Annotated in this window: 46 protein-coding genes and 2 tRNA genes (1 of these 48 cut by a window edge); 28 read left to right on the forward strand and 20 right to left on the reverse strand. The window is 72.2% G+C overall.

Going from position 1 to position 57671, the window contains the following annotated elements; all coding sequences use genetic code 11:
• Positions 1 to 125: 125 nt before the first annotated feature.
• On the reverse strand, positions 126 to 725 hold the full coding sequence (locus ACIRQ9_RS25370; RefSeq protein WP_404177711.1) for a TetR family transcriptional regulator: 600 nt from the start codon (positions 723 to 725) through the stop codon (positions 126 to 128).
• 227 nt (positions 726 to 952) lie between these two features.
• Between ACIRQ9_RS25370 and ACIRQ9_RS25375 the strand changes: the two genes are divergently transcribed.
• The gene (locus ACIRQ9_RS25375; RefSeq protein ID WP_404177715.1) at positions 953 to 2392 is read left to right on the forward strand and encodes an FAD-dependent monooxygenase; all 1440 of its coding nucleotides are present in this window, start codon (positions 953 to 955) and stop codon (positions 2390 to 2392) included.
• 26 nt (positions 2393 to 2418) lie between these two features.
• Here the strand turns inward: ACIRQ9_RS25375 and ACIRQ9_RS25380 are convergent, their stop codons facing one another.
• From ACIRQ9_RS25380 to ACIRQ9_RS25395, 4 genes are all read right to left on the reverse strand, one after another.
• Positions 2419 to 2871: a DUF5707 domain-containing protein gene (locus ACIRQ9_RS25380; RefSeq protein WP_404177718.1), complete on the reverse strand. Its 453-nt coding sequence runs from the start codon at positions 2869 to 2871 to the stop codon at positions 2419 to 2421.
• A 354-nt stretch (positions 2872 to 3225) separates the two neighbouring features.
• Entirely contained in the window at positions 3226 to 5799 is a 2574-nt protein-coding gene (gene pepN / locus ACIRQ9_RS25385; protein WP_404177721.1) for an aminopeptidase N, read from the reverse strand.
• Positions 5800 to 5899: 100 nt separating this feature from the next.
• Positions 5900 to 6688: an SDR family NAD(P)-dependent oxidoreductase gene (locus ACIRQ9_RS25390; protein ID WP_404177724.1), complete on the reverse strand. Its 789-nt coding sequence runs from the start codon at positions 6686 to 6688 to the stop codon at positions 5900 to 5902.
• Between the two features lie 163 nt (positions 6689 to 6851).
• A complete protein-coding gene (locus ACIRQ9_RS25395) occupies positions 6852 to 7868 on the reverse strand; it encodes an aspartate-semialdehyde dehydrogenase (RefSeq protein WP_404177727.1) in 1017 nt (338 codons plus the stop codon).
• Positions 7869 to 8187: 319 nt separating this feature from the next.
• On the opposite strand from ACIRQ9_RS25395, the gene ACIRQ9_RS25400 reads away from it, so the two are divergent.
• Together ACIRQ9_RS25400 and ACIRQ9_RS25405 are read left to right on the forward strand one after the other, a co-directional pair.
• Complete coding sequence (locus tag ACIRQ9_RS25400; RefSeq protein WP_404177730.1) at positions 8188 to 8715, forward strand: RNA polymerase sigma factor; 528 nt, start codon at positions 8188 to 8190, stop codon at positions 8713 to 8715.
• Between the two features lie 2 nt (positions 8716 to 8717).
• Complete coding sequence (locus ACIRQ9_RS25405; protein ID WP_404177733.1) at positions 8718 to 9437, forward strand: hypothetical protein; 720 nt, start codon at positions 8718 to 8720, stop codon at positions 9435 to 9437.
• Between the two features lie 49 nt (positions 9438 to 9486).
• Here the strand turns inward: ACIRQ9_RS25405 and ACIRQ9_RS25410 are convergent, their stop codons facing one another.
• Positions 9487 to 12786: a S8 family serine peptidase gene (locus tag ACIRQ9_RS25410; protein ID WP_404177736.1), complete on the reverse strand. Its 3300-nt coding sequence runs from the start codon at positions 12784 to 12786 to the stop codon at positions 9487 to 9489.
• Between the two features lie 210 nt (positions 12787 to 12996).
• Here ACIRQ9_RS25410 and ACIRQ9_RS25415 point away from each other — a divergent pair, with 210 nt between their 5' ends.
• The 6 genes from ACIRQ9_RS25415 to ACIRQ9_RS25440 all read left to right on the forward strand — a co-directional run bounded on the left by ACIRQ9_RS25415 (position 12997) and on the right by ACIRQ9_RS25440 (position 20033).
• Positions 12997 to 13461, forward strand: a complete 465-nt coding sequence (locus tag ACIRQ9_RS25415) for an NUDIX hydrolase (protein ID WP_404177739.1) — start codon at positions 12997 to 12999, stop codon at positions 13459 to 13461.
• 353 nt (positions 13462 to 13814) lie between these two features.
• Complete coding sequence (locus ACIRQ9_RS25420) at positions 13815 to 15593, forward strand: TIGR03767 family metallophosphoesterase (RefSeq protein ID WP_404177741.1); 1779 nt, start codon at positions 13815 to 13817, stop codon at positions 15591 to 15593.
• A gap of 103 nt (positions 15594 to 15696) precedes the next feature.
• A complete protein-coding gene (locus tag ACIRQ9_RS25425; protein WP_404177742.1) occupies positions 15697 to 16830 on the forward strand; it encodes a serine hydrolase domain-containing protein in 1134 nt (377 codons plus the stop codon).
• 133 nt (positions 16831 to 16963) lie between these two features.
• Entirely contained in the window at positions 16964 to 17380 is a 417-nt protein-coding gene (locus ACIRQ9_RS25430; RefSeq protein WP_404177745.1) for a YciI family protein, read from the forward strand.
• The gene (locus tag ACIRQ9_RS25435) at positions 17380 to 18519 is read left to right on the forward strand and encodes an RNA polymerase sigma factor (RefSeq protein ID WP_404177748.1); all 1140 of its coding nucleotides are present in this window, start codon (positions 17380 to 17382) and stop codon (positions 18517 to 18519) included. Before ACIRQ9_RS25430 ends, ACIRQ9_RS25435 begins: the two co-directional genes overlap by 1 nt.
• A 311-nt stretch (positions 18520 to 18830) precedes the next feature.
• Positions 18831 to 20033, forward strand: a complete 1203-nt coding sequence (locus tag ACIRQ9_RS25440) for a glycosyltransferase (RefSeq protein WP_404177956.1) — start codon at positions 18831 to 18833, stop codon at positions 20031 to 20033.
• A 74-nt stretch (positions 20034 to 20107) separates the two neighbouring features.
• Here the strand turns inward: ACIRQ9_RS25440 and ACIRQ9_RS25445 are convergent, their stop codons facing one another.
• A complete protein-coding gene (locus ACIRQ9_RS25445) occupies positions 20108 to 21145 on the reverse strand; it encodes a hypothetical protein (RefSeq protein ID WP_404177751.1) in 1038 nt (345 codons plus the stop codon).
• 207 nt (positions 21146 to 21352) lie between these two features.
• Positions 21353 to 23932 carry an aminopeptidase N gene (gene pepN / locus ACIRQ9_RS25450; protein ID WP_404177754.1) on the reverse strand — a complete coding sequence of 860 codons (2580 nt, stop codon included), beginning with the start codon at positions 23930 to 23932 and terminating at the stop codon, positions 21353 to 21355.
• A gap of 135 nt (positions 23933 to 24067) precedes the next feature.
• Here pepN (ACIRQ9_RS25450) and ACIRQ9_RS25455 point away from each other — a divergent pair, with 135 nt between their 5' ends.
• Complete coding sequence (locus ACIRQ9_RS25455; RefSeq protein ID WP_404177757.1) at positions 24068 to 24730, forward strand: DsbA family protein; 663 nt, start codon at positions 24068 to 24070, stop codon at positions 24728 to 24730.
• Positions 24731 to 24855: 125 nt separating this feature from the next.
• On the opposite strand, the gene ACIRQ9_RS25460 is transcribed toward ACIRQ9_RS25455, so the two are convergent.
• The 6 genes from ACIRQ9_RS25460 to ACIRQ9_RS25485 all read right to left on the reverse strand — a co-directional run bounded on the left by ACIRQ9_RS25460 (position 24856) and on the right by ACIRQ9_RS25485 (position 31105).
• On the reverse strand, positions 24856 to 25749 hold the full coding sequence (locus ACIRQ9_RS25460) for a TauD/TfdA dioxygenase family protein (protein WP_404177760.1): 894 nt from the start codon (positions 25747 to 25749) through the stop codon (positions 24856 to 24858).
• An 11-nt stretch (positions 25750 to 25760) separates the two neighbouring features.
• Positions 25761 to 27098 (reverse strand): LLM class flavin-dependent oxidoreductase, encoded by a 1338-nt coding sequence (locus tag ACIRQ9_RS25465; RefSeq protein ID WP_404177763.1) that lies wholly within the window; start codon positions 27096 to 27098, stop codon positions 25761 to 25763.
• The gene (locus tag ACIRQ9_RS25470; RefSeq protein ID WP_404177766.1) at positions 27095 to 27808 is read right to left on the reverse strand and encodes an ABC transporter ATP-binding protein; all 714 of its coding nucleotides are present in this window, start codon (positions 27806 to 27808) and stop codon (positions 27095 to 27097) included. Before ACIRQ9_RS25470 ends, ACIRQ9_RS25465 begins: the two co-directional genes overlap by 4 nt.
• The gene (locus ACIRQ9_RS25475; protein ID WP_404177769.1) at positions 27784 to 28626 is read right to left on the reverse strand and encodes an ABC transporter permease; all 843 of its coding nucleotides are present in this window, start codon (positions 28624 to 28626) and stop codon (positions 27784 to 27786) included. Before ACIRQ9_RS25475 ends, ACIRQ9_RS25470 begins: the two co-directional genes overlap by 25 nt.
• On the reverse strand, positions 28623 to 29690 hold the full coding sequence (locus tag ACIRQ9_RS25480) for an ABC transporter substrate-binding protein (RefSeq protein WP_404177772.1): 1068 nt from the start codon (positions 29688 to 29690) through the stop codon (positions 28623 to 28625). Before ACIRQ9_RS25480 ends, ACIRQ9_RS25475 begins: the two co-directional genes overlap by 4 nt.
• A 227-nt stretch (positions 29691 to 29917) precedes the next feature.
• Positions 29918 to 31105 (reverse strand): ROK family protein, encoded by a 1188-nt coding sequence (locus ACIRQ9_RS25485; RefSeq protein ID WP_404177775.1) that lies wholly within the window; start codon positions 31103 to 31105, stop codon positions 29918 to 29920.
• A 442-nt stretch (positions 31106 to 31547) separates the two neighbouring features.
• On the opposite strand from ACIRQ9_RS25485, the gene ACIRQ9_RS25490 reads away from it, so the two are divergent.
• Positions 31548 to 32132 carry a biotin transporter BioY gene (locus tag ACIRQ9_RS25490; RefSeq protein ID WP_404177778.1) on the forward strand — a complete coding sequence of 195 codons (585 nt, stop codon included), beginning with the start codon at positions 31548 to 31550 and terminating at the stop codon, positions 32130 to 32132.
• 75 nt (positions 32133 to 32207) lie between these two features.
• On the opposite strand, the gene ACIRQ9_RS25495 is transcribed toward ACIRQ9_RS25490, so the two are convergent.
• Positions 32208 to 32918 (reverse strand): LPXTG cell wall anchor domain-containing protein, encoded by a 711-nt coding sequence (locus tag ACIRQ9_RS25495; protein ID WP_404177781.1) that lies wholly within the window; start codon positions 32916 to 32918, stop codon positions 32208 to 32210.
• Positions 32919 to 33134: 216 nt separating this feature from the next.
• Here ACIRQ9_RS25495 and ACIRQ9_RS25500 point away from each other — a divergent pair, with 216 nt between their 5' ends.
• Positions 33135 to 34883, forward strand: coding sequence for a protein kinase (locus ACIRQ9_RS25500; protein WP_404177784.1), 1749 nt, complete (start codon positions 33135 to 33137; stop codon positions 34881 to 34883).
• A gap of 13 nt (positions 34884 to 34896) precedes the next feature.
• On the opposite strand, the gene ACIRQ9_RS25505 is transcribed toward ACIRQ9_RS25500, so the two are convergent.
• Positions 34897 to 36378, reverse strand: coding sequence for an amino acid permease (locus tag ACIRQ9_RS25505; RefSeq protein ID WP_404177787.1), 1482 nt, complete (start codon positions 36376 to 36378; stop codon positions 34897 to 34899).
• A gap of 215 nt (positions 36379 to 36593) precedes the next feature.
• Here ACIRQ9_RS25505 and ACIRQ9_RS25510 point away from each other — a divergent pair, with 215 nt between their 5' ends.
• Both ACIRQ9_RS25510 and ACIRQ9_RS25515 read left to right on the forward strand, forming a co-directional pair.
• Entirely contained in the window at positions 36594 to 37079 is a 486-nt protein-coding gene (locus ACIRQ9_RS25510) for a ribose-5-phosphate isomerase (protein WP_404177790.1), read from the forward strand.
• 70 nt (positions 37080 to 37149) lie between these two features.
• Positions 37150 to 37956, forward strand: a complete 807-nt coding sequence (locus ACIRQ9_RS25515; protein WP_404177793.1) for an Fpg/Nei family DNA glycosylase — start codon at positions 37150 to 37152, stop codon at positions 37954 to 37956.
• A gap of 22 nt (positions 37957 to 37978) precedes the next feature.
• Here ACIRQ9_RS25515 and ACIRQ9_RS25520 read toward each other — a convergent pair whose 3' ends face one another.
• Positions 37979 to 39220, reverse strand: coding sequence for a GNAT family N-acetyltransferase (locus ACIRQ9_RS25520; RefSeq protein ID WP_404177796.1), 1242 nt, complete (start codon positions 39218 to 39220; stop codon positions 37979 to 37981).
• A 175-nt stretch (positions 39221 to 39395) separates the two neighbouring features.
• Here ACIRQ9_RS25520 and ACIRQ9_RS25525 point away from each other — a divergent pair, with 175 nt between their 5' ends.
• On the forward strand, positions 39396 to 40559 hold the full coding sequence (locus tag ACIRQ9_RS25525) for a PP2C family protein-serine/threonine phosphatase (RefSeq protein WP_404177799.1): 1164 nt from the start codon (positions 39396 to 39398) through the stop codon (positions 40557 to 40559).
• A 60-nt stretch (positions 40560 to 40619) separates the two neighbouring features.
• Positions 40620 to 41072 carry an HD domain-containing protein gene (locus ACIRQ9_RS25530; RefSeq protein ID WP_404177801.1) on the forward strand — a complete coding sequence of 151 codons (453 nt, stop codon included), beginning with the start codon at positions 40620 to 40622 and terminating at the stop codon, positions 41070 to 41072.
• 5 nt (positions 41073 to 41077) lie between these two features.
• Here the strand turns inward: ACIRQ9_RS25530 and ACIRQ9_RS25535 are convergent, their stop codons facing one another.
• Positions 41078 to 42217, reverse strand: coding sequence for an acyltransferase family protein (locus ACIRQ9_RS25535; protein ID WP_404177804.1), 1140 nt, complete (start codon positions 42215 to 42217; stop codon positions 41078 to 41080).
• A gap of 462 nt (positions 42218 to 42679) precedes the next feature.
• On the opposite strand from ACIRQ9_RS25535, the gene ACIRQ9_RS25540 reads away from it, so the two are divergent.
• Positions 42680 to 42874, forward strand: a complete 195-nt coding sequence (locus ACIRQ9_RS25540) for a hypothetical protein (protein ID WP_404177807.1) — start codon at positions 42680 to 42682, stop codon at positions 42872 to 42874.
• A 184-nt stretch (positions 42875 to 43058) separates the two neighbouring features.
• On the opposite strand, the gene ACIRQ9_RS25545 is transcribed toward ACIRQ9_RS25540, so the two are convergent.
• A tRNA-Gly gene (locus ACIRQ9_RS25545) sits at positions 43059 to 43129 on the reverse strand.
• 163 nt (positions 43130 to 43292) lie between these two features.
• Here ACIRQ9_RS25545 and ACIRQ9_RS25550 point away from each other — a divergent pair.
• From ACIRQ9_RS25550 to clpX, 5 genes are all read left to right on the forward strand, one after another.
• Positions 43293 to 43369, forward strand: a tRNA-Pro gene (locus ACIRQ9_RS25550).
• A 186-nt stretch (positions 43370 to 43555) separates the two neighbouring features.
• Positions 43556 to 44944 carry a trigger factor gene (gene tig, locus ACIRQ9_RS25555; RefSeq protein ID WP_404177810.1) on the forward strand — a complete coding sequence of 463 codons (1389 nt, stop codon included), beginning with the start codon at positions 43556 to 43558 and terminating at the stop codon, positions 44942 to 44944.
• A 364-nt stretch (positions 44945 to 45308) separates the two neighbouring features.
• Complete coding sequence (locus tag ACIRQ9_RS25560) at positions 45309 to 45914, forward strand: ATP-dependent Clp protease proteolytic subunit (protein ID WP_404177959.1); 606 nt, start codon at positions 45309 to 45311, stop codon at positions 45912 to 45914.
• Positions 45915 to 45986: 72 nt separating this feature from the next.
• Positions 45987 to 46652: an ATP-dependent Clp protease proteolytic subunit gene (locus ACIRQ9_RS25565; protein ID WP_404177813.1), complete on the forward strand. Its 666-nt coding sequence runs from the start codon at positions 45987 to 45989 to the stop codon at positions 46650 to 46652.
• Positions 46653 to 46841: 189 nt separating this feature from the next.
• On the forward strand, positions 46842 to 48128 hold the full coding sequence (gene clpX / locus ACIRQ9_RS25570; RefSeq protein ID WP_404177816.1) for an ATP-dependent Clp protease ATP-binding subunit ClpX: 1287 nt from the start codon (positions 46842 to 46844) through the stop codon (positions 48126 to 48128).
• Between the two features lie 68 nt (positions 48129 to 48196).
• Here clpX and ACIRQ9_RS25575 read toward each other — a convergent pair whose 3' ends face one another.
• Positions 48197 to 49171 (reverse strand): hypothetical protein, encoded by a 975-nt coding sequence (locus ACIRQ9_RS25575; protein WP_404177819.1) that lies wholly within the window; start codon positions 49169 to 49171, stop codon positions 48197 to 48199.
• A gap of 137 nt (positions 49172 to 49308) precedes the next feature.
• Here ACIRQ9_RS25575 and ACIRQ9_RS25580 point away from each other — a divergent pair, with 137 nt between their 5' ends.
• The 6 genes from ACIRQ9_RS25580 to ACIRQ9_RS25605 all read left to right on the forward strand — a co-directional run.
• On the forward strand, positions 49309 to 51939 hold the full coding sequence (locus ACIRQ9_RS25580) for a valine--tRNA ligase (RefSeq protein WP_404177822.1): 2631 nt from the start codon (positions 49309 to 49311) through the stop codon (positions 51937 to 51939).
• A gap of 163 nt (positions 51940 to 52102) precedes the next feature.
• Positions 52103 to 54547 carry a SpoIIE family protein phosphatase gene (locus ACIRQ9_RS25585; RefSeq protein ID WP_404177825.1) on the forward strand — a complete coding sequence of 815 codons (2445 nt, stop codon included), beginning with the start codon at positions 52103 to 52105 and terminating at the stop codon, positions 54545 to 54547.
• Positions 54548 to 54631: 84 nt separating this feature from the next.
• Positions 54632 to 56170, forward strand: coding sequence for a bifunctional folylpolyglutamate synthase/dihydrofolate synthase (locus ACIRQ9_RS25590; RefSeq protein ID WP_404177828.1), 1539 nt, complete (start codon positions 54632 to 54634; stop codon positions 56168 to 56170).
• Positions 56171 to 56172: 2 nt separating this feature from the next.
• Positions 56173 to 56538, forward strand: a complete 366-nt coding sequence (locus ACIRQ9_RS25595) for a DUF4233 domain-containing protein (RefSeq protein ID WP_404177832.1) — start codon at positions 56173 to 56175, stop codon at positions 56536 to 56538.
• A 67-nt stretch (positions 56539 to 56605) separates the two neighbouring features.
• Positions 56606 to 57019 carry a nucleoside-diphosphate kinase gene (gene ndk, locus ACIRQ9_RS25600; protein ID WP_351319394.1) on the forward strand — a complete coding sequence of 138 codons (414 nt, stop codon included), beginning with the start codon at positions 56606 to 56608 and terminating at the stop codon, positions 57017 to 57019.
• A gap of 327 nt (positions 57020 to 57346) precedes the next feature.
• Positions 57347 to 57671 carry the 5' portion of a rod shape-determining protein gene (locus ACIRQ9_RS25605; protein ID WP_046734341.1) on the forward strand. It continues 695 nt past the right edge of the window, so only the first 325 of its 1020 coding nucleotides appear in the window; it begins with the start codon at positions 57347 to 57349; its stop codon lies off the right edge, out of view.

Genomic DNA, 57671 nt, shown 5'->3' on the forward strand with positions numbered 1-57671 from the left:
TCGCCGCCGGGTCCGTCCTACCTGATCCCCCTCGGGCTGTTGGGGGCCTTGGGGGCCCGGGGCTTGGTGCGGCTCAAGTCCAAGACCCGGGGGGGGCGGCCCGCCCCCCGGCGCCCTCGTCGTGCTCAGGGGCTCGGCGCGGTCAGGTAGCGCTGCAGGGTCGGCCCGAGCCACGCCAGCACCTCCTCCCGCTCCAGCGCCACCACCGGCGGGAGCCGCAGCACGAACCGGGTGAGGGCGAGCCCCAGCAGCTGCGCCGCGCACAGCCCCGCCCGTGCCTGCACCTGCTCGGGGTCGGGACACACCCGCCGGGCCATCGGGACCACCTGCTCCCGGAAGATGCCCTGCAGCCGCTCGGCGCCCGCCTTGTTGGTGATGCCGACCCGCAGCACCGCGGTGAACTCCTCGTTCTTCTCCCAGACGGTCAGGAAGTGGGCGACCAGCGTGCGCCCGGCCTCCTCGGGCGGCACCCGGGTCACGTCGGGCATCTGCAGGTCCAGCGCGACGGCGGCCGCGAACAGGCCGTCCTTGGTGCCGAAGTAGCGCATGACCATGGACGGGTCGATGCGCGCCTCCTTGGCGATGGCGCGGATGGTGGCCCGCTCGTAGCCGTCGGTGGCGAAGCGTTCGCGGGCCGCGGCGAGGATGGCGGAGCGGCTGGCGTCGGAGCGGCGAGCCGCCGGGCCGCCGGCGGGTTCTGTGGTTCCACTGGGAGAGCCGGTCATGCCCACGAGCGTAGGTCAACACTCGTAGGCCAACAAGTGTTGACTCGCCCGCCGGCCATGTCTAGGCTCGTCAACAAGCGTTGGCAAACAGGTGTTGGCAAACGATCGTTGGCCAACATTCGCCGGCACCCGACCGCCGGCACGCCCTCGTCGGCGAACAAGCGTCGGCGAACAAGCGTTGGCACACACACGTTGGCCAACAGGCGCAGGCACTGAGGAGGCCTCCCATGAACGGCCCGACCGCCACCACCCCCTCCCGCGTGATCGTCGTCGGCTCCGGCCCCACCGGCCTGCTCCTGGCCGGCGACCTCGCCGCCGCCGGCGTCCCGGTCACCCTCCTGGAGAAGCGACCGCACGGCATCAGCAACCTCTCCCGCGCCTTCGTCCTGCACGCCCGCGCCCTGGAGCAGCTCGACGCCCGCGGCCTCGCCGACGACATGGAGGCCCTCGGCAACCCGCTCACCCGGCTCAACCTCTTCGACGGCCTCACCCTCGACCTCGGCGCCCTCCCCTCCCGTTTCCGCCATGTGCTGGTGATCCCGCAGTACGAGGTCGAGAAGGTGCTGGAGCACCGCGCGGCCGACGCGGGCGTCGACTTCCGCTACGAGTCCGAGGTGACCGGCCTGAGCCAGGACGCCGACGGGGTCACCGTGCACGTCGAGGGCGGCGAGGACCTGCGCGCGGAGTACGTCGTCGGCACCGACGGCATGCGCAGCGCCGTACGGGAGGCGGTCGGGCTGCCGTTCCCGGGGAGGTCGGCCATCCGGTCCGTGGTCCTCGCCGACGTGCTGCTCGACGAGAAACCGCGGTCGCTGATCACGGCCGGTGCGGTCGGCGACGCCTTCGCCTTCCTCGCGCCGTTCGGCGACGGCTACCACCGGGTCATCTGCTGGCACCGCGGCCGGGACGTACCCGACCACGAGCCGGTCGACCTCGACGAGGTCAGGGAGATCACCCGGACGGCACTGGGCCGGGACTTCGGGATGCACGACGCCCGCTGGATGTCCCGCTTCCACAGCGACGAACGGCAGGCACCCCGCTACCGGGCCGGCCGGGTCTTCCTGGCCGGGGACGCGGCGCACGTGCACACCCCGGCGGGCGGCCAGGGCATGAACACCGGTCTGCAGGACGCGGCCAACCTGAGCTGGAAGCTCGCCGCCGTCCTGCACGGCCACGCGGATCCCGTGCTGCTCGACACCTACCAGAGCGAACGCCACCCGGTCGGCAGGTCGGTGCTGCGCAGCAGCGGCGCGATCGTCCGCCTGGCGATGGCCAAGGGCTGGCGGCTGCCGGTGCGTGGCGTGCTCATGGCCGCGCTCGCCCGGCTGGCTCCCGTCCGCGCCCGGATCACGGGGCAGGTCACGGGTGTCGGCTACCGGTACCCGGCGCCGCGGGGCGCCCACCCGCTGGTCGGGGCACGCGTTCCCGACCTCGCCCTGGCCGGCGGCGGACGGCTCTACGAGGAGCTGCGCGGCGGCCGGTTCGTCCTGGTCACGCCGGGCGCCCACGACCCCGGCGAGGGGCGCGCGGACCGGCTGGCCGTGGCGCACTGGGCGAGCGGCCGCGACACGACGCTGCTGGTGCGGCCCGACGGGTACGCGGCCTGGGCGGCACGGGACGCCCGGCCCACGGACATCGAGGCGGCGCTGGCCGCGCATGTCGGCTGAAGGGGCGTCATCGGCCGCGGACCGGCTCAGCCGACGGTGAAGTCGGTGACCTCGGTGTCCAGGGTGGTGCTGCCGTCCTCGGCGGTGGCCAGCACCGCGACGTGCCAGGTGCCGTGCGGCGAGGACGCGGCGTCGGCGGCGGAGACCACGGCCCGGTAGGTGCAGCGCGTGGTGTCGCCCTGGGCCGGCGCGCAGGTCGCCGACTCCACGCCGGCCATGTCCTTCGCGGTCAGCGGCTTCTTGGCGAACTCCGACTTCTGCGGCCAGGCCAGCACCTTCAGGCTCTTCACCCCGGAGGACGCGGTGACGTCGGTGGTGAAGGCGAGGGAACCGGCGTGGCCGCCGTCGGGCGCGGTGTAACGGGCGGTGCTGTGCGCGAAGGCGGGCGGCTGGTCCCCGGCGTAGGCGAGGGCGAAGGCACCGGCGCCCCCGAGGACGACGACACCACCGGCGACGGACAGCGCGATACGACGAGACATGACGGGTTCTCCCTGACTGGCTGAGGGCCGAGGCCCCGGATCGGTGGACCGGCGCCGTGTGCCGCGCCGTTGCACCGATGCTCGCAAGCCGGGCGGACCCCCGGCGTGAGCCCGGATACTCAACTCGGCCTGGGGGATACCCGGGTGGGACACGCAACACGCCCACCGCCCCGCACCCGTCCGCCGCACGCACAGCCGGCCCACCGCCCCGCGCCCGGCTGCCGCACGCACAGCCGGTCCACCGCCCCGCACCCGGCCGCCGCACCCGCGCAAGGGCCACCGCCCCGGACCCGGCGCCGGACACGCCGAGGGGGCGCCGGAACACCGGCGCCCCCTCCGTCGTACCGCCGGCCGCTACTGCGCCGCGGCGTCCGCCGCCTGGGCCCGCAGGGCGCGCTCTACGCCCGCCCGGGACTCCGAGACGAGACGGGCCAGGGCCGCGTTCGGCTCGGCCGTGGCCAGCCAGGTGTCCGTCCTCGCCACGGTCTCCTCGGAGACCTGGAGGGTCGGGTACAGGCCGACCGCGATCTGCTGGGCGATCTCGTGCGAGCGAGTGTCCCACACCGACTTCAGGACCTCGAAGTACCGCTCCGTGTACGGCGCCAGCAGCTCGCGCTGGTCCGTCTGGACGAAGCCGCCGATCACCGCCTCCTGCACGGCGTTCGGCAGCTTGTCGGACTCGATGACCGACGCCCACGCCTCGGCCTTGGCCTCCTCGGTCGGACGGGCCGCACGGGCGGTGGCCGCGTGGCGCTCGCCGGCGGCCGTCCGGTCCCGCTCGTACTCGGCGGCGATCTCCGTCTCGTCGAACCGGCCGACCGCCGCCAGCCGCTCCACGAACGCCCAGCGCAGGTCGGTGTCGACCGCCAGACCCTCGATGGTGTGGGTGCCCTCCAGCAGGCTGTCCAGGACGTCCAGCTGCTCCGGCGTGCGGGCGGTGGCCGCGAAGGCACGGGCCCAGGCCAGCTGGTGGTCGCCGGCCGGGGCCGCCGACCGCAGGTGGGCCAGGGTCGCGTCGGTCCAGCGGGTGAGGAGGGCCTCGCGGGCGGTCGGGTCGGCGTACAGCTCGACGGCCAGCTTCACCTGGCGCTGCAGCGACTGCACGACACCGATGTCGGACTCCTTGCCGATGCCGGCCAGCACCAGGGACAGGTACTCGCGGGCGGGCAGCTCGGCGTCGCGGGTCATGTCCCAGACCGACGCCCAGCACAGCGCGCGGGGCAGGGAGGACTCGAAGTCGCCCAGGTGCTCGGTGACGACGCGCAGCGACTGCTCGTCCAGGCGGACCTTCGCGTACGACAGGTCGTCGTCGTTGAGCAGGAACACCGCCGGCCGGCGGCGGCCGGTCAGCTGCGGCACGGCCGTCAGCTCGCCGTCCACGTCCAGCTCGATCCGCTCGGTGCGCACCAGCTTGCCGGTCGTCTCGTCCAGGTCGTACAGGCCGACCGCGATGCGGTGCGGGCGCAGGACCGGCTCGCCCTTGGCGCCGGCGGGCAGCGGCGGGGCCTCCTGGCGGATCGCGAAGGAGGTGACGACGCCGTCGGCGTCCGTCTCGACCTCCGGGCGCAGGATGTTGATCCCGGCGGTCTGCAGCCACTTCTTGGACCAGGTGCTCAGGTCCCGGCCGGAGGTCTCCTCCAGGGCGCCCAGCAGGTCCGACAGGCGCGTGTTGCCGAACGCGTGCCGCTTGAAGTACGCCTGCACGCCGGCGAAGAACTCGTCCATGCCGACGTAGGCGACGAGCTGCTTCAGGACGGAGGCGCCCTTGGCGTAGGTGATGCCGTCGAAGTTGACGAGGACGTCGTCCAGGTCACGGATCTCGGCCATGATCGGGTGCGTGGAGGGCAGCTGGTCCTGCCGGTACGCCCAGGTCTTCATGGAGTTCGCGAACGTCGTCCACGAGTGCGGCCAGCGCGAGCCGGGCGCGTACGCCTGGCAGGCGATGGAGGTGTAGGTGGCGAACGACTCGTTCAGCCACAGGTCGTTCCACCACTCCATGGTGACCAGGTCGCCGAACCACATGTGGGCCAGCTCGTGCAGGATCGTCTCGGCACGCGTCTCGTACGCCGCGTCGGTCACCTTGGACCGGAAGACGTACTGGTCGCGGATGGTCACCGCGCCCGCGTTCTCCATCGCGCCCGCGTTGAACTCCGGCACGAACAGCTGGTCGTACTTCTCGAACGGGTACGCGTAGTCGAACTTCTCCTGGAACCAGTCGAAGCCCTGCCGGGTGACCTCGAAGATCGCGTCCGAGTCCAGGAACTCGGCGAGCGAGGGACGGCAGTAGATGCCGAGCGGCACGCTCTGCCCGTCCTTCTCGTACACGCTGTGCACGGAGTGGTACGGGCCGACGATCAGCGCGGTGATGTACGACGAGATGCGCGGCGTCGGCTCGAAGGCCCAGACGTCGTCCTTGGGCTCGGGCGTCGGCGAGTTGGAGATGACGGTCCAGCCGCTCGGCGCCTTCACCGTGAACCGGAAGGTCGCCTTCAGGTCCGGCTGCTCGAAGCTGGCGAACACGCGGCGGGCGTCCGGCACCTCGAACTGGGTGTAGAGGTACGCCTGCTCGTCGACCGGGTCGACGAAGCGGTGCAGGCCCTCGCCCGTGTTGGTGTAGGCGCAGTCGGCCACGACCCGCAGGATGTTGCGGCCGGCCAGCAGGCCCGGCAGCGCGATCCGGGAGTCGGCGAAGACCTCGGCGACATCGAGCGGGTCGCCGTTCAGGGTGACCTCGTGGACCGCCGGGGCCACCAGGTCGATGAAGGAAGCGGCACCCGCTTCGGCGACGTCGAAGCGCACCGTGGTCACGGACCGGTAGGTACCGCCCTCCTGCGCGCCGGAGAGGTCGAGATCGATCTCGTACGAGTCGACAGTGAGCAGCTTCGCCCGCTGCTGTGCCTCTTCGCGAGTCAGGTTTGTGCCAGGCACGCGGTCATCTCCTCGTTATGTGTGGGTTGCGCCATCCTTCCACGCCTGCCCCGCCCCGGGCGACGAGGGAAAACCCCAGACATCGCCCGGACGGCGGGCCTCAGGCGGCCGTCGTGCCGCCGTCGACCGGCATCGCCGCGCCGGTGACGAAGGAGGAGCGGTCGCTGCACAGCCACAGCGCGGCCTCCGCGACCTCGGCGGGGCCGGCCATCCGCTTCTGCAGCGTCTCGCCCTCGAACCGCTCCCGCAGTTCCGGCGTCGTCCGCACGGCCCGGTCCATCATCTCGGTGCGGGTGCTGCCGACCACCAGCGCGTTGACCCGGATGCCGCGCTCCGCGTACTCGGCGGCGGCGGCCCGGGTCAGCCCGAGGACGGCGTGCTTGGCGGCCACGTACGCGGCCGACGCCCCGGTCGCCCGCTGCCCCGCGACGCTCGACGTGTTGACGATCGTGCCGCCGCCGGACCCGAGCATCTCGGGGATCTGGAAGCGCAGGCAGTTCCACACCCCGCGCACGTTGACGTCCATGGTCCGCTCGTAGACGTCCTGGCCGGTCTCGTGCAGCTCGGTGCCGGCGGTCCCGAACCCGGCGTTGTTGAAGGCGCAGTCCAGGCGGCCGAAGGCGGCGACGGCGGCGCGCACCACCTGCTCGACGTCCTCGGCCGAGGCCACGTCCGCGGGGACGGCCAGGGCCCGGCCGCCGGCGGCGCCGATCTCGTCGGCCAGCGCGGACAGCCGCTCCGTGCGCCGCGCCGTCAGCACGACGGCCGCCCCCTCCCGCGCGAACAGCCGCGCGGCGGCCGCCCCGATCCCGCTGGAGGCACCGGTGATCATGACGACCTTGCCGTCGAGGACACGCGAGGTCCCGCAGGACGGATGACTGTGGGTCATGGTGTCGGGGTTCCCCTTCGACGACGAGCGGTGCGGTGACGCGCCCGAAGGGGCGCTGGGGACACCCCCGGCCGCGGGCGGGGGAGGAACGGCGCGACCGGCCAGGACGGCGCCGCGCCCGCCGACGGCGGCGGAACGTGGCACCCCCTGAGGCGCACGGCGCCTACGCGGACAGCTCCGCCGCCACCAGCTCGGCGATCTGCACGGCGTTCAGCGCGGCCCCCTTGCGGAGGTTGTCGTTGGAGATGAACAGCGCGATCCCGTTGTCCACCGTCTCGTCGCGGCGGATCCGGCCGACGTACGAGGCGTCCCGGCCGGCCGCCTGCAGCGGGGTCGGGATGTCGGACAGCTCGACGCCCGGGGCGCCGGCGAGCAGCTCGGTGGCGCGCTCCGGGCTGAGCGGGCGGGCGAACCGGGCGTTGATCTGGAGGGAGTGGCCGGAGAACACCGGGACACGGACGCAGGTGCCGGAGACCTTGAGGCCGGGCAGTTCCAGGATCTTGCGGGACTCGTGGCGCAGCTTCTGCTCCTCGTCGGTCTCGTTGAGACCGTCCTCGACGAGGTTGCCGGCGAAGGGGAGCACGTTGAAGGCGATGGGCCGCTTGTAGACCTGCGGCTCGGGGAAGTCGACCGCGCCGCCGTCGTGGGTGAGCTTGTCGGCGTCGGCGGCGACCTTCTGCACCTGCCCGTGCAGCTCGGCGACGCCCGCGAGACCGGAGCCGGAGACCGCCTGGTAGGTGGTGGCGACCAGCGCCTCGAGGCCCGCCTCCGCGTCCAGCACCTTCAGGACCGGCATGGCGGCCATCGTGGTGCAGTTCGGGTTGGCGATGATGCCCTTGGGCCGGTCGGCGATCGCGTGCGGGTTGACCTCGGAGACCACCAGCGGGACGGCGGGGTCCTTGCGCCAGGCGGAGGAGTTGTCGATGACGACGGCGCCCTGGGCGGCGACCTTCTCGGCGAGCGCCTTCGAGGTGGATCCGCCGGCCGAGAACAGCACGATGTCCAGGCCGGTGTAGTCGGCGGCCGCCGCGTCCTCCACGGTCACGCCGTCCAGGACGGTCCCCGCGGAACGGGCCGAGGCGAACAGCCGCAGCTCGGTGACCGGGAAGTCGCGCTCCGCGAGGATCCTGCGCATGACCGTGCCGACCTGACCGGTGGCTCCGACGATTCCGACCCTCACGGTGACTCCCTCTGCGAACGGTGACGTGTGTCTACGGCCTTTCCATCATGCGGCCGACCCGGGTCAGCCTGTCCAATTCTTTGCCCGCCATGCTCGAGGGACGGACAGCGCACCCCGTGGAACTCCCGTCGGCACCTGCGCTGAGCTGCATAAATTGGCCCCGCACGGGGTCCGGGCCGCAAGCTGTGCCGCGTGGCGGGCCGGTGTGACGTACGCCTCGCACACCCTTTCGGGGGCCGCGGAAAAGATGTCCGGGCGCCGGGCGAACGTTTCCGGGGCCCCCGGCGTCGTAGGGGAAACGTGGTGAGGGGGGTGGGGTGTGCTGCGCGGAAAGGCCCGCCGGGCCCAGGGGGACCAGCACGGTGATCCTCTGGACGCGGACCAGGAACGCCGGGTGCGGGCGGTGCTCGCGCTGGGCGGCGTACCGCAGGCGGACCTGGCGGACGGCGTGCAGCAGGTCCGCCTGCGGCTGCTGGAGCGGGCCGCGAACGGGCAGGAGGCGCCGCGGGACGTGTCGGCGTGGGCGGCGGTGGTCGCCTCGAACCTCGCCATGGACTGGCACCGCGCCAAGCGCCGCCAGGAACGTCTCGGCGAACGCCTGGCCGCCCTGCGCGCCCCCGACCACGTCGGCGGCGAGGACAGCAGCCTGCTGTCCGTAGCCGTCGCCCGGGGCCTGGACGAACTGCCCGACGCCCAGCGCCAGGTCCTCGTCCTGCGTTTCTACGCCGACCTGCCGGTGCGCGGGATAGCCGAGGAGCTGGGCATCCCCGAGGGCACGGTCAAGAGCCGGCTGCACTCGGCGGTACGCGCCCTGCGCACCCGCCTGCACGAGGACGAGGTGGTGTGACCATGCCCGCCGCACACGACGGCCGCGACGGTCCGGGCGAGGACGTCGAGGCCCTGTTCGCGGTCCTCATGGAGGAGCCGCTGACCGACGCGCAGCGCGCCGATCCCGCCTTCATGGCCGAGCACCGGGTCGCCGCCGCCGACGTGTCCCTGCTGCGCGCGCAGCTCGGGAGCCTCGGCGACGCGCTCGCCGGGCCGCGCCGGGTGCCCCGGCCCGAGCCCCGCCCGGCCCGCCGGCATCCCGGCATGCGCTCCCTGGGTCTCGTCTGCGCGCTCGCGGCCGCCTTCGCCTGCGCCGTCCTCGGCGTCGGCCGGCTCGGCGCGCACGGCACCGACGACAAGGCGGCCGGGGCCGCCGCCGACAGCGCGGCGGCCGGCGAGTCCGGCGCGAAGTCCGCCGCCGGACCCGGCTACCTGGCCTGCGCCCGGCTGGTGGCCGAGGGCACCGTCACCGGGGTGACGCACCTGCCGGGCACCGGGACGGAACGGGTCACCCTGCGCGTGACCCGCGCCTACAAACCGGCGCGGACGGCCCCGGAGGTCGACGTGGTCGTCGGGTCCGACGCCCGGATCCGCGCCGGGTCCCGGCTGCTGGTCGGCGTCGCCCGGGACGCGGCCGCGGCCGACCTGTACGCCGTGGGCGAGGCCGAGATCGCGCCGCAACGCGCCTGGATCGTCCGGGACCTGCCCGGATCGCGGACGGCGTCCTGCCCCGGCACATGACGAGGCGGGCGCCCCCCCGGGGGGAACGCCCGCCTCGGTGGCCGGTCCCCTACGGGACGACCTTGTCGATCCTCACGTTGCCGGTGCCCGCGACCGTGCCGCGCGCGTTGACCAGCTGGACCCGGCCGAAGAACTCACGTCCCTGGGGGGCCGCCGCCACCGCCGTGACCTGGCCGCTCACCGTGGCCGAGGCACCGGTGCCCAGCTTGACCGGGGCCGCGCCGTCGACCGTGACGGCGCCGAGCGCGGCGGAGAAGAACACGTCCCGGTAGGAGTAGTCGGTGGCGCCGGACGGCACCGAGTACCCGACGACCTTGACCGTGTAGGTGCCGGCGGCGGGCGAGGCGATGGAGACCGCCTCCTCCGAGTCGCCGTCGGCGGACTGCGCGACCTGCTTGCCGGACGCGTCGTACACCGTCAGGTCGAGGTCGGCCGCCGTGTCCGAGACCCCTCCGATGGCGACGTCGAGCGACGTGGCACCGGCCGGGACGTCCACCGTGGTGGTCTGCGTCTCGCCCTCCTTGATCGAGGGACGGGTCGTTTTGGACGAGCCGAGCGGACCGCCGACCAGCTTGCCGTCGAGCGCGGCGAACTTGTTGGTCACCTTCCACGAGGCGGTGGCCGGGACGCCGGCCTTGGCCTCGGGCAGGGTCACGGTCTGCGGGTCGAAGACCGCGCCGAGCACGGTGACACCCAGCTTGTACGGGTTGTCGAGCAGCGGCGAGGTGCGGCGCGCCTCGACCTCGATCTCCCAGACGCCGGCCTGCGGGTCGGCGTAGGAGCGGACGTCCGGCTTGCAGCCGTTGCCGTCGAGGTAGTTGTTGTAGCAGTACGGGGTGCCGGTGTTGTCGACCGGAGTGCCGTACGGGTGGATGGAGATGAACCGGGTCTGGCTCCTGTCGGCCAGCCCGCTCATCGCGACCTCCAGCGACGTGGCGCCCTCGGGCACGGTCACGAAGTACGAGGTGGAGCTGTTGCGCTGCACCGAACCGGACGCCGCGAAGGTGTGGTTCACGGGCGCCGAGACCACGACGGTCGCCAGGATCTGCTGGTCCACACCCTCGGTGCGCGGGTCGTCGACCTCCAGGATCGCCGACTTGATGCCGGAACTCTTCGGCTTCGCCTGGACCGTGACCGTCACCGGCCGGTTCAGCGGCAGCTTCACCTCGTCGTCGCCGAGGATCTTGAAGGTGTGCCCGGCGTTGTTCTCCAGGCGCAGTTCGTGCCGGAGCGCCTTGTCCGGGCCGGAGGTCCGGGTGACGGTGATGTCGTAGGTCTTCTTCTGGCCGGCCTTCAGGCCGCCCTCGCGGTCGTACAGGCCGGTGCCGAAGCCCGGGGTCTTCAGCGCGTAGTCGATCGCGGTGTCGACGGGCGCCTTGACGGTGTAGTCGTGCGCGGTGGCGTGGTCGCGGATGGACTCCCAGGCGTCGACGACGTCGATGCGGCCCGCGCCCTCCTCGTACGCCTGCACGTCCTTGATGTGGTGGGCGGTCGAGGTCAGCGCCGTGCGCAGGTCGGCGGGGGAGAGGGCGAGGTGCTTCTCCTTCGCCGCCGACAGCAGCAGCGCGGAGGCGCCGGCCGCCTGCGGGGAGGCCATCGAGGTGCCCTGGAGCATGGAGTAGCCGGCCGGCAGCGAGTAGCCCGCCTCGGCGACCGGGGAGCCCGGCAGCCAGGTCTGGGTGGTGTTGATCGCGGCGCCGGGGGCGACCAGTGTCGGCGTGAAGCCGCCGTCCTCCCGCGGACCGCGCGAGGAGAAGGGCAGCAGCTGGTACTTGGTGGTCACCTGGGAGCCGTAGTTGGCGGCCCAGGTGTCCCGGGAGATGCCCGCGCCGACCGAGATGACCTTGTCGGCCAGGCCCGGGTCGCCGATGGTGTTCGCGCCCGGTCCTGAGTTGCCCGCGGAGATCACCAGCTGCACGCCGTAGGTGTCGATGAGGCGGGTGTACAGCTCGGCGCGCGCGTTGTTGCCGTCGTTGAGCGCCGGCAGACCGCCGATGGACATGTTGACGATGTCGACGCCGCGGTTGGCGACCAGGTCGATCATGCCCTCGGTGAGCGCGACGTTGGTGCAGCCGCCGGTCCAGGTGCAGGCCCGGGAGGAGACGATCTTCGCGCCCGGTGCCGCGCCGTTCATCTTCCCGCCGAACAGGCCGTTGGCGGCGGTGATGCCGGCCACGTGGGTGCCGTGCTCGGACTCGATGACCCCGATGTTGACGAAGTCCGCGGTCTTGCCGACCCAGTCCCCGCCGTAGGGGTCCATCGGGACGTCCTTGCGGATCTGCACGACGAACGGCTGCCGCTCGACGACGTCGGTCGCCGGGTTGTCGGTGCCGAAGTAGCCGACCTGGAAGCCGTCCTTGTACGGCTTCATCGGCTTGTCGTCGGCGAAGTCGCGGTTGTTGTTCAGGTCGACGGTGACCGTGCCGGCCGCCGGGTCGTAGAGCACGCCCCAGCTGTCGGTGGTGTCCCCGTCCCGGTTGGCGTCACCGGCCGCGTCACCGCCCGCGGTGTACGACTCCTTGAACGTGCTCACCTGGTACGACCCGGCGGGCGCCGTCCAGGTCTGGCCGCCGTAGCTGAAGCTCGGCCCGGACACGGCCGTGACCATGGGCCGCCAGGTCTGGTCGCTGTCGACGATCGGGTCGGTCGAGGTGATCCAGTCGACGATCTTCCGCTCGCCCGTGGTGGTCCTCTGCAGCGCCGGGTGGCCGAGGTCCACGCCGGAGTCCAGGATGCCGATCGTGACGCCCCGGCCGTCCGCCTTCGGGTGGTCCTCGACGAAGTCGACGGCGCCGGTCTCGAAGGAGGGGTTGTACGGGTTCCGCGCCGCGGTGTTCTTCCCCGGCGCCGGATAGGTCTTCGCGGACCCGGCCGTCCTGGCGGTGTCCGCCACCGCCGGGTCGTCGAGCGGGATCTCCTGGCGCAGGTCGATCGCGTGCACCGAGGACAGCTTCGCGGCGGCGGCGATCGCCGCCGCCGCCCGCGCGGTGGGGACGGTGGCACGGACGTAGCCGAGCCCGTCGTACGTACGGCCCACCGAGCCGCCCTTGACGCCGTCCAGCTCCTCGGCGACCTGCGCCGTCCTGCCCGGCGCGGTCGCGATCATCATCGTGACGTTCTTGGCACCGTCGGCCCTGGCCTCGGCGAGCAGCGCGGCGTCGTCCGAACCGAGCTTGTCGTGGGCCGACTTGACGTCCGTGGCGGCGGGCGGGGCCGGGGTCGCGGCGGCGGCCGCCGCCAGGGGTATCGGTCCCGCGGCGGAGAGCGCGGCCACGACACCGACGGCGAGGGCCATCCGGCCCAGACGTCTGTGGCCCGGTATCGGGTCGTGCTGGGGGCTGAGGGTCATCTGCATCCCTTGCAGGTAAAGGAACGAGCATGGAACGTCCGGAATCCGGTCAAGAACCGGCACGCAGGCGCACAGCTTTCCCCAAGGGAACGGTCTTTTGGGAACGTTGACCGAATCGATATGAACGTATGGGGAAAACCCCCTATCGGTGCCCTTGCCGTGAAAGGAAATCCGGTGGCCGCGGGCGTCCCGGGGCCCTACCGTGCCGGTGTGCGCGAGAAGCTGAGGGTGGCGGCCTACGCCGTGTGCGTCCGCGACGGACAGGTCCTGCTGGCCCGGTCGCCCGCCGAGGACGGAACCCCCGAGTGGGTGCTGCCCGGCGGCGGCATGGAGCACGGCGAGGACCCCTACGACACGGTCCGCCGCGAACTCATGGAGGAGACCGGCTACCACGTCGAGGTGACCGGCCTGCTCGGCATCGACTCCTTCCACCGGCCCTTCGCCCGCGGGACCCTGCTGTCCCGCACCACCGACCACCACCACGTGCGGATCGTCTACAGCGCCGAGATCGCCGGCGGCGAGCTGCGCGACGAGGTCGACGGCTCCACCGACATGGCCGCCTGGCACGACCTGGACGCCGTGCCGGACCTCCCGCACATCCGGCTCGTCGACGTCGCCCTGCGGCTGTGGCGGGAGCGGCCCGCGGCGGGACGGCTCGCCGACGAGCGGGCGTAGCGGCCGACGCGCCCACGGCACCCGCCCGGCGGTCCTCGCCACGGCCCGCCTGTCCTCGCAGCCGCCCGGCGCTCCCCGCGGCGGCCGTCGCGGTCGTCGCACTCGTAAGCGCCGGAGCCCCTCCCCTTCCCCGTCAGATGAACGCGGAGTGACCGCACCCCGGCCGCCCGCGATCCGCTCCATGACCGGTCCCCACCTCACCTGATCCACGTACGGTGATCGGCGCCGCGCGTTGCCGTCGCGTTCACGCGCAGGCCATCCCCGGTGCCAACGATCCAGAGTGAGCGGGAAGTTCGCGGAAGCGATCGCCCGCGACCACTGCCGGACGCGTTCGCACTCGGGGAGACCGCGCCATGTCGCGCATACGCTCAGTCGCCACCTCCGCGGCCCAGAAGGGCCGCGAGGCACTGGAGATCAACCGCCGCACCGTGCTCGCCACCGCCGGAGCCGTCTCGCTCTCCGCGGGCGTCGGCCTCGCCCTGCGCCCCACCGCCGGCCAGGCCGCGCCCGCCGCGCCCGGGGAGCAGCAGCCGGTCGCCGAGGGCCGCCCCGCCGCCGCGGCGCCCCTCGCGCCCTACACCAAAGGCACCACCGTGGCCTCCGTCGCCACGCCCCGGAACGGCTCCGGCTACCGGCGGCTCGGCGACGGCACCGGCTGGGCCCGCGTCCTGCGCTCCGACCTGGCCGCCGCGGGGTCCGGCCGGGCCGGCCGCCGTACCGCTCTGGCCTCGTTCGTGCAGTTCACCGACCTGCACCTGATGGACGTCCAGCACCCGCTGCGCCTGGAGTACCTGCGCGCCCACGACCCGCACGCCTGGCGCCCGCACGAGGCCCTCACCGTGCCCGGCGCGATCTCCCTCGTCGAGCGGGTCAACGCGCTGCGCGGCGCCCCGGTCACCGGCTCCCCGCTGCACTTCGTGATGACGACCGGCGACAACACCGACAACAACGCGCACTCCGAACTGGAGTGGTTCATGAAGGTGATGAGCGGCGGCCGGATCACCCCCAACAGCGGCGACCCCACGCACTACGAGGGCGTGCAGAACAGCGGCCTGAAGCAGTACTGGCAGGCGAGCTCCACCGTCCGCGACGACGACAAGGCCCTCGGCTTCCCGCACCTGGCCGGCTTCCTCGCCGCCGCCGTCCGCGAGGTGAACAGCCCCGGCCTCAACCTGCCCTGGTACTCCACCGTCGGCAACCACGACGCCCTGCCGCTCGGCTGCTTCGGCTCCCACGCCGACCCCTACCTGGCCGCCGCCGCGGTCGCCGGCAAGAAGCTGATGACGGTGACCGACGCCGAGGCCAAGAAGCTCCAGGACGCGATCCGCACCGCCGCGGACCTGAAGGGCAGCGGCTACCGCGACTTCCTCAAGGCCCACGCCCGGTCGGCGCGTTCGGTCACACCGGACCCCAAGCGCGCCCCGTACACCGCCGCGGACTACCTCAAGGCCCACCTGGACCCGGCCTACCAGGGCCTCGGCCCGGTCGGCCACGGCTACTCCTCCGCGAACCTGGCCGCCGGCACCCAGTACTACGCCTTCCGCGTCTCCGACGACGTCATCGGCGTCAGCCTGGACACGACGGACGCCGGCGGCCACTACGACGGATCGATCGGCACGGCCCAACTGGCATGGCTGGAGCGGACCCTGCGGGAGAACAGGGACTCCTACGCGGTCGTCTTCAGCCACCACACCAGCAAGACGATGACCAACACCCGCCCGGACCCGGCCCGTCCGGGCGACCGCCGCCACTCGGGCGCCGAACTGGTCAGCCTCCTCAACCGGCACGCGAACGTGCTCGCCTGGGTCAACGGCCACATCCACCGCAACCTCATCACCCCGCACCAGGCCTCCAACGGCAACGCCTTCTGGGAGATCACCACCGCCTCGCACGTCGACCACCCGCAACTGGCCCGGGTCGTGGAACTGGCCGACAACAAGGACGGCACGGTCTCGCTCTTCACCACGCTGATCGAGTCGGCGGCCCCGCACCGCACCGACTTCTCCGACCTCTCCCAGACCGGCCTCGCCGCCCTCTACCGCGAACTGGCCTTCAACGCGCCCGGAGCCAGCAAGGTCCTCGGCGGCGACGCCGTCGACCGGAACACCGAGCTGGTCCTCAAGAAGGGCTGAAACCCGCCCAACCGGTCCACAGCCGGGCAACCTCCCCGATCACGCCGGTGTCCCTCTCCCCAGCCGGGTACCACGACCACGGCGACCCGACCGGGGGAGAGACATGTTCCTACGTACGGCACTGGTGGCGGCCACCGCGGTGGCCCTGTCGGCGGCACTCCTGGCACCGGCGGCGGCGGCACCCGCCGCCGGCCACGGGGCCACCCGCGAGGCGGTGCGGACCGCGGTCGCGGCGGGCGTGCCCGGGGTGACGGCCACCGCCCGCGACCCGCACGGCACCTGGTCCACCACGGCCGGGGTGGGCGACACCCGGACCGGCGCGCCGCGCTCCGCCCTGGACCACTACCGGGTCGGCAGCATCACCAAGACGTTCGTCGCCACCGTCCTGCTCCAACTGGAGTCGGAGGGCCGCCTGTCCCTCGACGACACCGTGGACACATGGCTGCCCGGAGTGGTCCGGGGCCACGGCAACGACGGCCGCCGCGTCACCGTCCGCCAACTCCTCGACCACACCAGCGGCATCTTCAACTACACCTCGGACGAGGACTTCGCCCGCACCTACTTCCTGAAGGACGGCTTCCTCCGGCACCGGTACGACACCCTGACGCCCGCCGCGCTCGTCGCCCTCGCGACGCGGCACGAACCGGGCTTCGCACCGGGCACGGACTGGTCCTACTCCAACACCAACTACGTCCTGGCCGGCATGGTGATCGAGGCGGTCACCGGCCACTCGTACGCCCGGGAGATCACCCGCCGGGTGATCGAGCCGCTCCACCTGACGGGCACCTCGGTCCCCGGCACCCGCACGACCCTGCCGAGCCCGAGCAGCCGCGCCTACTCGAAGCTCTCGGACACCGCCACCGGACCCACCTACGACGTCACCGCCCTCAACCCCTCCCTGGCCTCCTCGGCCGGCGAGATCATCTCCACCTCCGCCGACCTGACCCGCTTCTACCAGGCCCTGCTGCGCGGCCGGCTGCTGCCCGCGCACCAGCTGAAGGAGATGAAGACCACGGTCCCCGTCCCCGGCGACCCCGACAGCGCCTACGGACTCGGCCTGATCGACCGCACCCTCTCCTGCGGCGTCCACGTCTGGGGCCACGACGGCGGCATCCACGGCTCCTCCTCCACGGCGGCCACCACCGCCGACGGCCGCCACGCCCTGGCCGTGAACTTCAACGGCGACTGGACGGGCGACCCGGGCACGGTCCTGGACGCGGAGTTCTGCGGAAGCTGAGCGGCCCGGCCGCGTGCCCCTCGCGCGAGCGCCCGGAAGAATCCGCGGCGGCGATGTCGAGAACGCGCGGCCGGCTCCGTCCCAGGGGCGAGCGCGGCCACAATGGGCCGTACGAGCACCGAGGAGAACCACCATGGCGAAGTACCTGCTGCTCAAGCACTACCGGGGCGCTCCGGCCGCGGTCAACGACGTCCCCATGGACCGGTGGACCCAGGAGGAGATCTCGGCCCACATCCGCTACATGAACGACTTCGCGGCCCGCCTGGAGGAGTCCGGCGAGTTCGTGGACGGCCAGGCCCTCGCCCCGGACGGCATGTGGGTCCGCTACGACGGCGAGGGGCGGCCGCCGGTCACCGACGGGCCGTTCGCCGAGACCAAGGACGTCATCGCCGGCTGGATGGTGATCGACGTCGACAGCCAGGAGCGGGCCGTGGAGCTGGCCGGTGAGCTGTCGGCCGCTCCCGGAGCCGGCGGAAGGCCGATCCACGAGTGGCTGGAGGTGCGCCCGTTCCTGACCGCGCAGCCCACCATCGAGGAGTCCTGCCACTGATGGACGAGGTCCTGCTCAGGAGCCTCACCCCGGGCGTGCTCACCGTCCTCGTGAGCCGCGGAGCCGGTTTCGCGGCGGCCGAGGACGCCGTGCAGGAGGCACTGGTGGAGGCGGTCCGGGTGTGGCCCGCCGACCCGCCGCGGGACCCGAAGGGCTGGCTGGTCACCGTGGCCTGGCGGCGGTTCCTCGACGCCGCCCGCGCGGACGCCGCCCGCCGCCGGCGCGAGGACCGCGTGGACGACGAGCCGCCGCCCGGCCCGGTCCCCGGCGCCGACGACACCCTCCGGCTCTACTTCCTGTGCGCGCACCCCTCGCTGACCCCCTCCGCCGCCGTCGCGCTCACCCTGCGGGCCGTCGGCGGCCTCACCACCCGCCAGATCGCCCGGGCCTACCTCGTCCCGGAGGCGACCATGGCCCAGCGGATCAGCCGCGCCAAGCGCACGGTCTCCGGCGTCCGCCTGGACCGGCCCGGCGACGTCGGAACCGTGCTGCGCGTCCTCTACCTGGTCTTCAACGAGGGCTACTCCGGTGACGTCGACCTCGCCGCGGAGGCCGTCCGGCTGACCCGGCAGCTCGCCGCCCGGGTCGACCACCCCGAGGCGGCCGGGCTGCTCGCGCTGATGCTGCTCCACCACGCCCGCCGGGCCGCCCGCACCGGGCCCGACGGCAGCCTGGTGCCCCTCGCCGAGCAGGACCGCGGCCGGTGGGACACCGCTCTGATCGCCGAGGGCGTCGGGATCCTCCAGGGCGCCCTCGCCCGCGACCGCCTCGGCGAGTACCAGGCCCAGGCCGCCGTCGCCGCCCTGCACGCGGACGCGCCCACCGCCGCGGAGACCGACTGGGTGCAGATCGTCGAGTGGTACGACGAACTCGCCCGGCTGACCGGCAGCCCCGTGGTCCGGCTCAACCGCGCGGTCGCCGTCGGCGAGGCCGACGGACCCCGCGCCGGCCTCGCCGCCCTCGCCGGCCTCGACGCGTCCCTGCCCCGGTACGCCGCGGTCGCCGCCCACCTGCACGAGAGGGACGGCGACCGGGCGACCGCGGCGCGGCTGTACGCCGAGGCGGCCCGCAGGGCCACGCATCTCGCCGAGCGCGACCACCTGACCCGCCGGGCCGCCCGGCTCAACGCCCGCGGCTGACGTCCGCGTACGTCCGGGTGGCCCGCTTGCCGATTCTTTGCCGTCGGCCGGGCCGCTCCCGCGCCGCCCGCCACCCCGGTGGTGGCCGGTGGAACCGCAGGTCACAGGCGTGACAACGAAGGCCGTCCGGGGGTGCTGAGCGTGCGTGTCCCGGCACGCACCGTGTAAATGAATCGGACTCCGGCGCGAGACATGCCGTTCATCCGAATGAAACGTCCGTACCGCCTCATATCGGCTAACCCGCGGTTCCCGGGGATGGCTCGATCTGGTGCAAGGCAGGTGTTCGTGTGGGCGCTCGGCTCGGACTTCGTGTGCTCTCGGTCTACGAGGGCTTTTTCTCCGGGGGAGCCCGGATCGTGCACAGTGATGTGCTGCTGGGTCTGGTGGAGGGCGGACAGCAGTGGCACCGTGTGCTGAGTCTGCACGGTGAGGTCCACCGGGAAGCCACCACGCAGCGCATGGAGGACGACGCCTGCTACCGCACGCTCACGGCGGGCGGCGTCGAGGTGACGTCGCTGGGCCGCACCGCCGGACTCGTGGACGGCACCGTGGCGGCGTCGGTTTTCAGCGGACCCGAACTGGCCGATACCGCACGGGCGATGGCCGGCGCGGACGTCATCCTCTCGCTGAAGGAGCAGCCGCTCGCGCTGCTCAACCAGGCCGGCCTGCCCCGCCGCCCCGTCGTGGTCTGCCTGCACCGGTCCGACCCCGAGAACCAGGGTCCGGCCCTGGACGAGCTGAGGACCGCCATCGCGGACGGGAAGGTCGTGGCGTGCGTCTGCTGCGCCGAGTCGACGCGGGACGCCTACGAGGCGGCCGGCATCCCCGGTGAGCTGCTGCACGTCATCCCGAACGGCGTCGACCTGCTCCGCTTCCGGCCGGACGCGGCGCTGCGCCTCGCCTTCCGCGCGTCGGCCGGGATCCCGGCCGACGCCCCCGTGGTCGTCTTCGCCGCCCGGTACGCCGCCATGAAGAACGTGCCGCTCTTCCTGCGGGCGGCCCGCGCCTGGCTGGCCCGCGAGGGCGGTGGCCACGTCGTCCTGTGCGGTGCCGGGATGAGCGGGGACAACCCCGCGCTGTGGGCCGACATGGAGATCGCCTTCGGCGCCGACCGGGCCGCCCTCGGCGACCGCGTGCACCTGCTGGGCGTCCGGCAGGACATGGAGGCCGTCTACGCCGGGTCCGACGTCGTCGCCCTGACCTCCGTCTCGGGCGAGGCGGCTCCGCTGTGCCTGATCGAGGGCATGATGTGCGGTGCCGTACCGGTGACGACCGACGTCGGCGACAGCGCGTCCATCGTCGAGGGCCACGGACTGGTGACGCCCTTCGACCCCGACGCGATCGCCTTCGCGTGGTCGGCGGCGGTGGCCGAGCGCGAGGCGTTCGCACCGGCGCTGCTCGCCGTCCGGGAGCGGTTCAGCCGTACCCGGATGATCGCCGCGTACGCGGACCTGCTCGACCGCGTGGCCGGCGACGTCCGCGACGAACTGCGTCCGGGCGTCGGCGGGCAGTAGCGGGAACGCCGAGGGGCCGTCGGTCCCCCTCCGAACCGACGGCCCCTGCGCTCCCCTCCGGATTCCCCCCTCGGTTACCGGGGCAGCACCACGACATGCGCGGCCGGCTCCCGGTCGGCGGAGGCCATCAGCGCGGTGCGGACCACCGCGGCCTGCTGCTCCATCGTGTCGCGGAGCTTCCTCGGGGTGAGGTGGACGACGGTGATGCCCAGCCGCTCCAGGTGCTCCCGCTTGCTGGCGTATTCGGACCACAGCGCGTCCTCGTCCTGTCGCGGTGCACGGGTGTCCAGCTCCACGGCGACGGCCTGCTCCGGCCAGTAGGCGTCCACGCCGCCCAGGTGCGGGCCGCCGGCCAGGCGCAGGTCGACGTTCCACACCGGGTCGGGCAGACCGTGCTCGCGGACCATCCGGTACAGGCGGTCCTCGGCGATGGCCCGGCCCTCGGCGACCAGCGAGTCGACGGCGTCGACCACGTGCGGGCGGGACAGCAGCTTCGCCTCGTTCAGCGCCCGCACCACCGCGGCCGGTTCGCAGTGGTGGCCGCGGACCGCCTCGGTCAGCAGCCGGCGCACCGCCTCCGCGTCGGTCAGGTCCGCCACCGCGTCCGCGAGGGCGCGCGGCACCGGCGCGACCGGCAGGCCGGTCACCGCCTCGGGGGTCGGCAGGGCCGGGGTGCGCAGCACCCGGACGTAGGAGGTGGAGCGGATCCGGCGCAGGCGCGGGACCAGGACGTCCACGCGCTCCAGGGAGAGCAGCGGCGGGGTGACCGAGAAGCCGTGCAGGGTCAGCGCGGCCAGGCCGGTGATCATCGCCTCCGGGTAGACCGTGCGGTGCGGGGAGCCGGCGCCGGGCTGCGCGGGGACACCGGGGGCGGGCTCGCGGGCGGCGAACAGCAGCGCCCCGTGCAGGCGTTCCTCGCTGGTGGGCGCTCCCGGGTGGAGCAGGACGACGCCGGGCAGCAGCTGCTGCCAGGGTCCGTCGGCCCGGCACTGCTCGGTGATCTCGGCGGCCGGAACGCCGTGGGAGCGGAGCTGAGTCGTCGTCAGCACCCGGCGGTGGACGTCGGAGAGGTGGCGGAGGGGGCGGGGGGAGAGCGGGGTGTTGTGGGTCATGGACCGGAGATTCCCGCGTCCGGACTGCCCGGTAACCGCTGTTACGTTCCTGTTGAAGAATGCGGACAGAATGGTGCTAAAGGTCAGGTGTTCGAGTGCCGAGTAGGAGCCGAAAACCCCTGGTCCGATCGAGTGCGGACCAGGGGTTACGGCCATGATGGAATGAATTCCGTAACGGTCACCCGGCGGCCAACCCAAGGCCAAAGGTCAGCCGGTGACGGCCTTCGCGTCGCACTCCTGTCCGCGCAGCGTCCGGGCCAGGTCGTCCCGGGCCTCCAGGACCAGCCGGCGCAGCGCCGCGGGCGCCTCGGCGCGGGCCGCGAGCCAGGCGTCCGTCGCCTCCAGCGTCTCGGGACGGTCCTGGAACGCCGGGTACAGGCCCCGCACCACGTCCATGCCGATCTGGATCGAGCGCTCCTCCCAGATCCGCGCGATGACCTCGAAGTACTTCTGCGCGTAGGGCGCCAGCAGGTCCCGCTGCGAGGCCTGGGAGAAGCCCGCGATGGTCGCCTCCACCAGCGCGTTGGACAGCGCCTGCGACTCCACGACCTGCGCCCAGGCCTGCGCCTTCACCGCCGCCGAGGGCCGCGCCGCCAAGCAGCGCACCTGGTGCCGCTTGCCGGACGCGGTGTCGTCCCGGGTCAGTTCGGCCGCCAGCACCGCCTCGTCGGCCGCGCCGTGCGCGGCGAGGGGTTCGAGGAACGCCCAGCGCAGCTCCTGGTCCACGTCCAGGCCGTCGATCGCCACCGTGCCCGCCAGCAGGTCGCCGAGCAGCCGCAGGTCCGCCTCGTCGGCCGCCGTCGACGCGAAGAACCGCGCCCAGGCCAGCTGGTGCTCGCCGCCCGGCTCGGCCGCCCGCAGCTCCCGCAGGGCGCCCTCCGCCAGCAGCCGCCCGGCCGCCTCCCGGCCCTGGGGCGCCACGTAGTGCACCAGCGCCGACTCCGCCCAGGCGTGCAGCATCTGCAGCACCCCGATGTCCGACTCACGGCTCGCGAACCGCAGCACCAGGCCGACGAAGTCCCGGGCCGGCAGCAGCGCGTCCCGGGTCAGGTTCCACAGCGCCGACCAGCACAGCGCACGGGCCAGCGGGTCGGTCAGGTCGCCCAGGTGGTCCCGGAGCGTCGCCAGCGACGCCTCGTCGAAGCGGATCTTGCAGTAGGTGAGGTCGTCGTCGTTGACCAGGACCAGCTCCGGGGCCTCGGCGCCCGCCAGGTCGGCGATGACCGTGCGCGGGCCGTCGACGTCCGCCTCCGCGCGCGCGTAGCGCTCCAGCGCGCCCTCGGCCGTACGGCGGTAGAGACCGACCGCGACCCGGTGCGGGCGCAGCTCGGGGTGCGACTCGGCGGCCTCCTGGACCACCGCCAGCTCGTCGATCCGGCCGTCCGCGGCGAGCAGCACCTGCGGCGTCAGCGAGTTCACCCCGGCCGTCTGCAGCCACTTGCGCGACCACGCGCCCATGTCCCGGCCGCTGGTCTCCTCCAGCACCGACAGCAGGTCGCCGAGCCGGGTGTTGCCGTACGCGTTGCGCTTGAAGTAGCGGCGGGCACCCTCCAGGAACGCGTCCTGGCCGACGTACGCCACCAGCTGCTTGAGCACGGAGGCGCCCTTGGCGTAGGTGATGCCGTCGAAGTTGAGCTTGGCGTCCTGGAGGTCGCGGATGTCGGCCGTGATCGGGTGCGTGGACGGCAGCTGGTCGGCGCGGTAGGCCCAGGCCTTGCGGCGGTTGGCGAAGGTGGTCCACGCGTTGGTGAAACGCGTCGCGCCGACGTTCGCGAACGTGCCCATGAAGTCCGCGAAGGACTCCTTCAGCCACAGGTCGTCCCACCACACCATGGTGACCAGGTCGCCGAACCACATGTGCGCCATCTCGTGCAGGATGACGTTGGCCCGCGCCTCGTAGGACGCCTGGGTCACCTTGCCCCGGAAGATGTACTCCTCCCGGAAGGTCACCAGACCCGGGTTCTCCATCGCGCCGAGGTTGTACTCCGGCACGAACGCCTGGTCGTACTTCCCGAACGGGTACGGGTAGTCGAAGTGGTCGTGGAAGAAGTCCAGGCCCTGCCGGGTGACCAGGAACACGTCGTCCGCGTCGAAGTAGGGCGCCAGGCCCTTGCGGCACATCGCGCCGAGCGGGATCTCCAGCGTCGTCCCGTCCGGGAGCGTGCGCGTGTAGAGGTCCGTCACGTAGTGGTAGGGACCGGCCACCACGCAGGTGATGTACGTCGAGATGGGCTTCGTCTCCGCGAACCGCCACACCCCGTCGGCGAGTTCACCGGCCCCGTTGCTCCACACCGTCCACTCCTCGGGCGCCCGCACCTCGAAGCGGAACGGCGCCTTGAGGTCCGGCTGCTCGAAGGTGGCGAAGACCCGCCGGGAGTCGGCCGGCTCGTACTGCGTGTAGAGGTAGACCTCGCCGTCCTCGGGGTCGACGAAACGGTGCAGGCCCTCACCGGTCCGGGAGTAGGCGCACCGCGCGTCCACCACCAGCTCGTTCTCCGCGGCCAGGTCCTCCAGGGCGATCCGGGCGCCGTCGAAGACCTCGCCCGGGTCGAGGTCCTTGCCGTTCAGGGTCACGGCCGTCACACCCGGCGCCACCAGGTCGGCGAAGCTCGACGCGCCCGGTTCGTTGCAGCGGAACCGGATCGTGGTCACCGAGCGGAAGGTGCGCGGCTCGGCCTGGCCCTCGCCGACGGCCGACCGCACGTCCAGCGATACGTCGTAGCTCTCCACCGACAGCAGTGCGGCCCGCTCACGGGCCTCGTCACGGGACAGATTCTCACCGGGCACGGGCGGCACTCCCTCATCGTTGTCGGTCGCCGGAACAGCACCGATCCTCCCATGCGCACCTGACCGGGGGGACCCGGGAATGGGGTCGGGGGTGACGGTGTTGCCGCTGGAAAAGGCCTTATTCCGAGGAGAACCATGTCCGAGACCGAGACGCGTTCCGGCAAGACCCCCGTCGACTTCTGGTTCGACCCGCTGTGCCCCTGGGCGTGGATGACCTCACGCTGGGTCCTGGAGGTGGAGAAGGTCCGGGACATCGAGGTCCGCTGGCACATCATGAGCCTCGCCGTGCTCAACGAGCCCAAGCTGGACGAACTGCCCGAGGAGTACCGCGAGCTGCTGGAGACCAAGGCCTGGAAGCCGATCCGCGTGGTCACCGCGGCCTGGCAGAAGCACGGCTCCGACATCCTCGGCCCGCTCTACACCGCGCTCGGCACCCGCATCCACAACAACGGCGAGGGCCCGACGGCGGAGGCGATCGCCGGAGCGCTCGCGGACGTCGGCCTGCCGGCCGACCTGATCGACTACGCCGACCAGGAGGACTTCGAGTTCGACGCGGAGCTGCGCGCCTCCCACAAGGAGGGCATCGACAAGGTCGGCCAGGACGTCGGCACCCCGGTCATCGCGGTCCCCGGCGCGGACGGCGAGCAGATCGCCTTCTTCGGCCCGGTCGTCACCCCCGCCCCCAAGGGCGAGGAGGCGGCCCGCCTGTGGGACGGCACCCTCGCGGTCGCCTCCGTCCCCGGCTTCTACGAGATCAAGCGGACCCGCACCAAGGGCCCCGACTTCAGCAACCTGTAGGCACCGGCGCCGCCACCGGACGGCCCCCGCGCGTCACGGGCGCGCGGGGGCCGGCGGCCCGGCGGCGCGCCGCCGCTGCCGGACCGGGCCGCCCGCCGTCCGGACGCCTTGGTGACGCGGCGGGATCACGCGGCCACGGTCGTGTAGTGCGAGGCGTCGCCCGTGATCGAGTGGCTCTCCCTGCCCTCGGTGCCCACCGGGACGTCTCCGGCGAGCGTCACCCGGTGCAGCCGGCGCGGCAGCCCGTCGTAGTTGTCGACGGCGTAGTGCTGGGTGATCCGGTTGTCGAAGACCACCAGCTGGTTCGGCGACCAGCGGTGGCGCAGGATGTTCTCCGGGCGGGTGACGTAGGCCTGGAGCAGATCGAGGACCGTGCGCGACTCGGCCGGCGACAGACCGGCGATCCGTCGCGCGAACCCGCCGATGAACAGGCCGCGCTCACCGGTCAGCGGATGGACCCGCACCACCGGGTGGACCGTGCGGTAGGTGATCGAGGTGAACTGGGCGCGCTGGGCGGCCTGCCGGGCGTCGATCTCCTCGTCCGGCACGGCGTAGTCGTAGTCGTTGGTGTGCTCCGCCCACAGGGTGTCCGCCAGTCGCCGCAGCGGCTCGGGGAGCTGCCGGTAGGCGGCGGCCGCGCTCGCGATCAGGGTCTCGCCGCCGTACGGCGGGACGGTGACCGAGCGCAGGGTGGTGGCCTGCGGCGGGTTGAGGACGAACGTCACGTCCGTGTGCCAGTGGTTGGCGGCCCGGCCACGCTCGCTGTCCACCGGCAGGACGTTCGGGGCGCCGGCGATCGAGGAGACCGTCGGATGGGCGGTGGTGACCTCGCCGAAGTGCCGGACGAAGGCCTGCTGGGAGTCGTCGTCGAGGCGTACGTCGTCGAAGACGAGCGCCTTGTGCGCGTTCAGGGCCTCGCGGATCGCGGCGGCGGTCTCGGCGCCGAGCGGCCGGGAGACGTCGACGCCGGAGACCCGGGCGCCGATGTTCGCGGTGATCTTGGTGATCTCCAGGGACATGACGGTTCCTTTCAGGCGAACACGGAGTCGGCGGTGTACCGGTTGACGGGGCGGGGCAGCCCGTAGCGCTCCCGCAGGGTCCGGCGCGGGCCGTAGGAGGTGCGCAGCAGGCCACGGGCGCGCAGGACCGGCACGACGTGGTCGACGAAGGCCTCCAGGCCCGAGGGCAGCACCGGCGGCATGATGGTGAAGCCGTCGGCGGCGCCCTCGGTGAACCAGGTCCCGATCGCGTCGGCGATCTGCTCGGGCGTCCCGGCCAGGGTCAGGTGTCCACGGCCGCCGCCGAGCCGGCCGATCAGCTCCCGCACGGTCAGCCGTTCGCGGCGGGCCAGCTCGACGACCAGCGTGTACCGGCTCTTCGCGCCCTCCACGGCGTCCTCGGACGGCAGGTCGGCCGGCAGCCGCGCGTCCAGCTCCAGGGTGCCGGGGGCCAGTTGCAGGAGCCGTTCCAGACGGTCGACGCCGTACCGGTGCACGATGTGGTCCTCCAGGAGCCGCTCCTGCGCCCGCGCCTCGGCCTCGGTCGAACCGATCACCGGGACGATCCCGGGCAGCACCTTGATCCGGTCCGGGTCCCGGCCGGCCGCGGCCGTGCGCGCCTTCAGGTCGGCGTAGAAGGCCCGCGCGTCCGGCAGGGTCTGCTGCGCGGTGAACACCGCCTCCGCGTGGCGGGCCGCGAACGCCTTGCCGTCCTCGCTGGATCCCGCCTGCACCAGCAGCGGGTAACCCTGCGGGGAACGCGGCACGTTCAGGGCGCCCTCGACCCGGAAGTACGGCCCCTGGTGCCGCGGCGGGTGGATCTTCGCGTCGTCGCCCCAGACGCCGGCCGCCTTGTCGGCGACGATCGCGTCGTCCTCCCAGCTGTCCCACAGCTTCAGGGCCACGTCGAGGAAGTCGGCGGCCCGCGCGTACCGCTCGGCGTGCGCGGGCTCCGCGTCCAGACCGAAGTTGCGGGCCGCCTCCGCGCCCGCCGTGGTGACGATGTTCCAGCCCGCCCGGCCGCCGCTGAGGATGTCCAGGGAGGCGAACCTGCGGGCCAGGTTGTAGGGGGAGTTGTAGGAGGTGGAGGCGGTGGCGATCAGGCCGATGTGCTCGGTGGCGGTCGCCAGCGCGGTGAGCAGGGTGAGCGGTTCCAGGGCACCGGCCGGGCGCTGGGCGACACCGCCCCACAGGTGCGGGCCGTCGGCGAGGAAGAGCGAGTCGAAGGTGCCGCGTTCCGCGGCCCGGGCCAGCCGCACGTAGTGCGCGAGGTCGGTGTGCGCGTGCGGGTCGCTCTCCGCCAGGCGCCAGGACGCCTCGTGGTGACCGGTGTTCATCAGGAACGCGTTCAGGTGCAGGGTGCGGGTCATGCGGGATCCTCCGTGACACCGAGGGCGGTCAGCAGCCGGGCGCGGTAGGCGTCCCGCGGGCGGTCGTGGTCCACGGCCAGGTCCAGGCCGATCCGGCCGTCCTGAAGGACCAGGACGCGGTCGGCGAGGACGACCGCCTCGTCGACGTCGTGCGTGACGAGCAGCACGGACGGGCGGTGCCGCTGCCACAGCTCGCGCAGCAGGCGGTGCATCCGGATCCGGGTGAGGGCGTCGAGCGCGCCGAACGGCTCGTCGGCCAGGAGCAGTTCGGGCTCGCGGACCAGGGAGCGGGCCAGCGCGGCCCGCTGCGCCTCACCGCCGGACAGCTCGCCGGGCCAGGCCCGCTCCCGGCCGCCGAGCCCGACCTCGTCGAGCGCCGCGCGGCCCCTGTCCCGGGCGTCCCCGCCGTCCAGTCCCAGCACCACGTTGTCCAGCACCCGCTGCCACGGCAGCAGCCGGGAGTCCTGGAAGACCACCGACACCCGCTCCGGGGCGCTCAGTTCACCGCTGCCGCGGACCGTGTGGTCGAGCCCCGCGAGAGCCCGCAGCAGGGTGGACTTGCCGGAGCCGCTGTGCCCGAGCAGCGCGGTGAACTGCCCGGCGGGCAGGTCCAGGTCGATGCCGTCGAGGACCCTGCGGTCCCCGAACGACCGGGTCAGCCCGCGGAGCCGGACGGCCGGACGGGTCAGCTGCTCAGTGTGCGGCGCCACGACAGCACCCTCCGTTCGACGGCACGGACCACGGTGTCGGAGACGAGGCCGAAGACGCCGTAGATCAGCAGACCGACCAGGATGATGTCGCTGCGGCCGTAGTTCTGGGCCTGGAACATCATGTAGCCGAGGCCGCTGGTGGCGTTGATCTGCTCCAGGACGACCAGCCCGAGCCAGGATCCGGTGACGCCGAGCCGGAGCCCCACGAAGAATCCGGGCAGCGCGCCGGGGATCACGATCGTCCTGATGAACCGCGGCCGCGACAGGTCCAGCACCTCGGCGAGTTCGACGTACCGGCTGTCGATCGCGGACAGCGCGGCGTGCGTGTTCAGGTAGACCGGGATGTAGACGACGATCGCGATGATCGCGACCTTGAAGGTCTCGCCGATGCCCAGCCAGAGGATGAACAGCGGGATCAGGCCGAGGGTCGGGATCGCCCGGTTGATCTGCACGGTCCCGTCGATCAGCGCCTCGCCGGTCCGGCTGAGACCCGCGGCCAGCGCCAGCAGCACCCCGGCGGCCAGCCCGATCGCGAAGCCGTACCCGGCCCGCTCCACCGAGGTCAGGACGTCGGTGCGCAGTGTCCCGGCCGTCCACAGGTGGACGGCGGTGTCCAGCACGGTCCACGGCGCCGGGACCGCGCCGGGGTCGAGCCGTCCGGCGGCGGACGCGATCGCCCAGGCGGCCAGCACGAGCAGCGGCCCGGCCAGGCGGGCGGCGGGCAGCCGGCGGCCGGGGGAGAGGCGGCGCCGCGGACGGACCCGGTGGTCCTCCTGTGCCACGGGAACCGGCGCGGTGCCGGTGGCCACGGTGGTCATGTGCGGTACTCCGCCGGTACGGCCCGCGCGGCGAGGGACTCGAAGCGGTGGTCGAAGAGCGAGGAGACGTCGGTCTTCTTCACGAAGCCGCCCGCGGCCAGCAGATCCGCGGTCTCCTGCTCCCAGGCGACCGCCTCGTCCCAGCTCGGCGGGAACAGCGGCTTGTTGGCGAGCCGGGTGATGCCCCGCGCCTGCGCGAGGGTCAGGTTCTGGGTCTTCACGTAGAACTCCTCGTTCCAGGTGTCCGGGTTCTCCCACTGCCAGACCAGGCCCCTGGCCCACTGCGGGACGTACGCGGCGACCGCGGCCGCCTTGGCCCGGTCGTTCAGGACCGTCTGCGGCGCCCACAGCAGGCTGAGCAGGTCGACGACGTCGGTGGCGATCGTGCGGGCGCCCTTCGCCGCGTACTGCTGGAGGTAGGACGGCGCCTGGGTGTTGGCCAGCGGGGCCACGTCGACCTGGCCGGACTGCAGGGCCGTGAGGAACTGGTTGCTGGTCAGCTGCACCAGCCGCACGTCGTCGTAGGCGAGCTGTGCCTCCTTCAGCGCCCGCAGCAGTACGACGCCCTGGGCCTGTCCCTGCGAGAAGGCGAGCTTCTTCCCCCGGAAGTCGGCGACCGTGCGGATGTCGCTGCCGGGCTTCGTGGCGAACAGGTAGTTGGGCCTGCGGGTGATGTTGATCGCCACGATCTTCGCCGCGAAACCCTGGAACTGCGCCTGGATCGGCGGGATCCCCGCGTTGTTGGCGAGATCGAGGGACTTCGCGCGGAACGCGTTGATGACGTCGGGACCGGCCCCGATGTTCAGCCAGCTCGACACCGTGAACGGCAGCGGAGGCAGTTTCGCCAGCTTGAACTGGAGCTGCTGGGTGTTCAGGTAGGAGGCGATCTTCAGGCTGGTGCCGGCCGGCACCTCGGTGGCGAGCCGGGCGGTGGACGCGCCCGCCGTCTCGGCGGCGGCCGTGGAGCCCGCGCAGCCGCCGAGCCCGGCCACGGCCGCCGAGGCGCCGAGCAGCGAGGTGAGGAAGAGCCGGCGGTCGACGCCGGAGGAGGACGCAGAAGGCATGGGAGGACTCCCGGAGAAAAAGCGGCCGAAAGGCGGCTGAAAAACGGTGGAAAGACGGCGCGAGGCAGCTCGGATTCGCGGCGCGCGGCGGCCGGGAAGAGAGGACTCACACGTCGGGAAATACGCGCCCCGGGCGCGTCAAGACGTCAGCAACAGAGGGTGCGACAGGTCATGGGAAGGATGGTCCTTGCCGTGGACGACGGCTGTCAATATTCCGAGTTTCTGAATTAAATAAGCCGTGGTGACGCGCTCAGCGGGTCCCGGTACAGCACGTCGAGGACCACCGAACCGCCCGCCACCGCGAGCACCCGGTCCCCGAAACTGGTCGGCGCGACCACGGCCGCCCGCCCCGGCCCGACCGCCTCCCGCAGCGCGGCCAGACAGTCCTCGCGGTGCAGCACACCCACCTCGGTGACCACCACGCTCTCCGGGTTGAGCACGTCGAGCAGCAGCCCCGCCGCCCGCCCGGTCAGCCGCGCCCGCTCCACCAGCAGCCGCACCGCGACCGCGTCACCGGCGCCGGCCGCCGCCAGGACGTCCATCGGACCCGCGCCGCGGCCCACGACCCCGGCCGCGCGGGCCCGCCGCACCAGCGTCCGCTCGCTCAGCTCCGCCTGGAGGCAGCCGGTGCGCCCGCAGCCGCAGGGTTCGGTGCCGCCCGGCACCGGGAGATGGGCGATCGTGCCGGCCTGCGAGCGCGGACCGTGGTGCACCTCGTCGCCGGTGGCGAAGGCCGCGTCGACCACGTTGCCGACGAACAGGTGCAGCACGCTCCGGCGGTCCCGGGCCCGCCCGAACAGCCGCTCCCCGTTGACCAGCGCCCGCGCGTGCCCGTCCACGTGGACCGCCAGTCCGGTCCCGGCGCCGAGCAGGTCACGCACCGGCACCTCGCGCCAGCCCAGCAGCGGATGCTCGACGACGGTCCCGGAGTCCCGGTCCACCCAGCCGCCGACCGCGACCCCGACACCCAGCGGACGGCTGCCCGGCGCGCCGTCGAGCAGCGCGGCCAGCCCCGCGGCGGCCCGCTCCAGCACCGCGCCCGGCTCGGTGTCCCGGTGCCTCAGCTCCCGCCGCACGAGCACCCGGCCGCGCAGGTCGAGCAGCGCGACCGTGGTGTAGGGCACGGCCACGTGCACCCCGCCGACCACGAACCGCGAGTCGTCCAGGTCGACGGGCACGTGCGGCCGGCCCACCGAGCGGGCCCGCCGGGGCGTCCGCGCCTCCCGGATCAGGCCGAGTTCGGTGAACCGGGCGCAGTAGTCGGTGACCGAGGCCGGGGACAGGCCGGTCAGCCGGGCGATGGTGGAGCGGGCCACCGGCCCGTGCTCCAGCACCGACCTGAGCACCACGCTGGCGCTGGTGCGCCGCCGGTCGCCGGCGGGTGAGGTGAGCGGGGGTGCCGCGGTGGGGGGCATGGATGCGTCCTCGGGAACGGGGGCCGACACGTCGTCGCGGGCGAGGCGCGCCGGGACCGGTCCCTGCCGCGCGGCCTCAGACCGGACGGCGACAGGTGGCGGCCCCTTGCCGTCGCAGGTCGACATAGCGACGCGACGTGAGGTTCCGGGACTGGGCGGCCATGGCCGAGAGCGTAGGACAGCGGCCCGGAATCCCACCAGACCACGGGGATTCGATTGGCGGAACTCCACAGGCCTGTTCAACGCCGTTGACGTGACTGAAACATCTCTGCCTCAGTGATCGGCGTCACCCCGCGGCACGTGTAGCCCCCCTTCTTTGTGGGGAGCCCACCATGTGCCCGTCGCGGCCTTTGTCGATGGCTGACGTGTTCGGCTCAGGCGGCCCGGGATAGCGTCACGGTGTCCCCTGCCCGCCCGCCCACCTTCACCCCGCGGAGTCCCCATGAGCACCGCCACCGCAGCCGCGTCGACCCGCACCGGCACCGTCCTCGCCGACCTCCTGCCCGTGTCCCGGGTGCGCGACGTCGCCCTCGTGGCCGGCGGCGCCGCGCTCACCGGCCTCGCCGCGCAGATCGCCGTCCCGGTGCCGGGCTCCCCGGTCCCGGTCACCGGCCAGACCTTCGCGGCCCTGCTCGTCGGCACCGCGCTCGGCGCCCGCCGCGGCCTGCTCTCCCTCACGCTGTACGCGCTGGTGGGCCTGGCGGGCGTGCCGTGGTTCGCGAGCGGCACCTCCGGCGTCTCCGTCTCCTTCGGCTACATCCTCGGCATGATGCTCGCCTCCGCCGTCGTGGGCGCCCTGGCCCGGCGCGGCGCCGACCGCGGCATGCTGCGGATGGCGGGCGCGATGCTGCTCGGCGAGGCGCTCATCTACGCGGTCGGCGTGCCCTACCTCGCCTACGCCGCGCACCTGTCCGCGTCCGCGGCGATCGCCGCCGGCCTCACCCCGTTCCTGATCGGCGACGCCGTGAAGGCCCTCCTGGCCATGGGCGCGATGCCCGCCGCGTGGAAGCTCGCCGGCAAGAACTGAACGACCGCAGGCCGAGCGGGGGCCCGGGGCGCGCACGCGCCCCGGGCCCCCGCTCGTGTGCGTCCCGCTCCCCGCTCAGTCCGCCCGCCGCCGTGACCACCACACGCCCGCCGCGCCGGCCGCGACCAGCGCGGCACCGGCCGCGCCGAGCGGCATCACGTCGGGGCTCGCACCGGTCTTCGGCAGCTGGTCGCCGCCCGGTCCCACCGGCTTGTTGTCGGTGCCGAGCAGCAGCGGGGTGGCCGGCGCGTTCGGCGACGGGTTCGTCGTACCGAAGGGCACCGGGCCCTGCTGCCAGAACGTCTTCTTCCCGTCCGCGCTCTGCACGGGCAGGCAGATCTTCCCCGTCCTGCCCAGGTCGAACGTGGCGTCGACCGCGTACGACCTCGACTTTCCCGCGCCGAGCACGCCGACCGGGCAGCTGAAGCCGCTGTTGGAACCGGCCGGCAGATCCTTGGCTGCGACGGCCTCGCAGCCCCGCACCCCGGTGACCTTCAGGCCGTCGAAACCGACCACCAGAAGCCTGAGGCCGGCGCTGTCCTTGGTCCCTTCGTTCCTGACGGTGGCGGTGATCGCCGTCTTCCGCGAACTGTTGTCGACCGAGATCCTCCCGGGCAGTGTCGTCGTCGGCCGCACCCCCGCGGGTGCCTGGTCGACCGCCTTTCCCCCCTTGCCGCTCGCCGGTCCCTGGTCATCGGCGGCAGCCGTGAACGGGAGGATCATCACGGCCGAGAAAGATGCCGCGACGAGCGATCCCGTGACAACCGCCCTACGACGAGAACTCATGTTCGTCCCCCTTGCAGCCCCCTGGACCGCACCTGAATTCGCGGTCACTTGAAGAGGTACCACAAGATTTCTCCGCACTATGCTGGTACGGCCGTAAGTGTGACCATTGTGGGGCGCCGGTGGCGGTCGTTGAGGGGGTGCGGCGAATTGCCGGAGAATTCAGGGAGTTCAGAGATCTCGGAGAATTCCGGTGGTCCAGGGAATTCGGTTGGCCGAGTGAATTCGGGGAGGGCGGGGGCCGGTGGTGTCCCGGGGCTGCTGGTGGCCGGCCGCTACCGGCTGGCCGCGAGTATCGGGCAGGGGGGCATGGGTCGGGTGTGGCGGGCCACCGACGGGGTGCTCGACCGGCAGGTCGCCGTCAAGGAGATGCGGATCGACGGCCTCGACGCCGAGGACGCCCGCACCCGCCGGGAACGCACCCTGCGCGAGGCCAGGGCCACCGCCCGCATCGACCACCCCAACGTCGTACGGGTCTACGACGTCGTCGAGGAGGGCGAACGCCTGTGGATCGTCATGGAGCTGGTCATCGGCCGCTCCCTGGAGTGGATCATGGCGGAGGAGGGGGCGCTGAGTCCGCGGGCCGCGGCCCGGATCGGCCTCGGCCTGGTCGCCGCGCTGCGGCAGGTGCACGCCGGGGGAGTGCTGCACCGGGACATCAAACCCGGCAACGTGCTGGTCGAGAGCACCGCGGGCCGCGTCGTCCTCACCGACTTCGGCATCGCGGCGATCCAGGACGCCAAGGCACTGACCATGGTCGGCATGCTCGTCGGCTCGCCCGACTACATGGCGCCCGAGCGGATCTCCGGACGCCCGCAGGGCCCGCCGTCCGACGTCTGGTCGCTCGGCGCGACCCTGTGCGCGGCCCTGGCCGGCCGCTCCCCCTTCTCCCGCGACACCACCCTGGCCACCCTGCACGCGGTCCTCTACGAAGAACCCGAACTCCCCGCGGCGGCCGGACCGCTGCACGGCCTGCTGGCGGCGCTGCTCGCGAAGGAACCGGCGCTCCGACCGGGACTGGCCGAGGTCGAGGAGACCCTGCACCCGGTGGCCCACCCGCCGCAGACCCCGACGGTGGCGCATCCGGCGCCGCCTCCCCTCCCGGCGCAGCGCCCGGTCCCGACGCACGTGGACCTGGCGGAACCGCGCGCCGCGGAGCCGCGGGAGGAGCGTCCGCGGCCGACGCGATTGGAGACACCTCCGCCGGTGAGCGCTGCGAAGCGGGCGGCGACGGAGTCCCGCCCGGAGCCCGCCTCCGGCACCGTGGCGGACCCCGCGCCGCAGCCGCCGGCGGCCGGGCCGCGGCGCGCGACCGGCCACGACGTACCCGCGGCCGCCCCCCGGCGCAGGACCCCCCGGCGCACCGCGCTCCTGGCCGTGCTGGGGGCCGCGGCGGTGGCCACCGCCGCGGCCGTCATCGTCGCCACCACGGCGGACGGCGGTGCGGGCCCGGCGGCCGGCGGCTCCCCGGCCGCCTCGACCGCCTCGGCCGCGACGTCCACCGCGCCGGCGCCCACCGTCGAGGGCACCACCCGCCCCCGCACCCTCCCGCCCGGCGCCCACGAGGAGGCCGGCGGCTTCGCCTGGGTGACCCCGAAGGGCTGGCGCAGGGACGTGAAGACCGGTGCCGAGGTGCACTACACCTCGCCCGACGGCAGCCAGGAGCTGGTCGCCAAGTCCTCCCTGGCGCGGGGCGACCTCATGGACAGCTGGCGGGCCTCCGAGCTCAGCGCCCGCCAGGGCCGGGACTACCGCAAGATCCGGCTGGCCGAGACGGTGTTCCGCGGCCGTCCGGCGGTGGTCTGGGAGTACACCTTCACGCTCAAGGGCGTCCCCTGGCACGCACGGCTGCTGGGCTTCGACGCCGAGGGGACGTCGTACCAGGTCAACACCTGGTACCAGCCGGCGGTCGAAGCCCAGGCCGTGCGGACCTACGAGCAGGTCAAGGAGGATTTCACCCTGCTGTGACCGGGCGGTCCGGTCAGCCGACGGACACCTTGTCGGCGGGCTCGGCGGCCTGGGCGGCAGCCGCCGCGCGGCCCGTGGTGACCTTCTGCTTCACCAGGGCGACCGCGATCACGAGCGCCGCGACGAGCAGCGACAGCAGCACGGTGGTACGGCCGCTGCTCTCGCCCTGCGTGTCGGTCAGCATGTAACCGAGGACGAACACGATCAGACCGGCCGTCGCCCAGGTCAGGTACGGGTACAGCCACATCCTCACGACGAGCTTCTCCGGCGCCTCGGCCTGGATGATCTTCCGCATGCGCAGCTGCGAGAAGCAGATGACCAGCCACACGAACAGGGCGACCGCGCCGGAGGAGTTGACCAGGAAGAGGAAGACGGAGTCCGGGAACCGGTAGTTGAAGAAGACGGCGACGAACCCGAAGACGACGGAGGAGACGATCGCGGTCATCGGCACACCGCGCGAGGTGGTGCGGGCGAACGCCTTCGGCGCGTCACCGCGCTGCCCGAGCGAGAACGCCATCCGGGAGGCCGTGTACAGACCCGAGTTGAGACAGGACAGCACCGACGTCAGCACGATGACGTTCATGATCTGGCCGGCGTGCGCGATGCCGAGGGAGTCGAGGGCGGCGACGTACGAGCCCTTCTCCTTGATCGACGGGTCGTTCCACGGCAGCAGCGCGATGACGATGAGGATCGAGCCGAGGTAGAAGACGCCGATCCGCCAGATGATGCTGTTGGTCGACTTGGTGACCGCGCGCTGCGGGTTCTCCGACTCGCCGGCCGCCAGCGTGGCGATCTCGCTGCCCATGAAGGAGAAGACGACCAGCAGGACGCCGGTGAGGATGGCGCCGGGCCCGTGGGGCAGGAAGCCGCCGTGGCCGGTCAGGTTGCCGAAGCTCGCCTGGTCGGTGTGGACACCGGGCAGCACCCCGAGGACGGCCAGCAGGCCGACGACGATGAACGCGCCGATCGCGACGACCTTGATCCCGGCGAACCAGAACTCGAACTCGCCGTAGGAGCCGACCGAGACCAGGTTGGTGGCGGTGAGGACCACCATCACGATGAGCGCCCAGCCCCACTGGGGCACGGCCGGGATCCAGCCCTCCAGGATCTTGGCACCGGCGGTCGCCTCGACCGCCAGCACCACGACCCAGAAGAACCAGTACAGCCAGCCGATGGAGAACCCGGCCCAGCGGCCGAGCGCGCGGTCCGCGTGCGCGGAGAACGAACCGGAGGTCGGATGGGCGGCGGACATCTCGCCGAGCATCCGCATCACGAGGACGACGAGCGTGCCGACGAGGGCGTACGACAGCAGGATGCCGGGTCCCGCGGTGGCGATGCCCGAGCTGGAGCCGACGAAGAGACCGGCGCCGATGACACCGCCGATGGCGATCATCGACAGATGGCGGTTCTTGAGTCCTGCGTGCAGACCGGTGCCGGCGCCGGTGCCGGGGTCTCCGGCCGGGGGCGGGGCAGTCGGGTTCGGCTGCGAAGTCATGGGGGAATTCCTTTGCGCCGTTGAGCGGGGGTGAGTGGGGGTCCCGTACGAGCGGCGTACGAGTTGGTCCAGTGAAACGGAGGCGAAGGAATTCCTGAACCTTTGAATCCATATCGTTACTTGAGGTTTTCCTGAGGTTCTGTAGTCTTACTCACACTTTCCGGGGGCATGGCCCCTGTACTGCCGCGCCATGGCCGCCATGTCACACTCGACCCATGCGCGTGTATCTCGGCTCCGACCATGCGGGCTTCGAACTCAAGAACCACCTCGTCGAGTGGCTGAAGGCGGCGGGCCACGACCCCGTCGACTGCGGTCCCCACATCTACGACGCCCAGGACGACTACCCGCCCTTCTGCCTCCGCGCGGCCGAGCGGACGGCGGCGGACCCCGAGTCCCTCGGCATCGTGATCGGCGGCTCCGGCAACGGTGAGCAGATCGCCGCGAACAAGGTGAAGGGCGTGCGCGCGGCGCTCGCCTGGAGCGAGGAGACCGCCTCCCTCGGCCGTGAGCACAACAACGCCAACGTCGTCGCGGTCGGCGCGCGGATGCACACCCAGGAGGAGGCGACGAGGTTCGTCGAGACCTTCCTGAACACGCCGTTCTCCCAGGGCGAGCGCCACATCCGCCGCATCGAGATGCTCGACGCGTACGAGAGCACCGGCGCCCTCCCGCCCATCCCGGCGCACCACCCGCAGCCGTAGCGTCCGCCGCCCGGCGGGGGCCGGCCGCGCAGCACCCGCCCCCGCCGCCGGCAGGAAAGGAACCGCCTCAGTGCCAGAGGGGCACACGATCCACCGGCTCGCGCTGGACTACCGCCGGCTGACCGGACCCGTGCGGGCCGACAGCCCGCAGGGCAAGTTCTCCGACGCCGCCCAGCTCATCGACGGTGCGCCTCTCACCCGCACCGAAGCCCACGGCAAGCACCTCTTCCTGGGCTTCCGCGACGGCGACTGGGTCCACATCCACCTCGGCCTCTTCGGCAAGGTCGGCTTCGGCGACGCACCCGCGCCCCCGGCCACCGACACCGTCCGCCTCCGCCTCGCCGACGCCACCTCCTACGTCGACCTGCGCGGCCCCACCACCTGCGCCCTGATCACCGACGCGGAGAAGGACGCCGTACACGCCCGGCTCGGCCCGGATCCGCTGCGCGCCGACGCCGACCCGGACAGCGCGTACCGGAAGATCTCCCGCAGCCGTACGACCGTCGCCGCGCTGCTGATGGACCAGAAGGTCATCGCGGGCGTGGGCAACGTCTACCGCGCGGAGGTGCTGTTCCGGCACGGCATCGACCCGTACCGCGCGGGCCGGGACCTCGGCCGCGCCGAGTGGGACGCCGTCTGGGCCGATCTCGTCGCCCTCATGCGCGACGGAGTGCGCGACAACCGCATCGACACCGTCCGGCCCGAGCACAGCCCCGAGGCCATGGGGCGTGCGCCGCGCGTCGACGACCACGGCGGCGAGGTGTACGTCTACCGCCGGGCGGGCCTGCCCTGCCATGTCTGCGGCACCCACGTCGCGACGGCCGGCCTGGCCGCCCGCAACCTCTTCTGGTGTCCCCGCTGCCAGAGCCGGCCCTAGGACCCGGCGGTCCGGGCGGGGGCTAGAAGCCGTGCGGCAGCCACGGCAGGGCCGGCGAGCCGAACGCCGCCGACGCCTCCGCGAGCGCACCCGCCCGCACCTCACGCACCCGGTCCGCCCGGGCCAGCGACGTCAGGGAGACACCGCCGAGGTAGGCCGCCGCCAGCTCCCGTACCGACAGGGCGAGTTCGGCCGCGTCCGTCGTACGCTCGCAGGACGCGCCCTTGGCGTCGCCGGTCAGCCGCCAACGCCCCGTGTTCCAGGGGCAGAAGGCGTCCGCGACGTCCAATACCACGTCCACCGGCGCCTGGTAGGTCCGCGCCGCCAGCGCCCGGCCGACGTCGACGAGACGCAGATACCCCATGTCCCGCACCCGCGTCAGACAGCGCCGGATGTCGGACACCAGGAACTGCCAGGCGTCGTCGACCGGCCGCCCCCGCAGCGTCAGCTTCGACATCAGGTCGATGCCGAACAGGAACCGCCACAGCGCCGCGTCGCTCGCCGGGTCCAGCGCCGCCAGGTCCTCCAGCACCACCGTGCCGTCGTGCCCGCTCGGCGTCCAGCCCATCTTGGTCCGGAACCGGGCGTACCCGGTGACCCGCCCGTCCCGCTCGGCGACCACGCACTGCAGCGCCGAGGCCCCGTCCCGGCCGCTCTCCGGGTCCACCAGGAACGCCCGCTCCCAGCCCGGCTGCCGGGCCAGCATCCCGGGCCGCAGCGGCACCAGCTCCGCGTACACCGCCTCGCACGCGTCGAGCGCGGATGCGGGCTCGGCGTACCTGATCCGTACGTCGTCGGTACCGGCCGGCACGGACAGCGTGACCCGGCTCGTGTCGATCTCGGCAAGCAACTGCTGTACGGCCATGTCGTACCCGAAGCGGCCGTAGATCGCCGGTTCGGATGCGGTCAGCGCGGCGAGCGCCTCCCCGCGCTCCCGTACGTCGTCCAGCTGGCGGCGCATCATCGCGGTCAGCACCCCGCGCCGCCGGTGCGTCGCGGACACGCTCACCATGGTGACGCCGGCCACGGGCAGCACCGCGCCGCCCGGCACGGTCATCCGGAAACTGAACGCCCCGCCCGTCCCGACCACCTCGGTGCCGTCCCAGACGGCCAGCGAGCGCTCGAACTCCGTGAGGGAGCGGTCCAGTTCACGTTCCTCCGCCGACGCGGGGCCGGCCCCGAAGGCCCGCACCAGGTGGTCCCACCACCCGTCGAACTCCTCGGCACGCAGCACCTTCAGCTCGGTCGTACGGTCGCTCGCCATGCGCCATGCCTACCAGGGACGATGCGGTACGGGCCAGCGAATTTCTCCCGGACGGCGACGCGGGGCCGTCCGGTGAAGTTCACTGTGAAGTCGCACCCGAAGGCGAGCCTCGGACGGGGGACAAGTGGGACCTCCCGTGCCGAGCGGCCGGTCCGATGGATAGGGTCCCGAACTGATGGCAGTAGACGGAGAGCGGCGCGGGAAGGCCGAGACCTTCACGGCCCGGTGCAGGATGCAGTGGCACCGGGTCCGCGTCGGGCTGCGCAGAAGCGCCGTGGACTACTTCCGCGGCGACGGCTCCGACTGGATCGCGCTCGCCGGACTGCTGCTGACGGTCCCCGTGCTGGCGGCCATGACCCTCGCCAACTCGGTGTGGTTCTCACCGGCCTCGCTGGTCCTGCCGATCATCGTGGGCGGCCTGCTGCTGCGCCCGGCGAGCCTGCTCGGCCTGTACGGGGCGGGGGCCACGGCACTGATCGTGGAGTCGGTCCGGCTCGGCCCCTACACCGAGGGCCCCTCCCGGGTCACCCCCGGCGTGGTCCTGGTCGTGGCGGCCTGCGGCTTCTTCGGCCTCCTCACCGCACAGTTCCGCAGCCGGGTCGGCGTGCCCTGGCGGCGCGGCGGCACCATGCTCTTCGACCTGCGCGAACGCATCAGGGTGCAGAGCAAGCTGCCGAAGCTGCCGCCGGGCTGGCACCGCGAGATGGCGCTGCGGCCGGCCGGCGGACAGTCCTTCTCCGGCGACTTCGTGGTCGCCGCCCGCACCAACAACGGCCGCACCATGGAGGTCGTCCTCACGGACGTCTCCGGCAAGGGCATGGACGCGGCCTCCCGCGCCCTGCTGCTGTCCGGCGCCTTCGGCGGCCTCCTCGGGTCCCTGCCCCCGCACGCCTTCCTCACCGCCGCCAACGGCTACCTCCTGCGCCAGGACTGGGACGAGGGCTTCGCCACCTCGATCCACCTCGTCCTCGACCTGGACTCCGGCGACTACGAGCTCTACTCCGCGGGGCATCCGCCGGGCCTCCAGCTCAGCGCGGGCAGCGGCCGCTGGGAGGAGAAGGCCGCGGAGGGCCCGCTCCTGGGGGTCTACGACGGCGCGCAGTTCGACTCGGTCAAGGGCTCGCTGCGCCCGGGCGACGTCCTGATGCTCTTCACCGACGGCCTGGTCGAGACGTCGGACCGGGACATCGTGGAGGGCATCGACCGGCTCACGGGGGAGGCGGACCGCTATGTGGCGGGCGGCTTCCACGGTGCGGCCTGGCACCTCATCGAGGCCGTCGCCAAGGACGTCAACGACGACCGCGCGCTGCTGCTGATCTGCCGCGAAGCGGCGAGGTGAGCCGCCCGGCGCCGAACGGGCGCCGGTGAGCGGCACGCCCCGCCGCGCGATACTCGCACCATGACCCGGACCCCGCTCTCCCTTCCCGACGTCGAGGAGCTCGCCCGAACCGCGCACGCCGCGCAGACCGACAAGGCCGGGCGCCCCTACGCCGAGCACCTCGCCGCCGTCGCCGAAGGCGTCCGCGCCCGCGGCGGCGACCCCGAACAGATCGCCGCCGCCTGGCTGCACGACGCCGTCGAGGACCACGTCCTGACCCCGCGGGAACTGGCCGCGGCTCCCGTCACCGATCGGACCAGGGCCATCGTCCTCGCGGTCACCAAACGCCCCGGCGAGTCCCCCGAGGCGTACGCCCGCCGCATTCTCGACACCCCGGGCGCGCTCCTGGTCAAACAGGCCGACCTCGCGCACAACGCGGACCCCGGCCGGCTCGCCGTGCTCGACGAGGCCACCCGGAAACGGCTGACCGAGAAGTACGCCCGGATGCGCGCGCTCCTCGGTCTCCCGGCGTAGCGGAATCAGACGCCGGCGGTCCTGCGGCCGTCCTGGCCCTCGCGCTCGCGGGGGCTCTGCCGGCCGCGCGCGAGTTCCGCCGCGTCCTGCCGGAACGCCCACGCCATGTCCGGCTCCATGGCGAACCGGAACACCCGCCGGACCGGCGCGGAGCACAGCAGCGTGACGACGGTGCCGGCGATCACGGTGACGAGGATCTCGCCGCGCGGGCCGTGCAGCCACCGCGGGTCGAACCAGCCCGCGTGGTCGGCGTACTTCACGACGAAACCGTGCAGCAGGTAGCCGTACAGCGTGCCCGCGCCCAGTGCCGTGAACCACATCCGGCGGCCCGGCACCCAGGACAGGAAACCGGCCGTCAGCACCATCGAGCAGCCGAACATCGCGAGCACCATGACCGGCCCGCACCACCACGGCACACCCAGCTCCTGCGCGGAGTCCCGGTGGTAGAACCAGGCGGTGTTCATCCGCGGCACCGACCACCAGGAGAACGCCAGCGCGAGGGCGAACACCGGCACCGCGGCGATCCGCACCGGCCACCGGCGGACCAGCGCGAAGTGCTCGGGCCGCAGGCACAGGCCGAGCACGAAGTAGGGCAGGAACTGCAGGACCCGCTGGAGGTCCAGGTCGTCGCCGATGCTCGGGGAGACGGACGCCAGCATCGCGACGCCGAAGGCGAGGGGCAGCGGATGGCGGACCGCCCGCCAGACCGGCGTGGTCAGCCGCCAGACGAACAGCGCGCACAGGAACCAGGTCAGGTACCAGGGGTCGAGCAGGCTGATGTCCTGGCCGGGGGAGTCGTTGACGTACCGCTCGAACAGCGAATAGCCGGTCTCGAACAGGACGTACGGCACGACGACACCGGTGACCAGCCGCTTCAGCCGGTCCGGGCGCATGTCGAAGTTCCGGGAGAAGTAGCCGGAGATGATGATGAACGCCGGCATGTGGAAGGCGTACACGACGCAGTACAGCGCCTCCAGGACGCGGCTGTCGCCCTTCAGCGGCTCCCAGGAGTGCCCCATCGCGACGAGCGCGATCGCCAGGTACTTGGCGTTGTCGAAGAACGCGTCGCGCTGTCCCCGCGCCGGCGGCCGGGCCGGAGGACGCGGTGCGGGGTTCTGGCCGGGGGACGTGTCGGCGGCAAACATCTGAGGCACCCTAGCTCCGCCTGTGGGATTTCGTAAAACCACCCTTGCGAATGCCGGATATCCGCCGTGACCGCCGGTGAGCCGCCGGTTCGATTTCCGCGGCCGACTCCTGTGTTCATGCGGTTTCATGCGGCACTTACACCCGTGATGTCCTTATTCATCCCGACTAATTGGCGCATAACGCCCGCAGGTGGACCCGCCTTGTGATGCCTGTGTCAACAATTCGAATTGGCTGCGCACGTGTTGTGTGGACAACGAAACCAAGTGCGCCGATCGGCGCGGCTCGACCATCGCGCGGGGCGTCGAATTACTGTGCGGGCGGGGGCCGGTGGGCGGTGAGTTGTCGACGTTGTGTCACGGGCCGCATAGTGCGGCCGGGTTGGTGGCACGATGGTCCTGGCGGGGGTGCGGGGCAGTACCCCCGGGCCGGGAGAGCGGAACCGACCGAGGGCGTGATCAGTTGTGGCCATTTCACTGTCTGTGGTGCTGCTGTTGGCGATCATCCTGGTAGTGCTGATCAGAGGGGGGAACATCAAGGCCGGTCCCGCGGTCGTCGCCATCCTGTTCGGCTTCTTCCTCGCGTCGACCGGGATGGCCCCCTCCATCCAGCGCTTCCTCGACTCCATAGCGCAGACCATCAACTCGATCAGCTTCTGAGCCACGCGCGGGCGCGCGCGGGCGCGCGTGCGGGTGCGGGTGCGCGGGGCGTGGATTCCGTACGCCCTGTACGCCGTCCGGCCGCCCCGTTGGGCCGCCGCGCGGCCCGGCCTGACCGGCTCCGGACGCACCGAAGGCCCGGGCGGCGAGGTCGGAACCTCTCACCTGGGCCTTCGGCACGCAGAGCGGGCGACGGGAATCGAACCCGCGTAGTCAGTTTGGAAGACTGAAGCTCTACCATTGAGCTACGCCCGCACGTCATGCGCCGCAGGTCCGTGACCGCGGCACAGGAGGCATCGTAGCGGGTCGTCCGCCGCTGAGGCCAACGTGTTGGTCTGCGCGGATGTGGCGTCGGCGCGGGTGAACAAAGCGGCCGACGCGGGCGGCCCGGGCATGTACCCTACGTGTCGCACCGAAACGGGGTGTGGCGCAGCTTGGTAGCGCGTCCGCTTTGGGAGCGGAAGGCCGTGGGTTCAAATCCCGCCACCCCGACCACCGGATGACGGCGTCCGTCTTGATCGCCTTTTGGGGCGCTGAGCGGCTGCGGTTACTATGCAAGCTGCTGGCCCGTGTGTCCCGGCCCCCGCACGGCGGCCTACGAACTCCTCCGGGCGGCGAAAGTCCGCCGGGCCCCTCTGGCGCCGGCAGAACCCAAGCAGTCAGCCACAAGGAGACCGAACCGTGAAGAGCGCCGTGGAGACCCTGAACCCGACCCGGGTTCGGCTCACTGTCGAGGTGCCCTTCGAGGAGCTCAAGGACAGCCTCGACGCGGCGTACAAGAAGATCAACCAGCAGGTCACGGTGAAGGGCTTCCGCAAGGGCAAGATCCCGGCCCGCGTCATCGACCAGCGGTTCGGCCGCGGGGCGGTGCTGGAGGAGGCCGTCAACGACGCGCTGCCGAAGTTCTACACCGAGGCGGTCAACGAGGCCGAGCTCAACCCGCTGGGCCAGCCCGAGGTCGACATCACCGAGCTGAAGGACGGCGAGACGCTGAACTTCACCGCCGAGGTCGACATCCGCCCCTCCCTGGAGATCCCGGACTACTCCGGCATCGAGGTCGAGGTGGACGCCGTCGAGGTGACGGACGAGGACATCGAGAAGTCCGTGGAGCAGCTCCGCGAGCGCTTCGCCTCCACCTCCCCGGTCGAGCGGGCCGCCGAGGACGGCGACGTCGTCACCATCGACCTTGAGGCCAAGGTCGACGGCGAGGTGCTGGAGGACGGCATCGCGAACGGCGTCTCCTACACCATCGGCTCCGGCGAGCTGCTCGATGGCCTCGACGACGCCGTGAAGGGCCTGGAGGCCGGTGGCGAGGCCACCTTCTCCTCCGAGCTCAAGGGCGGCTCCGCGGCCGGCCGCGAGGCCGAGGTCACCGTCAAGGTCACCCAGGTCGCCGCCCGCGAACTCCCCGCGCTGGACGACGAGTTCGCGCAGCTCGCCTCCGAGTTCGACACGCTCGACGAGCTTCGCGAGGACAGCCGCAAGCGCCTCGCCAACATGAAGACGTACGACCAGGCCACCCAGGCCCAGGAGCGCGTCCTGGAGAAGCTCCTGGAGCTCGTCGAGGTGCCCGTCCCCGAGAAGCTGCTCGAGGACGAGATCAACACCCGCAAGCACAACCTGGAGCACCACCAGCTCGGCCAGATGGGTCTCGACCTGGAGAAGTACCTCGAGATCCAGGGCAAGACCGCCGAGGAGTTCGAGGCCGAGACCAAGGAAGCCGCGGTCAAGGGCATCAAGACCCAGTTCGTCCTCGACGAGCTGGTCAAGGTCGAGAAGCTGAACGTCAACCAGGAGGAGCTCACCGAGCACCTCATGCGGCGTGCGGCCTCCTCCGGCATGTCCCCCGACCAGTTCGCCCAGGCCGTCGTCGAGGGCGGCCAGGTTCCGCTCCTGGTCGGCGAGGTCGCCCGCGGCAAGGCCCTGGCCGTCGTGGTCGAGGCCGCCACGGTGAAGGACACCAACGGCGAGATCGTCGACCTGGACGACGAGGACGAGGACGAGACGGAGGCCCCCGAGGCCGCCGCCGAGGCCACGGACGCCGCCGCCGAGGAGAAGTCCGAGGGCTGAGCCCCACGGCGCCCGTAACGGCGTACAGGGGCTCCTGGGACCATCCCGGGGGCCCCTTCGTCATCCCCCCGGGCTCCGGCCGCGCCGCCTGGGGGGGCGCGGCCGGAGCCCAGGGGGCGCGGGGAACCGCGCGAGCGACCACGACGCGCCCGCACGCGCCCACGCGCGACACGACCACGACCAGCGGCCGTCGGCCACCGGCGTTGCCGCTACGCCCCCGGCGAACAGCCCTCTTACCGGGATTCCCCGAAGGGACCATCGCGTTAGGGTCCATGAGTACGAGGGCAGCCAAGCCCCCGGCTACGGAAACGTGAGACGGCCCGGCGCCGTCGTAAGACGAGCAGGTGGATACGTGACGAATCTGATGCCCTCCGCCGCCGGCGACACTTCCTTCGGTGGTGGCCTCGGCGACCAGGTCTACAACCGGCTGCTCGGCGAGCGGATCATCTTCCTCGGCCAGCAGGTCGACGACGACATCGCGAACAAGATCACCGCGCAGCTGCTGCTGCTGGCGGCCGATCCCGGCAAGGACATCTACCTCTACATCAACAGCCCCGGTGGTTCGGTGACGGCCGGCATGGCGATCTACGACACCATGCAGTACATCCCGAACGACGTGGTGACCATCGCGATGGGCATGGCCGCCTCGATGGGCCAGTTCCTGCTCACCGGCGGTGCCGCGGGCAAGCGCTTCGCGCTGCCGCACGCCGACATCATGATGCACCAGGGCTCCGCGGGCCTCGGCGGTACGGTCTCGGACATCAAGATCCAGGCCGAGTACCTGCTGCGCACCAAGAAGCGCATGTCCGAGCTGACCGCGCAGCACTCCGGCCAGACCGTCGAGGCGATCGTCCGCGACGGCGACCGCGACCGCTGGTTCACCCCGGAGGAGGCCAAGGAGTACGGTCTCATCGACGAGATCATCACGCATGCCTCCGGTGTTCCGGGAGGCGGCGGCACCGGCGCCTGACACCAGGCCCCGCCACGCCACGCCCCGCCGAGACTCCAGCCCCCGAACGCCACCAGGACGGTGAACACCCTCATGAGCAACATTCCCGGCGCCGCTGACGCCCGCTACGACGGGCCCCGGCCCGACGCCCGCTACGTCATCCCGCGCTTCGTCGAGCGCACCTCCCAGGGCATCCGCGAGTACGACCCGTACGCGAAGCTCTTCGAGGAGCGCGTGATCTTCCTCGGCGTCCAGATCGACGACGCCTCCGCCAACGACGTCATGGCGCAGCTGCTGTGCCTGGAGTCGATGGACCCCGACCGGGACATCTCGATCTACATCAACAGCCCGGGCGGCGACATGACCGCCCTCACGGCGATCTACGACACGATGCAGTTCGTGAAGCCCGACATCCAGACGGTCTGCATGGGCCAGGCGGCGTCCGCCGCGGCGATCCTGCTGGCCGCCGGCACCCCCGGCAAGCGCATGGCGCTGCCGAACTCCCGGATCCTGATCCACCAGCCGGCCGGCTCCACGGGCCGCGGCCAGCTCTCCGACCTGGAGATCATCGCCAAGGAGTTCACGCGCATGCGTGACCAGCTGGAGACCATGCTGGCCAAGCACTCCAACCGGCCGGTCGAGCAGGTCCGCGAGGACATCGAGCGCGACAAGATCCTCACGGCCGAGGAAGCGCTCGACTACGGCATCGTGGACCAGATCATCTCCACCCGGAAGATGAACAACGCTGACGTCCGCTGACAGAGGATGTAGTCTCTGCCGCCCTTGGCCCGGTTCCACCGCGGGCTCGGCAAGGTGCACGTCAAAGTGAACCGTGCCAAGGGGGGCCCGTACGGGGGTCCCGGCAAGGTACCGTCGACATAAGGCAGCACCAGGAGCCGCTGGATTCGGAAGAGTCCAGGCGTCTCCCAGGCGAAGGGGAAGCACACCGTGGCACGCATCGGTGACGGCGGCGATCTGCTCAAGTGCTCGTTCTGCGGCAAGAGCCAGAAGCAGGTCAAGAAGCTCATCGCAGGGCCCGGTGTGTACATCTGCGACGAGTGCATCGACCTCTGCAACGAGATCATCGAGGAGGAGCTCGCCGAGACGAGCGAGGTGCGGTGGGAGGAACTCCCCAAGCCCCGCGAGATCTACGAGTTCCTCGAGGGCTACGTGGTCGGCCAGGAGGCCGCCAAGAAGGCCCTCTCGGTCGCGGTGTACAACCACTACAAGCGGGTCCAGGCCGGCGAGAACGGCGGCGGCCAGAGCCGCGAGGACGCCATCGAGTTGGCGAAGTCCAACATCCTGCTGCTGGGCCCCACGGGCTCCGGCAAGACGCTCCTGGCGCAGACCCTGGCCCGGATGCTGAACGTCCCGTTCGCGATCGCCGACGCGACCGCGCTGACGGAGGCGGGCTATGTGGGCGAGGACGTCGAGAACATCCTCCTCAAGCTGATCCAGGCGGCCGACTACGACGTCAAGAAGGCCGAGACCGGGATCATCTACATCGACGAGATCGACAAGGTCGCGCGGAAGAGTGAAAACCCGTCCATCACCCGGGACGTCAGCGGCGAGGGCGTGCAGCAGGCCCTGCTGAAGATCCTGGAGGGCACCACCGCGTCGGTCCCGCCGCAGGGCGGCCGCAAGCACCCGCACCAGGAGTTCATCCAGATCGACACGACGAACGTGCTGTTCATCGTGGGCGGCGCGTTCGCGGGCCTGGAGAAGATCATCGAGTCCCGGGCGGGCGCCAAGGGCATCGGCTTCGGCGCGACCATCCGCTCCAAGCGCGAGCTGCAGTCCAAGGACCAGTTCGAGGACGTCATGCCCGAGGACCTGGTGAAGTTCGGCATGATCCCCGAGTTCATCGGCCGGCTGCCCGTCATCACCTCCGTGCACAACCTGGACCGCGAGGCCCTGCTCCAGATCCTGATCGAGCCGCGCAACGCGCTGGTCAAGCAGTACCAGCGGCTGTTCGAACTGGACGGCGTGGAGCTGGACTTCGAGCGCGAGGCGCTGGAGGCCATCGCCGACCAGGCCATCCTCCGCCAGACCGGCGCGCGCGGCCTGCGCGCCATCATGGAGGAAGTCCTCATGTCGGTGATGTACGAGGTGCCGTCCCGCAAGGACGTGGCCCGCGTCGTCATCACCGCCGACGTCGTCCACTCCAACGTCAACCCGACCCTGATCCCGCGCGACGCGCGCGGCCGGGGCCCGGGGGAGCAGAAGTCGGCGTAACCCCCGTACGACGAACGACGCAAGGGGCCCCGGTCGACCGCGACCGGGGCCCCTTGCGTCGTTCGGCGTCAGAGCTTGACGCGGACCTCGTTCCGCAGCTTGGCCGTGAGCCGCGCGTTGTCGGCGACCAGGTTGCCGTTGCTCCCGGCCAGATTGGCGAAGCTGAACGCCGAGACGATGCCGACGGTGCTGTGGTCGCCCCATATGCACATGGGCGACTTGAGGGTCTTCGGCTCACCCGCGGAGCCACCGGCACTGTTGTCGACCTGTATCACCTGGCACTTCATGACGCCGTTGGTGAAGCCCGCCGGCTCGACCGTCTCGGGGCTGCCGACCAGCTTGCTCTTGTCCGACGAGCCGCTCTTCTCGGCCTCGGACTTGACCTTGGCGAACATGGCGTCGACGACGGCATCCGGGTCGTCGATCGTCCCGTAGACCCCGGCGAACGAGAGGCTCTTCGTCGTCAGGCCCGAGCCGTTGCCGTATCCGGCGCTGACGGCCTTCGGGTTCTTCACGCCCATCTTCTCGAAGTCCGAGACATCGGAGTCGGTCAGCCCGTCCGAGGAACCGGAGCTGTCCGACTTCTTGTACGTCCCGTCGATGACCGTCGCCGGCGTCGTCAGCTTGTGCGCGCCGTCGTCCTTGATGCCCTCGCCACCGCCGCCCCCGGCCAGTACGAAGTACGCGCCCACCGCAACGGCGGCGACCACCGCCACCGCCCCGATGACCAGCCCCGTCTTCTTCTTCCCGCCCCCCGGAGCGGGCGGCTGCGGAACGCCGTAGGGAGGCTGGCCGTAGGGGGGTTGCTGGCCGTACGGGTTCGGCTGCGGGGGAACGCCCTGCTGCGGGTAGCCGTAGCCCGGCTGCGGCGGCTGCTGCCCGTAGGGTCCCGGCTGCGGCGGGGCGGCCGGGGGAGCCTGCTGGGGGTAGCCGTAGCCGGGCTGGGGCGCCTGCGGCGGCTGGCCGTACGGACCCGGCTGCTGTCCGTAGGGCCCAGGCTGCCGCGGCGGCTCCCCGTACGGGCCCGGCTGGTTGTGACTCATCTCTGGGTTCCCCTCCAGATGCTTATGTGTTCCTGACATCCTGTCCCAGCCGACGGAGCCCGACGGCGCGGGGGTGCGCACCGTTACAGAACAAAGGCGTTTCGGGACAGCACCGAGACACCCCTAAACTGAGCCCCGTGACCGAGAACGCTCATCAGCAGCCCACAGCGCCCAGCACCGAACTGCCGACCCAGTACGCGCCGGCCGACGTAGAGGGGCCGCTGTACGAGCGCTGGGTGGAGCGCGGTTACTTCGCGGCCGACGCCAAGAGCGACAAGCCCGCGTACACCATCGTCATCCCGCCGCCCAACGTCACCGGCTCCCTGCACCTGGGCCACGCCTTCCAGCACACGCTGATGGACGCGCTGACCCGCCGCAAGCGCATGCAGGGCTTCGAGGCCCTGTGGCTGCCCGGCATGGACCACGCCGGCATCGCCACCCAGAACAAGGTCGAGCAGCAGCTCGCCGAGGAGGGCAAGTCCCGCCAGGACCTCGGCCGCGAGGAGTTCGTCGAGCGGGTCTGGCAGTGGAAGGAAGAGTACGGCGGCAAGATCCTCGGCCAGATGCGCCGGCTCGGCGACGGCGTCGACTGGGACCGTGAGCGCTTCACGATGGACGAGGGCCTGTCCAAGGCCGTCCAGACCATCTTCAAGAGGCTCTACGAGGACGAGCTGATCTACCGCGCCGAGCGCATCATCAACTGGTGCCCGCGCTGCCTGACGGCCATCTCGGACATCGAGGTGGAGTACCAGGAGGACGACGGCGAACTGGTCTCCATCACCTACGGCGAGGGCGAGGAGACGCTGGTCGTCGCCACCACCCGCGCGGAGACGATGCTCGGCGACACCGCCGTCGCCGTCCACCCCGACGACGAGCGGTACAGGCACCTGGTCGGCCGGCGCATCAAGCTCCCGCTGACGGACCGTACGATCCCCGTCGTCGCCGACACGCACGTCGACCCCGAGTTCGGCACGGGTGCCGTCAAGGTCACCCCGGCCCACGACCCGAACGACTTCGCGATCGGCCAGCGGCACGGCCTGGAGTCCATCACCGTGATGGACGAGCGCGCCGTCATCACCGTCCACGGCCCCTTCGAGGGTCTGGACCGCTTCGAGGCACGGTCCGCGATCGTCGCCGCGCTGCGCTCGCAGGGCCGGATCGTCGCCGAGAAGCGGCCCTACGTCCACTCCGTCGGCCACTGCTCGCGCTGCGGCACGACCATCGAGCCGCGGCTGTCCATGCAGTGGTGGGTCAAGGTCGCCCCGCTGGCGAAGGCCGCGGGCGACGCGGTCCGCGACGGCCGGGTCAGGATCCACCCCGAGGACATGTCGAAGCGGTACTTCGACTGGGTCGACAACATGCACGACTGGTGCATCTCGCGCCAGCTGTGGTGGGGCCACCGCATCCCGGTCTGGTACGGCCCGGACGGCGAGGTCGTCTGCGTCGGCCCCGACGAGCAGCCGCCCGGCACCGAGGCGGAGGGCTGGAAGCAGGACACCGACGTCCTGGACACCTGGTTCTCCTCCGGCCTGTGGCCCTTCTCCACCCTCGGCTGGCCCGAACAGACCGCGGACCTGCGGAAGTTCTACTCCACCGACGTCCTGCTGACCGGCCACGACATCATCTTCTTCTGGGTCGCCCGGATGATGATGTTCGGCCTGTACGCGATGGACGGCGAGGTCCCCTTCCGCACCATCGCGCTGACCGGCCTGGTCCGCGACGAGCGCGGCAAGAAGATGTCGAAGTCCTTCGGCAACGTCGTCGACCCGCTGGACTGGATGGACAAGTACGGCTCCGACGCCGTCCGCTTCACCCTGGCCCGCGGCGCCAACCCCGGCACCGACGTCCCGATCGGCGAGGACTGGGTGCAGGCCTCCCGCAACTTCGCCAACAAGATCTGGAACGCCACCCGGTTCGCCCTGATGAACGGCGCCACGGTCCAGGGCCCGCTGCCCGAGCCGGCCGAGATGTCGGCGACGGACCGCTGGATCCTCTCCCGCCTGGGCGAGACGGTCGCCGAGGTCGACGCGTTCTACGACGACTTCCAGTTCGCGAAGCTGTCCGACGCGCTCTACCACTTCGCGTGGGACGAGGTCTTCGACTGGTACGTCGAGCTGTCCAAGACGACGTTCCAGGCCGGCGGCCGGCCCGCCGAGGTCTCCCAGCGGGTCCTCGGCGAGGTCCTCGACGTCACCCTGAAGCTGCTCCACCCGGTGGTCCCCTTCGTCACCGACACCCTGTGGACGACGCTGACGGGCGGCGAGTCGGTCGTCGTCGCGCAGTGGCCGGCCGACAGCGGCTTCCGCGACGAGGCGGCGGAGCGGGAGATCGAGTCCCTGCAGTCCGTCATCACCGAGGTCCGCAGGTTCCGGGCCGACCAGGGCCTGCAGCCCGGCCAGCGGGTCCCGGCCCGCCTCACCCTCGACGGCACGGCCCTGGCCCCGCACGAGGCGGCCATCCGCCAGCTGCTGCGCCTCCAGCCGGAGGGCGACGCCTTCGCGGCCACCGCCACCCTCCCGGTCGCCGGTGCCACGGTCGCCCTCGACCTCTCCGGCACCATCGACGTGGCGGCCGAGCGCAAGCGGCTGGCCAAGGACCTCGCGGCGGCCGAGAAGGAGAAGGCCCAGGCCACGGCCAAGCTGGGCAACGAGGCGTTCCTGGCGAAGGCCCCGGACAACGTGGTGGACAAGATCCGCGGCCGGCTGGCCAAGGCGGACGAGGACATCGCCCGTATCCAGGCCCAGCTGGACCGCCTCCCGCAGGCCTGACCCCGCACGCCCCGCGCAGGCGTCCGGCAGCCCGTCCCCGGGCCGCCGGACGCCTGCGCGCTTCGTCCGTCACCAAGCGCGGACCGGCCACCGCCCTACAATCCAAAAGTAGGGACATAGCCTGGATGTTCCGTTTCGACGCTATGTGGCGGAGGGCGTCCGCATGCTGCGCAGGGGCCGAAGGAGGACACCTCCGCACGGAGGACTGGTCCCTCTGACGGCTGTCACCGGCGCCGTCCTCGCGGTACTGATCGGCGTCGTCTTCCTGATGCTGCTGTGGGCCATCCAGGACGCGCGCGGCTCCCTGGAGACCGCCCGCGCGGGACGGCCCGCGCTGGACCAGGCGGGCGCCGTCGAGAAGACCGTGCTCGACATGGAGGGCGGGCAGCTGGGCTACGTCATCACCCGGCAGGGCGAGTTCCTCGAACCCTGGCGGGCCGGGCGGGCCGCGTTCCCCGTGCAGGCGCAACGGCTCGTCGCCATGAGCCCCTCCGACTCCCAGCGCCGGCTCGCCCAGCAGATCCAGCGGTCCGGGCAGTCCTTCATCGACGACTACTCGGTCCCGCTGGTCGACGCGGTCCGGCGCGGCGACCGGGACGCGACCAGCACGGCACGCACCCGCGACGGCCGGCGGCGCGTCGAGGAGCTGCGCAGCGCGCTCCGGAGCTATCTCGGCGGCGAGCGCGTCGTCATCGACCGGCAGGAGCACGCCCTGGAGCACCGGATGGAACGGCTGGCCCTCGGGGCGTCCATCGGGGTCGCCGGGGCGGTCGTGCTGATCGTCGGCTACGGCGCCTACGTCACCCGCGTGATCGTCTGGCCGGTCCGCCGGATGGCCGGCACCGCGACCCGGCTCGCCGCCGGCGACCTGACCGCCCGCGTGCCGCCCTCGGGCCGGCGGGAGATCGGACAGCTGGAGACGGCGTTCAACACCATGGCGGCCTCCTTGGAGAAGAGCCACCGCCGCCTCAGACTCCTCTACGACGCCGGTACGGCCCTCGGCAACACCCTCGACGTGCGGCGGACCGCCGACGAACTCGTCCGGGTCGCCGTCCCCCGCTTCGCCGACCACGTCACCGTCGACCTGGCGGCGGCCGTCCTGACCGGTGGCGAGCCGGAGAACGCCGACGGCACCACCGTGCTGCGCCGGGTCGCCAGGGGCGGCATCGGCGACCACTCGCCCCTGGACCCCGTCGGCGCCCCCGCCGCGCCCAGCCGGGCCGCCCCCGGCGCCCGCGCGGCCCTCCACTCCGACCTGCGGGTCGCCCCCGAGGGCTGGGCCACCGACGACCGCAGCGCGGAAGCGCTCCTCGCCTACGGCATGGGCTCGCTGATCACCGCGCCGCTGTCGGCGCAGGGCGTGCCGATGGGAGTGATCGCCTTCTGGCGGACCCGCGGCTCCCCGCCGTTCGAGGAGGACGACCTCTCCGACGCCGAGGAACTGGCCGCCAAGACCGCGGCCGCCATCGAGAACGCGCGGCGCTACACCCGGGAACGGGAGACCGCGCTGGCGCTCCAGCGCAGTCTGCTCCCGCACGACCTGCCCGAGCGTCCGAGCGTCGAGGTGGCCTACCGGTACCTGCCGACCGGCACCCGGGCCGGCGTCGGCGGCGACTGGCTCGACGTGATCCCGCTGTCGGGCACCCGGGTGGCCCTGGTCGTCGGCGACGTCGTCGGCCACGGCATCCACGCCTCGGCCACCATGGGGCGGCTGCGCACCGCGGTCCGCACCCTCGCCGACGTCGACCTGCCGCCCGAGGAACTCCTCACCCACCTGGACGACCTCGTCCTCCACCTGGACGACGGCGCCCCGGAACCGGCCGGAGAGGTCGGCTCGACCTGCCTGTACGCCGTCTACGACCCGGTGTCGCGGCGCTGCGCCCTCGCCAGCGCCGGCCATCCGCTGCCCTTCGTGATCACACCGCAGGGTGTCGTGGAGAAGGCCCCCGGCCAGCCGGGACCGCCGCTCGGGCTCGGCGGGCTGCCGTTCGAGACGACCGAGCTGGACCTCGCCGGGGGCACCACCCTCGCGCTGTTCAGCAACGGCCTGGTGCACTCCCGCGACCTCGACCTCAGCCAGGGCCTGGACCGGCTCCGGCGCGCCCTGACGGCCCCCGGGGAGTCGCTGGAGGCCACCTGCGACCACGTGGTGGCCATGCTCCGCGAGGGCGAGCCCGCCGACGACGTCACGCTGCTGCTGGCCCGCACCCACGCCCTGCCCGGCGACCGGGTGGCCACCTGGGAGGTCCCGGCGGACCCCGAGCACGTCGCCCGGGCCCGGACCCTCACCACCGACCAGCTCGGCGCCTGGCGGCTGGAGGACCTGTCGTTCACCACCGAACTGGTGGTCAGCGAGCTGGTCACCAACGCCATCCGCTACGGCGGCTCCCCGATCCGGCTGCGGCTCATCCGGGACACCGCGATGCTGATCTGCGAGGTCTCCGACGGCAGCAGCACCGCCCCGCACCTGCGGCGGGCCCGGGTCTTCGACGAAGGCGGCCGCGGCCTGCTGCTGGTCGCCCAGCTCACCCAGCGCTGGGGCACCCGGCAGACCTCCGCGGGCAAGACCATCTGGTGCGAGCAGTCCCTGCCGCCCGCCGACGCCTAGCCCCCGCCCGGCCCCCGCGTTCCCGGTGCGGCCTCCGGACCTCCTGGGCCGCCGGGCGGCCGCCGGGCTCCGTAGACTGGTGGCGTGAGTGACCTGCCCCCGCGCGACCCCCATGACAGCTTCGACGACAGCTCCGACGACCGCGTCGAGGACGACTTCGACGGCATCGTCGCGGCCGAGACGGACCGCGACCCCGACCTCGCGGTGATCGAGGCCGGCAGCCGGACCCTGCGTACCCAGGGACCCACGCCGCAGGACGACGTCCCCGCCCGCCCCGAGGACCCCGAGGTCGACCGGGCCCTGCGGGAGGTCGAGGCGGACCTCGCGACCCGCTGGGGCGAGACCAAGCTGGAGCCGTCGGTCACCCGGATCGCCGCCCTCATGGACGTCCTGGGCGACCCGCAGCGGTCGTACCCCTCGATCCACATCACCGGCACCAACGGCAAGACCTCCACCGCCCGCATGATCGAGGCCCTGCTCGGCGCCTTCGACCTGCGCACCGGCCGCTACACCAGCCCCCACGTGCAGTCGGTCACCGAGCGCATCAGCCTCGACGGCGCGCCGATCAGCGCCGAGAAGTTCATCGAGACCTACGAGGACGTCAAGCCGTACGTGGAGCTGGTCGACTCCCGGCAGGAGTACCGGCTCTCCTTCTTCGAGGTCCTCACCGGGATGGCGTACGCGGCCTTCGCGGACGCCCCCGTGGACGTGGCCGTCGTCGAGGTCGGCATGGGCGGCACCTGGGACGCCACCAACGTGATCGACGGCGACGTCGCCGTCGTCACCCCGATCGACCTCGACCACACCGACCGGCTCGGCACCACCACCGCCGAGATCGCCGGCGAGAAGTCCGGGATCATCAAGCAGGACGCCACCGTGATCCTCGCCCAGCAGCCCGTCGACGCGGCCCAGGTGCTGCTGAAGAAGGCCGTCGAGGTGGACGCCACGGTGGCCCGGGAGGGCCTGGAGTTCGGCGTGGTCGCCCGCCAGGTCGCCGTCGGCGGCCAGCTGCTCACCCTGCGCGGCCTCGGCGGCGAGTACGACCAGGTGTACCTCCCCCTGCACGGCCCCTACCAGGCCCACAACGCGGCCGTCGCGCTGGCCGCCGTCGAGGCGTTCTTCGGCGTCGGCGCCCAGCGGCCCGAGCCGCTCGCCATCGACACGGTCCGCAAGGCGTTCGCGGCGGTCACCTCGCCGGGCCGGCTGGAGGTCGTACGGCGCTCTCCCACCCTCGTCCTGGACGCCGCGCACAACCCGGCCGGCGCCCGTGCCACCGCCGAGGCGGTGGGTGAGGCCTTCGACTTCAGCCGGCTGATCGGCGTGGTGGGAGCCAGCGCCGACAAGAACGTCCGGGGCCTGCTGGAGGCCTTCGAGCCGATCTTCGCCGAGGTCGTCGTCACCCAGAACTCCAGCCACCGCGCGATGGACGCGGACGAGCTGGCCACGATCGCCGTCGAGGTGTTCGGCGAGGAACGCGTGCAGGTCGAGCCGCGGCTGCCGGACGCCCTGGAGGCCGCGATCACGCTGGCCGAGGAGGAGGGCGAGTTCGCGGGCGCCGGAGTGCTGGTCACCGGCTCGGTCATCACGGTCGGCGAGGCCCGGCTGCTGCTGGGGAGGTCCTGACCGTGCGGACGCTCTGCTCCTCCACCCTGATCGGCGAGTTCTTCGTCATCGGCTTCGCCGCGCTGGTCGCCATGAAGGACCCCGACCTGTCCACCGCCACGGTGTGGCTGGTCAGCGGCATCGCGATGGTCCTGTGCCTGGCCCTGTGCGGCGTGATCACCCGGCCCGGCGGGGTGGCGCTCGGCTGGGCCCTGCAGATCGCGCTGGTCGCCTCCGGCGTCTTCGTGCCGACGATGTACTTCCTCGGCCTGGTCTTCGCGGCCCTGTGGTGGGCGTCGGTGCACTACGGCCGGAAGATCGACGAGGCGAAGGCCCGCTTCGCCGCGCAGGCCGACGGACCCCCGGCCTCCGGAGCTGACACTGCGTGACGGGCGTCCGGACCTGCCCTGTAGCCTCTCCTCACCGCACACGTAAGTACCGCGAAGGAGCCCTCACGTGACTCAGCGCACCCTCGTCCTGCTCAAGCCCGACGCCGTCCGTCGCGGCCTGACCGGTGAGATCATCGGCCGTATCGAGCGCAAGGCCGACTGGCGGATCACCGCGCTGGAGCTGCGCTCCCTGGAGCGGGCGACGCTGGAGCAGCACTACGCCGAGCACGTCGGCAAGCCGTTCTACGAGCCGCTGGTCGAGTTCATGGCCTCCGGTCCGGTCGTCGCCCTGATCGCCGAGGGCGAGCGCGTCATCGAGGGCGTCCGCGCGCTGGCCGGTCCCACCGACCCGATCGCCGCCGCGCCCGGCTCCATCCGCGGCGACTTCGGTGTGATCGTGCGCGAGAACCTGATCCACGCGTCCGACTCCGAGGAGTCCGCGGAGCGCGAGATCAAGATCTTCTTCCCGGGCCGCGCGTAGCCCGTCCGGGGCCGACGCGCCCCGCGAGGATTTTTCGTGGACGTTTTTGACGGGGTGTCAGTCCGGCGGTCCATGTGACCTGGGACGGCCGGATGATTTCGGCCGTCCCTCGGCATATGCGTGCCGATCGGGGGAACGAGTGCCCCCGTCGGACCGTCTCCACAAGCGAGACGGCTCCGTACGTGCTGACAATGGCGAAGACCCTCGCGCAGTGTTCGTGCAGGCGCGTCTACCATGGAAGCCTTCACGTCACAGCACCCACTTCGCCGACCTGATATGCCCTCAAAAGCTCCCAGGAAGGCCAGACGAATCCTGATGGGGAACTCAATGTCGTTCATCGGCCGTGACATGGCTGTCGACCTCGGGACCGCCAACACGCTGGTGTACGTCAGGGGTCGCGGGATCGTACTCAACGAGCCGTCCGTCGTCGCGATCAATACGAACACCGGTGGAATCCTGGCAGTCGGCGCGGAGGCGAAGAAGATGATCGGGCGCACGCCCGGCAACATCGTCGCCGTGCGCCCGTTGAAGGACGGCGTGATCGCCGACTTCGAGATCACCGAGCGGATGCTCCGCTACTTCATCCTCAAGATCCACAAGCGGCGCTACCTGGCGCGGCCGCGGGTCGTCGTGTGCGTGCCCTCCGGCATCA

The sequence above is a fragment of the Streptomyces sp. NPDC101237 genome (assembly GCF_044767465.1).
Lineage (GTDB): Bacteria > Actinomycetota > Actinomycetes > Streptomycetales > Streptomycetaceae > Streptomyces > Streptomyces gramineus.

Coding starts and splice junctions, on each gene's coding strand:
- ACIRQ9_RS25370 (WP_404177711.1), bottom strand. CDS start 725: ATGACCGGCTCTCCCAGTGGAACCACAGAACCCGCCGGCGGCCCGGCG.
- ACIRQ9_RS25375 (WP_404177715.1), top strand. CDS start 953: ATGAACGGCCCGACCGCCACCACCCCCTCCCGCGTGATCGTCGTCGGC.
- ACIRQ9_RS25380 (WP_404177718.1), bottom strand. CDS start 2,871: ATGTCTCGTCGTATCGCGCTGTCCGTCGCCGGTGGTGTCGTCGTCCTC.
- ACIRQ9_RS25390 (WP_404177724.1), bottom strand. CDS start 6,688: ATGACCCACAGTCATCCGTCCTGCGGGACCTCGCGTGTCCTCGACGGC.
- ACIRQ9_RS25405 (WP_404177733.1), top strand. CDS start 8,718: ATGCCCGCCGCACACGACGGCCGCGACGGTCCGGGCGAGGACGTCGAG.
- ACIRQ9_RS25410 (WP_404177736.1), bottom strand. CDS start 12,786: ATGACCCTCAGCCCCCAGCACGACCCGATACCGGGCCACAGACGTCTG.
- ACIRQ9_RS25420 (WP_404177741.1), top strand. CDS start 13,815: ATGTCGCGCATACGCTCAGTCGCCACCTCCGCGGCCCAGAAGGGCCGC.
- ACIRQ9_RS25425 (WP_404177742.1), top strand. CDS start 15,697: ATGTTCCTACGTACGGCACTGGTGGCGGCCACCGCGGTGGCCCTGTCG.
- ACIRQ9_RS25430 (WP_404177745.1), top strand. CDS start 16,964: ATGGCGAAGTACCTGCTGCTCAAGCACTACCGGGGCGCTCCGGCCGCG.
- ACIRQ9_RS25435 (WP_404177748.1), top strand. CDS start 17,380: ATGGACGAGGTCCTGCTCAGGAGCCTCACCCCGGGCGTGCTCACCGTC.
- ACIRQ9_RS25445 (WP_404177751.1), bottom strand. CDS start 21,145: ATGACCCACAACACCCCGCTCTCCCCCCGCCCCCTCCGCCACCTCTCC.
- ACIRQ9_RS25455 (WP_404177757.1), top strand. CDS start 24,068: ATGTCCGAGACCGAGACGCGTTCCGGCAAGACCCCCGTCGACTTCTGG.
- ACIRQ9_RS25460 (WP_404177760.1), bottom strand. CDS start 25,749: ATGTCCCTGGAGATCACCAAGATCACCGCGAACATCGGCGCCCGGGTC.
- ACIRQ9_RS25465 (WP_404177763.1), bottom strand. CDS start 27,098: ATGACCCGCACCCTGCACCTGAACGCGTTCCTGATGAACACCGGTCAC.
- ACIRQ9_RS25475 (WP_404177769.1), bottom strand. CDS start 28,626: ATGACCACCGTGGCCACCGGCACCGCGCCGGTTCCCGTGGCACAGGAG.
- ACIRQ9_RS25480 (WP_404177772.1), bottom strand. CDS start 29,690: ATGCCTTCTGCGTCCTCCTCCGGCGTCGACCGCCGGCTCTTCCTCACC.
- ACIRQ9_RS25485 (WP_404177775.1), bottom strand. CDS start 31,105: ATGCCCCCCACCGCGGCACCCCCGCTCACCTCACCCGCCGGCGACCGG.
- ACIRQ9_RS25490 (WP_404177778.1), top strand. CDS start 31,548: ATGAGCACCGCCACCGCAGCCGCGTCGACCCGCACCGGCACCGTCCTC.
- ACIRQ9_RS25495 (WP_404177781.1), bottom strand. CDS start 32,918: ATGAGTTCTCGTCGTAGGGCGGTTGTCACGGGATCGCTCGTCGCGGCA.
- ACIRQ9_RS25505 (WP_404177787.1), bottom strand. CDS start 36,378: ATGACTTCGCAGCCGAACCCGACTGCCCCGCCCCCGGCCGGAGACCCC.
- ACIRQ9_RS25510 (WP_404177790.1), top strand. CDS start 36,594: ATGCGCGTGTATCTCGGCTCCGACCATGCGGGCTTCGAACTCAAGAAC.
- ACIRQ9_RS25520 (WP_404177796.1), bottom strand. CDS start 39,220: ATGGCGAGCGACCGTACGACCGAGCTGAAGGTGCTGCGTGCCGAGGAG.
- ACIRQ9_RS25525 (WP_404177799.1), top strand. CDS start 39,396: ATGGCAGTAGACGGAGAGCGGCGCGGGAAGGCCGAGACCTTCACGGCC.
- ACIRQ9_RS25530 (WP_404177801.1), top strand. CDS start 40,620: ATGACCCGGACCCCGCTCTCCCTTCCCGACGTCGAGGAGCTCGCCCGA.
- ACIRQ9_RS25535 (WP_404177804.1), bottom strand. CDS start 42,217: ATGTTTGCCGCCGACACGTCCCCCGGCCAGAACCCCGCACCGCGTCCT.
- ACIRQ9_RS25560 (WP_404177959.1), top strand. CDS start 45,309: ATGCCCTCCGCCGCCGGCGACACTTCCTTCGGTGGTGGCCTCGGCGAC.
- ACIRQ9_RS25565 (WP_404177813.1), top strand. CDS start 45,987: ATGAGCAACATTCCCGGCGCCGCTGACGCCCGCTACGACGGGCCCCGG.
- ACIRQ9_RS25575 (WP_404177819.1), bottom strand. CDS start 49,171: ATGAGTCACAACCAGCCGGGCCCGTACGGGGAGCCGCCGCGGCAGCCT.
- ACIRQ9_RS25585 (WP_404177825.1), top strand. CDS start 52,103: ATGCTGCGCAGGGGCCGAAGGAGGACACCTCCGCACGGAGGACTGGTC.